At 69.8% G+C, this 53,603-nt stretch carries 47 protein-coding genes (1 of these 47 cut by a window edge); 29 read left to right on the top strand and 18 right to left on the bottom strand.

Features of this window, described 5'->3' with window-relative positions; all coding sequences use genetic code 11:
* Positions 1–277, top strand: a 277-nt coding sequence (locus COA17_RS15925; protein WP_141397119.1) for an integrase core domain-containing protein, incomplete at its 5' end; no start/stop codon positions are given.
* A 31-nt stretch (positions 278–308) separates the two neighbouring features.
* Here the strand turns inward: COA17_RS15925 and COA17_RS19100 are convergent.
* Both COA17_RS19100 and COA17_RS15920 read right to left on the bottom strand, forming a co-directional pair.
* Positions 309–476 carry an EamA family transporter gene (locus COA17_RS19100; RefSeq protein ID WP_141397118.1) on the bottom strand — a complete coding sequence of 56 codons (168 nt, stop codon included), beginning with the start codon at positions 474–476 and terminating at the stop codon, positions 309–311.
* Between the two features lie 474 nt (positions 477–950).
* On the bottom strand, positions 951–3,062 hold the full coding sequence (locus COA17_RS15920; protein WP_096613792.1) for a TonB-dependent siderophore receptor: 2,112 nt from the start codon (positions 3,060–3,062) through the stop codon (positions 951–953).
* Positions 3,063–3,207: 145 nt separating this feature from the next.
* Between COA17_RS15920 and COA17_RS15915 the strand changes: the two genes are divergently transcribed.
* On the top strand, positions 3,208–6,036 hold the full coding sequence (locus COA17_RS15915; protein WP_096613790.1) for a TonB-dependent receptor: 2,829 nt from the start codon (positions 3,208–3,210) through the stop codon (positions 6,034–6,036).
* Here the strand turns inward: COA17_RS15915 and COA17_RS15910 are convergent.
* On the bottom strand, positions 6,025–7,566 hold the full coding sequence (locus COA17_RS15910; protein ID WP_096613788.1) for an ABC transporter permease/substrate-binding protein: 1,542 nt from the start codon (positions 7,564–7,566) through the stop codon (positions 6,025–6,027). The two genes, COA17_RS15915 and COA17_RS15910, sit on opposite strands and share 12 nt — an antisense overlap.
* On the bottom strand, positions 7,563–8,330 hold the full coding sequence (locus tag COA17_RS15905; protein WP_096613786.1) for an ATP-binding cassette domain-containing protein: 768 nt from the start codon (positions 8,328–8,330) through the stop codon (positions 7,563–7,565). Before COA17_RS15905 ends, COA17_RS15910 begins: the two co-directional genes overlap by 4 nt.
* 69 nt (positions 8,331–8,399) lie before the next feature.
* Here COA17_RS15905 and COA17_RS15900 point away from each other — a divergent pair, with 69 nt between their 5' ends.
* Positions 8,400–9,185, top strand: a complete 786-nt coding sequence (locus tag COA17_RS15900) for an SDR family oxidoreductase (protein ID WP_066486434.1) — start codon at positions 8,400–8,402, stop codon at positions 9,183–9,185.
* Positions 9,186–9,191: 6 nt separating this feature from the next.
* On the opposite strand, the gene COA17_RS15895 is transcribed toward COA17_RS15900, so the two are convergent.
* A complete protein-coding gene (locus tag COA17_RS15895) occupies positions 9,192–9,494 on the bottom strand; it encodes a 4a-hydroxytetrahydrobiopterin dehydratase (protein WP_066486435.1) in 303 nt (100 codons plus the stop codon).
* Positions 9,495–9,546: 52 nt separating this feature from the next.
* On the opposite strand from COA17_RS15895, the gene COA17_RS15890 reads away from it, so the two are divergent.
* Genes COA17_RS15890 through COA17_RS15880 form a run of 3 tightly spaced genes read left to right on the top strand, consistent with a single transcriptional unit; the run spans position 9,547 to position 11,167 of the window.
* A complete protein-coding gene (locus COA17_RS15890) occupies positions 9,547–9,957 on the top strand; it encodes a metallopeptidase family protein (protein WP_245857871.1) in 411 nt (136 codons plus the stop codon).
* Positions 9,954–10,532, top strand: coding sequence for a heme ABC exporter ATP-binding protein CcmA (ccmA, locus tag COA17_RS15885; protein WP_096613782.1), 579 nt, complete (start codon positions 9,954–9,956; stop codon positions 10,530–10,532). The genes COA17_RS15890 and ccmA overlap by 4 nt, the downstream gene beginning before the upstream one ends.
* Entirely contained in the window at positions 10,532–11,167 is a 636-nt protein-coding gene (locus tag COA17_RS15880; protein ID WP_096613780.1) for a heme exporter protein CcmB, read from the top strand. The genes ccmA and COA17_RS15880 overlap by 1 nt, the downstream gene beginning before the upstream one ends.
* 16 nt (positions 11,168–11,183) lie before the next feature.
* Here the strand turns inward: COA17_RS15880 and COA17_RS15875 are convergent, their stop codons facing one another.
* Both COA17_RS15875 and thrC read right to left on the bottom strand, forming a co-directional pair.
* Complete coding sequence (locus COA17_RS15875; protein WP_096613778.1) at positions 11,184–12,065, bottom strand: RsmD family RNA methyltransferase; 882 nt, start codon at positions 12,063–12,065, stop codon at positions 11,184–11,186.
* Positions 12,065–13,462 (bottom strand): threonine synthase, encoded by a 1,398-nt coding sequence (gene thrC, locus COA17_RS15870; protein ID WP_096613776.1) that lies wholly within the window; start codon positions 13,460–13,462, stop codon positions 12,065–12,067. Before thrC ends, COA17_RS15875 begins: the two co-directional genes overlap by 1 nt.
* 108 nt (positions 13,463–13,570) lie before the next feature.
* Here thrC and COA17_RS15865 point away from each other — a divergent pair, with 108 nt between their 5' ends.
* Positions 13,571–14,794 (top strand): SAM-dependent methyltransferase, encoded by a 1,224-nt coding sequence (locus COA17_RS15865; RefSeq protein ID WP_096613775.1) that lies wholly within the window; start codon positions 13,571–13,573, stop codon positions 14,792–14,794.
* A gap of 16 nt (positions 14,795–14,810) precedes the next feature.
* Here COA17_RS15865 and COA17_RS15860 read toward each other — a convergent pair whose 3' ends face one another.
* Both COA17_RS15860 and COA17_RS15855 read right to left on the bottom strand, forming a co-directional pair.
* Positions 14,811–15,248, bottom strand: a complete 438-nt coding sequence (locus tag COA17_RS15860; RefSeq protein ID WP_096613773.1) for an EF-hand domain-containing protein — start codon at positions 15,246–15,248, stop codon at positions 14,811–14,813.
* A 77-nt stretch (positions 15,249–15,325) separates the two neighbouring features.
* Positions 15,326–17,368 carry a S46 family peptidase gene (locus tag COA17_RS15855; protein ID WP_066488413.1) on the bottom strand — a complete coding sequence of 681 codons (2,043 nt, stop codon included), beginning with the start codon at positions 17,366–17,368 and terminating at the stop codon, positions 15,326–15,328.
* A 116-nt stretch (positions 17,369–17,484) separates the two neighbouring features.
* On the opposite strand from COA17_RS15855, the gene COA17_RS15850 reads away from it, so the two are divergent.
* Positions 17,485–18,729 carry an argininosuccinate synthase gene (locus tag COA17_RS15850; protein ID WP_096613771.1) on the top strand — a complete coding sequence of 415 codons (1,245 nt, stop codon included), beginning with the start codon at positions 17,485–17,487 and terminating at the stop codon, positions 18,727–18,729.
* Positions 18,730–18,824: 95 nt separating this feature from the next.
* Here the strand turns inward: COA17_RS15850 and COA17_RS15845 are convergent, their stop codons facing one another.
* Complete coding sequence (locus COA17_RS15845; RefSeq protein WP_245857870.1) at positions 18,825–21,248, bottom strand: hypothetical protein; 2,424 nt, start codon at positions 21,246–21,248, stop codon at positions 18,825–18,827.
* Positions 21,249–21,389: 141 nt separating this feature from the next.
* Here COA17_RS15845 and COA17_RS15840 point away from each other — a divergent pair, with 141 nt between their 5' ends.
* From COA17_RS15840 to COA17_RS15830, 3 genes are read left to right on the top strand one after another with little or no spacing between them, the layout of a single operon-like run.
* Positions 21,390–22,901 (top strand): NAD(P)/FAD-dependent oxidoreductase, encoded by a 1,512-nt coding sequence (locus tag COA17_RS15840; RefSeq protein WP_096613769.1) that lies wholly within the window; start codon positions 21,390–21,392, stop codon positions 22,899–22,901.
* 23 nt (positions 22,902–22,924) lie between these two features.
* Positions 22,925–24,718 carry a hypothetical protein gene (locus COA17_RS15835; RefSeq protein WP_096613767.1) on the top strand — a complete coding sequence of 598 codons (1,794 nt, stop codon included), beginning with the start codon at positions 22,925–22,927 and terminating at the stop codon, positions 24,716–24,718.
* Between the two features lie 10 nt (positions 24,719–24,728).
* Positions 24,729–26,441, top strand: coding sequence for a hypothetical protein (locus COA17_RS15830; protein ID WP_245857868.1), 1,713 nt, complete (start codon positions 24,729–24,731; stop codon positions 26,439–26,441).
* Positions 26,442–26,447: 6 nt separating this feature from the next.
* Here the strand turns inward: COA17_RS15830 and COA17_RS15825 are convergent, their stop codons facing one another.
* From COA17_RS15825 to COA17_RS15810, 4 genes are read right to left on the bottom strand one after another with little or no spacing between them, the layout of a single operon-like run.
* Positions 26,448–27,578: a GNAT family N-acetyltransferase gene (locus COA17_RS15825; RefSeq protein WP_096613765.1), complete on the bottom strand. Its 1,131-nt coding sequence runs from the start codon at positions 27,576–27,578 to the stop codon at positions 26,448–26,450.
* A 31-nt stretch (positions 27,579–27,609) separates the two neighbouring features.
* Positions 27,610–28,080 carry a RidA family protein gene (locus tag COA17_RS15820; RefSeq protein WP_066487216.1) on the bottom strand — a complete coding sequence of 157 codons (471 nt, stop codon included), beginning with the start codon at positions 28,078–28,080 and terminating at the stop codon, positions 27,610–27,612.
* A gap of 31 nt (positions 28,081–28,111) precedes the next feature.
* Complete coding sequence (locus COA17_RS15815) at positions 28,112–28,750, bottom strand: HAD family hydrolase (protein WP_066487214.1); 639 nt, start codon at positions 28,748–28,750, stop codon at positions 28,112–28,114.
* Positions 28,747–29,025, bottom strand: coding sequence for a DUF3572 domain-containing protein (locus COA17_RS15810; protein WP_066487213.1), 279 nt, complete (start codon positions 29,023–29,025; stop codon positions 28,747–28,749). The genes COA17_RS15815 and COA17_RS15810 overlap by 4 nt, the downstream gene beginning before the upstream one ends.
* 34 nt (positions 29,026–29,059) lie before the next feature.
* Between COA17_RS15810 and COA17_RS15805 the strand changes: the two genes are divergently transcribed.
* Positions 29,060–29,422 carry a response regulator gene (locus COA17_RS15805; RefSeq protein ID WP_096613763.1) on the top strand — a complete coding sequence of 121 codons (363 nt, stop codon included), beginning with the start codon at positions 29,060–29,062 and terminating at the stop codon, positions 29,420–29,422.
* Positions 29,423–29,528: 106 nt separating this feature from the next.
* Here COA17_RS15805 and rpmG read toward each other — a convergent pair whose 3' ends face one another.
* The gene (rpmG, locus tag COA17_RS15800; RefSeq protein WP_028967260.1) at positions 29,529–29,696 is read right to left on the bottom strand and encodes a 50S ribosomal protein L33; all 168 of its coding nucleotides are present in this window, start codon (positions 29,694–29,696) and stop codon (positions 29,529–29,531) included.
* 161 nt (positions 29,697–29,857) lie between these two features.
* On the opposite strand from rpmG, the gene COA17_RS15795 reads away from it, so the two are divergent.
* The 6 genes from COA17_RS15795 (at position 29,858) to COA17_RS15770 (ending at position 34,204) form a co-directional block, all read left to right on the top strand.
* Positions 29,858–30,166, top strand: coding sequence for a hypothetical protein (locus tag COA17_RS15795; protein WP_066487211.1), 309 nt, complete (start codon positions 29,858–29,860; stop codon positions 30,164–30,166).
* Between the two features lie 22 nt (positions 30,167–30,188).
* Positions 30,189–30,743: a TMEM165/GDT1 family protein gene (locus tag COA17_RS15790; protein WP_245857866.1), complete on the top strand. Its 555-nt coding sequence runs from the start codon at positions 30,189–30,191 to the stop codon at positions 30,741–30,743.
* 82 nt (positions 30,744–30,825) lie between these two features.
* Positions 30,826–31,335, top strand: a complete 510-nt coding sequence (locus COA17_RS15785; RefSeq protein WP_096613759.1) for a Dps family protein — start codon at positions 30,826–30,828, stop codon at positions 31,333–31,335.
* 30 nt (positions 31,336–31,365) lie between these two features.
* Complete coding sequence (locus COA17_RS15780; protein ID WP_066487204.1) at positions 31,366–31,551, top strand: DUF1328 domain-containing protein; 186 nt, start codon at positions 31,366–31,368, stop codon at positions 31,549–31,551.
* Between the two features lie 208 nt (positions 31,552–31,759).
* Positions 31,760–33,337 (top strand): cisplatin damage response ATP-dependent DNA ligase, encoded by a 1,578-nt coding sequence (locus tag COA17_RS15775; protein WP_096613757.1) that lies wholly within the window; start codon positions 31,760–31,762, stop codon positions 33,335–33,337.
* Between the two features lie 33 nt (positions 33,338–33,370).
* Positions 33,371–34,204: an EamA family transporter gene (locus COA17_RS15770; RefSeq protein WP_096613755.1), complete on the top strand. Its 834-nt coding sequence runs from the start codon at positions 33,371–33,373 to the stop codon at positions 34,202–34,204.
* A 37-nt stretch (positions 34,205–34,241) separates the two neighbouring features.
* On the opposite strand, the gene COA17_RS15765 is transcribed toward COA17_RS15770, so the two are convergent.
* Positions 34,242–34,739 carry a methylated-DNA--[protein]-cysteine S-methyltransferase gene (locus COA17_RS15765; protein ID WP_096613753.1) on the bottom strand — a complete coding sequence of 166 codons (498 nt, stop codon included), beginning with the start codon at positions 34,737–34,739 and terminating at the stop codon, positions 34,242–34,244.
* A 132-nt stretch (positions 34,740–34,871) separates the two neighbouring features.
* On the opposite strand from COA17_RS15765, the gene mutS reads away from it, so the two are divergent.
* Entirely contained in the window at positions 34,872–37,457 is a 2,586-nt protein-coding gene (mutS, locus tag COA17_RS15760; RefSeq protein WP_096613816.1) for a DNA mismatch repair protein MutS, read from the top strand.
* Between the two features lie 123 nt (positions 37,458–37,580).
* Here the strand turns inward: mutS and COA17_RS15755 are convergent, their stop codons facing one another.
* On the bottom strand, positions 37,581–38,708 hold the full coding sequence (locus tag COA17_RS15755; protein WP_096613751.1) for an aspartyl/asparaginyl beta-hydroxylase domain-containing protein: 1,128 nt from the start codon (positions 38,706–38,708) through the stop codon (positions 37,581–37,583).
* 212 nt (positions 38,709–38,920) lie between these two features.
* Between COA17_RS15755 and COA17_RS15750 the strand changes: the two genes are divergently transcribed.
* Positions 38,921–41,665 (top strand): [protein-PII] uridylyltransferase, encoded by a 2,745-nt coding sequence (locus tag COA17_RS15750; protein WP_096613814.1) that lies wholly within the window; start codon positions 38,921–38,923, stop codon positions 41,663–41,665.
* Positions 41,666–41,672: 7 nt separating this feature from the next.
* Here COA17_RS15750 and COA17_RS15745 read toward each other — a convergent pair whose 3' ends face one another.
* Positions 41,673–43,028 (bottom strand): helix-turn-helix domain-containing protein, encoded by a 1,356-nt coding sequence (locus COA17_RS15745; protein ID WP_096613749.1) that lies wholly within the window; start codon positions 43,026–43,028, stop codon positions 41,673–41,675.
* A 110-nt stretch (positions 43,029–43,138) separates the two neighbouring features.
* Here COA17_RS15745 and COA17_RS15740 point away from each other — a divergent pair, with 110 nt between their 5' ends.
* From COA17_RS15740 to COA17_RS15700, 9 genes are all read left to right on the top strand, one after another.
* Positions 43,139–44,665 (top strand): acyl-CoA carboxylase subunit beta, encoded by a 1,527-nt coding sequence (locus tag COA17_RS15740; protein WP_096613747.1) that lies wholly within the window; start codon positions 43,139–43,141, stop codon positions 44,663–44,665.
* Positions 44,666–44,748: 83 nt separating this feature from the next.
* Positions 44,749–44,979 (top strand): hypothetical protein, encoded by a 231-nt coding sequence (locus tag COA17_RS15735; protein ID WP_066487371.1) that lies wholly within the window; start codon positions 44,749–44,751, stop codon positions 44,977–44,979.
* Position 44,980: 1 nt separating this feature from the next.
* On the top strand, positions 44,981–45,400 hold the full coding sequence (gene mce, locus COA17_RS15730; RefSeq protein WP_066487369.1) for a methylmalonyl-CoA epimerase: 420 nt from the start codon (positions 44,981–44,983) through the stop codon (positions 45,398–45,400).
* A 132-nt stretch (positions 45,401–45,532) separates the two neighbouring features.
* On the top strand, positions 45,533–46,321 hold the full coding sequence (locus tag COA17_RS15725) for an enoyl-CoA hydratase-related protein (protein ID WP_066487368.1): 789 nt from the start codon (positions 45,533–45,535) through the stop codon (positions 46,319–46,321).
* The gene (locus tag COA17_RS15720) at positions 46,318–46,911 is read left to right on the top strand and encodes a histidine phosphatase family protein (RefSeq protein WP_096613745.1); all 594 of its coding nucleotides are present in this window, start codon (positions 46,318–46,320) and stop codon (positions 46,909–46,911) included. The genes COA17_RS15725 and COA17_RS15720 overlap by 4 nt, the downstream gene beginning before the upstream one ends.
* Positions 46,908–49,076 (top strand): methylmalonyl-CoA mutase, encoded by a 2,169-nt coding sequence (gene scpA, locus COA17_RS15715; protein ID WP_245857862.1) that lies wholly within the window; start codon positions 46,908–46,910, stop codon positions 49,074–49,076. The genes COA17_RS15720 and scpA overlap by 4 nt, the downstream gene beginning before the upstream one ends.
* A complete protein-coding gene (gene bioB, locus COA17_RS15710; protein ID WP_066487361.1) occupies positions 49,076–50,083 on the top strand; it encodes a biotin synthase BioB in 1,008 nt (335 codons plus the stop codon). The genes scpA and bioB overlap by 1 nt, the downstream gene beginning before the upstream one ends.
* A 56-nt stretch (positions 50,084–50,139) precedes the next feature.
* Complete coding sequence (locus tag COA17_RS15705; protein ID WP_096613743.1) at positions 50,140–52,134, top strand: acetyl-CoA carboxylase biotin carboxylase subunit; 1,995 nt, start codon at positions 50,140–50,142, stop codon at positions 52,132–52,134.
* Positions 52,135–52,219: 85 nt separating this feature from the next.
* Positions 52,220–53,603, top strand: the 5' portion of a protein-coding gene (locus tag COA17_RS15700; protein ID WP_096613741.1) for an efflux transporter outer membrane subunit. Its footprint extends 83 nt past the window's final position; 1,384 of the gene's 1,467 nt are visible here — the first part of the coding sequence; it begins with the start codon at positions 52,220–52,222; its stop codon lies off the right edge, out of view.

The raw sequence follows: 53,603 nt of genomic DNA, 5'->3' as shown, positions 1-53,603 counted from the left end.
CTACATTGCCCCGGGTTCGCCATGGGAGAACGGCTATAACGAGAGCTTCAACGGGTCGCTTCGCGACGAACTGCTCAATGGTGAGATCTTTTACAGCCTCGCCGAGGCCAGGGTGCTGATCGAGGCGTGGCGCCGTCACTACAACACCGTCCGGCCGCACAGCAGCCTGGGCTACCGCCCACCGGCCCCGGAATCGGCAACATCGCCATCACCGGCCTCCGGTTCCGCTTCGCTCCACCTACGCCCGGCGATGGCGGCGGAGACGACAATGCACTAACGAACAACCCGGACCACCCGGTGGGGGCTGCTCACTTCGTCGCCAAGGGGAATGGACAAGCGACGATACTGGCAACGATGAAACGGAGCAGCACCATATGCGCCGGGTCGAGTTCGCGCATGGCTAACTTGCCGAGTGGAAAGCCAAGCCCCCAGGCAAGTCCGGCCAGAGGGAGGGCAAGAATGGCGAGAGGGTTCATACTGCTTCGTTGCGGTATGTCGCGACATTTGGCGATAGGCGGTACCGATGGACCATCGGCCGCTAGTGCAGAGCCGGAAACAAGCCGCGAATAGTCGAGGTTGGGTTCTACACATCCCAAACTCAACGCCGGCTGTCGCGTTTAACCCCGGCTAATCGTACATTTTTGTCATTCCGACGCATCAACCTTCGTGTGGGGGTGCTCGCGGGGGTGCTTACATCCCGTCCGAAGTAATTATATACAATTACAGTTTGTTAGAGTGCGCCGTGAGTGCTAAATCGTCCTGTCCCCGCAACCATACCAAACATACCATCGGCGCCCGCGGGCGCCTTTTGTTGTGTTGGCCGTATCCAGTTCCCACAACCGTCTTGACGGCTCGCGCTCCGGAAGCGGACTTCCAGGGCGCTTGTGCGTTCGTCCTCGGCGCGCTCAATCCCCTCGTAACCACACCACACCGAGGCGGGGGCGCGCGTCTCAGAAACGCAGCCGCAGTTCCGCCAGCAGTGATCGTGGCTCGCCCGGGAAACTGCCGGTCTGTTTTGTGAAGCCCGACGCGGTGTAGCGTCGGTCGAACAGGTTATCGACGCGCAGCAGCAACTCGGCCGGCCCCAGCGCCTCGGTAAGCGAGACGTCGAAGATCGTGTAGGCCGGCACCGCCTGGTTCGACAGCGTCACCCGGCGCGACAGATGTTCGCCGCCAAAGCCCAGCGCGGTGCCGATCGCCGCGATCTGATAGCGGGTCCAGAAGCCCAGTTGATGGCGTGGCGCATTGGCAAAGCGATCGCCGACCGCATTGGTGACCGACTGCGCCGCGACGGTGCCGGTGATCCGGGTATCGTTATAGGCGTAATTGGCCAGCAGCACCCAATCGGGGGTGATATCGGCCGCCACATCCACCTCAACCCCCTTGCTGGTCACCTCGTCGATCGGTCGTAGCTGATCGATGCCGTCACGCGGCGGCAGGGTCGGATCGACCTGGAGGATGTTGCGGCGGACGATGCGATAGACGGCGACATTCGCCTGGAGCCGTCCGCCGAGCAGCACCGACTTGATGCCGCCTTCCACCTGATTGCCGGTCACCGGGGCGAAAGGGCCGCCGGCGTTGATATCCTGGCTGGCGGGGCTTTGCGGTTCGAAGCTGCCCGACCAGTTGGCGTAGAGCGACAGGCCGGTGCGCGGCTTGACGATCGCACCGCCGCGAAAGGTGAAGCGGCCGTCGCGATAGGATGGCGCGGCGATGAGGCGCCCGGCGGTGCTGGTGGTCACGGCGTCGTCGAACCGGTCGTATCGCACCCCGCCGACCAGCAACAGCGCGTCGGTGATGCCGATCCGGTCCTGGAGGTAAGCGCCGCGGCGCTTCGTGCGGGTATCGGTGGTCGCGGTGGGGACGGCCGCGGCGCGCGCCGCATCGCGGGCGTCATCGCTGTAGATCGGGTTGTGCAGGCTGAGCGGCGTCACGCCAGCGCGCAGGATCCGCGAATCGAGGATGCTGCGTTCGTCATACCAGTCGGCGCCGGCCTGAAAGCGATGCTCGATCCCCGCCAGCCGCACCGTCGCGGTCGTGTTCGCCATGAAGGACAATCCATCGACGGCGCGGATCTGGTCGCGGAACTCGCGCGCGATCAGATCGTCGCTGCCCGCCACGAAGCCGCGCGGTTCGTGATAACGCTGCGTTTCGGTCGCGTCGAAATAGCGCACACCCGCGTCGAACGTCACCGCGTCGCCGATTTCGGTCGCATAGCGCGCCTGATACGCGCGCGAAGCGAGATGCAGGACGTCGGTCGGCTCGTTGGCGTTCCAGCGGATGTCGGCGAGGAAATTGCCCGCATCGTCCACCGGCACCCCGCGCAGCCGATTGCCGCGCAGGACATTGTCGTAGACAGTCGCCTGCACGGTCAGCGTCCCGCGATCGTTCGTTCGGAACGACAGGCCGCCGTCCCCGATCAGCGAGGTGTTGCGCGTATTGTAGCGGAACGGCGTCATCGCTTCGTAGAAGCCGCCAAGCCGATAGGTGACGATCCCGCCGGCATCGACCTTTCCGGTCGCCTCCGACGAGATGCCGGCGCGATCGTAATTGCCGAGCGTCGCGACGGTGCGCAGCGCGCTGGCCTCGGCAGGCGTCTTCGACACGTAATTGATGATGCCGCCGGGCGATCCGGGGCCGAAGAACAGCCCCGCCGGCCCCTTCAACACCTCGACGCGGCTGATCGTGAACAGCTGTGGCACCGAAAAGCCGATGAAGGGATTGCCGCGCTGGCCGTCGTAGAAGGACTGGTCCTGCCGGAAGCCGCGGAAGGTGACCCCGGCGTAGCTGAACGCGCTGATACCGGAAATATCGCGGTAGATATCGGTCGCATCACGCGCGCCCTGATCGGTGAACAGGTCGGCGTTGACGACCTGGAGCGCCTGCGGAATGTCGAGTGGGTTTTCGGCGGTCTTGCCAACGGTGGTGGTGTCGACGCGGTAGAGCCGTTGGGCGCGCCCGGTCACCACGATGTCGTCGCCCGCATTGTCCGACGATTGCGCCATCGCCGGCGCGCACGCCCACACCCCGGCCCATGCGGCCGCCACGCTCCACCGGTTCATCTGCGCCCCTTTAATGCTATCGCTTCGCAATAACGGTTATCGTTGAATTGTGCAAGGGTGAAGGTCCGGCAAACTCCTGCGACATTTGCGCGGTAGCGCGCTCGCCGCCGTGGTTCCGGGGACGCATGGCGAAGGAGAAATGGCAATGCGTTCGATCTGTTGGTTGCTGGCCGGGGTGGCGGGCCTTCCCGCTGCCGCCGTGGCACAGGGCGGCACGGCTGGTACGGAGCAGACCCCCGGCACCGTGCCCCCCGCCGGACCGGCCGCCGCGTCGCCCGAGCCGGTGTCCGCGCCTGCCCCGACGCTTGCCGCACAGCCCACGCCGCGCACCGCTCCGCCCGCCGCCGCCGAGGAGGACGAGGACGAAGGCGCGCCCGATATCGTCGTCACCGGATCGCGCCGCCAACCGGGCGCGGTGATCGGCAATATCCCGCCCGAACAGCAATTGTCGCCCGCCGATATCCGCAGCTACGGTGTCGGGTCGATCACCGAACTGCTCGCCGAACTCACACCGCAGACGACGTCCGGGCGCGGTGCCGGGGGCGGGCCGGTGATCCTGCTCAACGGGCGGCGCATTTCCGGCTTCCAGGAGATCCGCGACCTGCCGACCGAGGCAATCGCGCGCGTCGATATCCTGCCGGAGGAAGTGGCGCTCAAATACGGCTATCGCGCCGACCAGCGCGTGGTGAACTTCGTGCTGCGCCGCCGCTTCCGCGCGGTGACCGCGGAGCTGAACGGCCGCGCGGCGACCGAGGGCGGGCGCGAGCAGGGCGGGGCGGAGGCCGATATCGTGCGCATCCGCCGCGACGATCGCATCAACCTCCACCTCGAATACAATCGCGCCGGCGCGCTGAGCGAGGCGGAGCGCGATATCCGCCAGCCCGCCGCCACCGCCGCGATCGCCGGCAACGTCGTCGGCGCGGGCGCGCTGGGGCCGGGGCTGGGCAATGTCGCCGGGGTGCCCGCGTCCGCCGCGACCGCGGCGCCGGCGATCGGCGATTTCGCCGCCACCCCCAATGCCACCGATCAGGGCGCGTACCGCACGCTGCTGGCATCGTCGCGCAGCGTCGCGGCGAACGGCACCTATGCCACCACCATCTTCGGCAATGTCGCCGCCAGCCTGAACGCGACCGTCGACCACACCCGCACCGTCGCCGATCGCGGGCTGGCGACGCTGTCGCTGCAGCTGCCGGTCGGCAATCCCTTCTCCCCCTTCGCGCAAGCGGTGACAGTGTCGCGCGCGTTCGACGATATCGGCCCGCTGACGCAGGTCGTGGACACCACCAACCTGCACCTGGGCAGCACGCTGAACGGCGACAAGGGCCGCTGGCGCTGGTCGGTGACCGGCAGCGTCGATCGCGCCGACAGCGATACCGTGACGCAGGCCGGGCTGGACGCCGCCGCGTTCCAGGCGCGGTTGCTGGCGGGCGATGCCACCGCCAACCCTTTCGCCCCGCTGTCGCTGGGGCGGCTGCCCGACAATGTCGGCCGCTCCCGCTCGACCACCGCGGGGCTGGACGCGCTGGCGAGCGGCCCGGTGTTCGCGCTGCCCGCGGGCGACGCCAACACCAGCATCCGCATCGGTGCATCGACCAGCGATTTCAGCAGCCGCTCGACCCGCGGCGGGGTGACGAGTGCGCCCGGCGACGTCGCACGCGATATCGGCAACATGCAGATCAACCTCGACCTGCCGGTCGCCAGCCGCGGCGCGGACGTGCTGGCAGGGATCGGCAACCTGTCGCTCAACGCCAATCTGGCGGCGGACCATTTGTCCGACTTCGGCACGCTGTGGACGATCGGCTATGGCCTCAACTGGTCGCCGGTGGATGCGGTGCGGGTGATCGCGTCGGTCACCGACCAGGACGAGGCGCCGAGCGCGCAGCAGCTGGGCAATCCGCTGGTGACGACGCCGGGGGTGCGCGTGTTCGACTACGTCCGCGGCACGACCGCGACGGTGACCACCGTCACCGGCGGCAACCGCGATTTGATCGCGGACAATCGCCATGCCCTGAAACTGGGGCTGAACCTGACGCCGTGGAAGCAGAAGGACATCAGCTTCCGCGCGGATTACACGCGGCAGGACACCGACGATCCGATCGCCGCCTTCCCGGCCGCGACCGACGCGATCGCGCGGGCGTTCCCGGGCCGGTTCCAGCGCGATGCGGCGGGCAATCTGTTGCAGATCGATTCCCGCCCGATCAACTTCGCGCGCAGTCAGCAATCGCAGATCCGCTACGGCATCAACATGTCGTTCAAGCTGAAATCGCAGCTGCAACGCCAGATCGAGGCGTATCGCGCCGGCACCGGTCCGAACCCGTTCGAGGGGCTGCGCCCGCCGGGCGGCTGGCGCGGCGGCGGGGACGGCAATGGCGGCGCGGCCGGCGGCCGGCCCGGCGGTGCGCCCGCCAGCGGCGCGGGCGGCGGCGATCGTCCGCGCGGCGGCTTCGGCGGTGGCGGGCGTTTCGGCGGCGGCGGCGCGCAGGCCGGAGGGCGGCTGCAATTCGCGCTCTACCACACCTGGCACCTGACCGATCGCGTGACGATCGCGGATGGCGGCCCGGTGCTCAACCTGCTGGAAGGCGATGCGATCGGCAGCGCGGGCGGCCAGCCGCGGCATGAGCTGCAAGGGCAGGCGGGCTATGTCAACAACGGGCTGGGTGCGCGCCTGTCGGTGAATTTCCAGAGCGCGACGCGTGTCGCCGGTGGCACCCCGGCCGCTCCGCAGACGCTCGATTTCGGCAGCCTGGCGACCGCGAACCTGCGGCTGTTCGCCGATCTGGGCGGGCGTCTCGACTGGGTGAAGGCGCATCCGTGGATGCGCGGCACGCGCGTGACGGTGCAGGTCGACAATCTGTTCAACACCCGCCAGCGCGTCACCGACCAGACCGGGCAGGTGCCGATCGGTTTCCAGCCCGATTATCTCGATCCGCTGGGGCGCTCCGTGCGGGTAGTGCTGCGCAAGTTATTCTTCTGACGACAGGCCGACCCGCGCCGCCAGCCATTGCGCGGCGGCCTCGGGCGTCTGCTTGTCGCGGTCGCGATCGACGCGGTAGTTGGCCGCGCGCATCGCGGCGACCGGGATGCGCCCGACCAGCGGTGCCAGCGCGGCGCGGAACCGTGTATCGCCCTGCCGCCGCGGCGCGATCAGCACGATCGCGTCGTAACCGGGAATCGCCCCCTTGGGATCGCGCAGCACGGTCAGCCCGTCCGCGGCGATCCGCCCGTCGGAGGAAAAGGCGCTGATGACGTCCGCCCGCCCGCTTTCCAGCGCGCGGTACATGAACGTCGGGCTGTAGGGCGTCGTGGAGGCGAAGCGCAGTGGATAGGCGCGGCGGATCGCCGCCCATTCGGCACGGTCGAGGAACTCCAGGTCCGCGCCCAGCGCCAGCCGCGGCGCAGCGGGCACCAGATCGTCCAGCGTCGCGATCCCGCGCGCCCGCGCATCGGCGCCGCGCATCGCGAAGGCATAGGCATTCTCGAACCCCAGCGCGCCCAGCAGCGTGACGCCATGCGTCGCCCGCGTCCATTCGGCGACCGCACGCAGCTGCTGCGCTCGCGGCACGACGTCCTGCCGCTTCATCTCCGCGCCCCAGATCGTGCCGGCATAATCGACATAGACGTCAATATCGCCCCCCGCGACCGCGCCGAACGCCACCGCCGATCCCAGCCCGTCGCGATAGCGGACGGTATAACCCGCCCGCGTCAGCCGGTCGCCGATCAGCCGCGCCAGGATATATTGTTCGGAGAAGTTCTTGGCGCCGACCGTCACCGTGCGGTCGTGCCCGCCGCGCGGCCACAGCGGCACGCTGGCCAGCGCGGTCGCGGCCAGCAGCACCCCGCCCGCCGCCGCGACGCGCCGCCACTGCCGCCGCCCGGCGGCGCGCTCCGCCAGCCCCAGCAGCGCATCGACCCCCAGCGCCAGCGCGGCGGAGGAGACGCAGCCGGCGATCACCAGCGCCCAGGCCTGCGTCTGCAATCCGGCGAAGATCAGGTCGCCCAGGCTGGGTTGCCCCACCGTGGTCGACAGCGTCGCCGCGCCGATCGTCCACACCGCCGCCGTGCGCACCCCCGCCATCGCGATCGGCAGCACCAGCGGCGCCTCGACGCGCGCCAGTTTCTGCTCCGGCGTCATCCCGATGCCGTCCGCCGCCTCCAGCACCGCCGGGTCGAGCGCGGCGAAGCCGGTGACGAGGTTGCGCACGATCGGCAGCAGCGCATAGAGCGTCAGCGCCAGCAGCGCAGGCAGGAAGCCCAGTGCGGGCACTCCGCCGCCGACCAGCGACGACACCCACAGCAGCACCGGGTAGAAGAGCGCCAGCAGCGCCAGGCTGGGGATCGTCTGGATCAGGCTCGCCGTGCCCAGCACGACGCCGGCCAGCCGCGGCGCGCGGGCGGCGCGCACCCCCAGCGGCAGCGCGATCAGCAGCGCCAGCGCCAGCGCCGCCATCGCCAGCAACAGGTGCTGCGCGGCCAGCGCGGGGACGCGGGCGAAAGCGTCGATCATCGCGTCATCGCCGTCAGCCGCTCGGCCTGGGCGCGCGGCACCGCGACGAGCGCATCGGCCGCGTCGCCCGCCTCTCCGGCCAGCATCGCGGCGGGGGCGGCGTCGGCGACGATCCGCCCCGCCTGCATCACCAGCACGCGCGTGGCGTTCAGCAGCGCCTCCGCCATGTCGTGCGTGACCATGATCGTGGTCAGCGACAGGTCGGCGTGCAGCCGGCGGATCGCGCCCGCCAGCGCCTCGCGCGTGACGGGGTCGAGCGCGCCGAACGGCTCGTCCATCAACAGCAGCCGGGCCTCGGCGGCCAGCGCGCGCGCGACGCCGACGCGCTGGCGCTGCCCGCCCGACAGCTCCGCGGGCATCCGCCCGGCAAAGGCGCGCGGCAGTTCGACCAGGTCCAGCATCGCCGCCACCCGCGCCGGATCGCGCCGCCCCGCCAGCACCAGCGGCATCGCGATATTGTCCCCCACCGACAGGTGCGGGAACAGCCCGACGTTCTGGAAGACATAGCCGATCCGCCGCCGCAGCCGAGCGGGCGGCTCGTCCGCCACGTCGCGCCCGTCGATCGCGACGCGCCCCGCATCGGGCACGACCAGCCGGTTGACCGTTTTGAGCAGCGTCGACTTGCCCGACCCGGACGTGCCGACCAGCGCGACGAAGCTGCCGCCGGCGATGTCCAGCGTCACGCCGTCGACCGCCGCACCGTCGCCGTACCGCTTGGTGACGCCTGCGAACGAGACGGCGGGGCCGGGCGATTGTTCTGGCATCGCCGCGCACGATGCGGGAAGGATGAGGCTGGCACAAGCCACGCAAACGATGGCGGAGGGGACGAGAGGATGAAGGCGATCCTGATTACCGGCGGCGGATCGGGCATCGGGCGCGCGGTCGCGCTGCACTTTTCGGCGCAGGGCTGGCGTGTCGGGCTGGCGGATATCGACCAGCGCGCGCTGGCGGATGCCGCCGCGATGCTGCCCGCGGACCGCACCTCGACGCATGTCATGGACGTGCGCGACGCATCGGAATGGGAACATGTGCTGGCCGAATTCGCCGCGCTGTCTGGCGGGCGGCTGGACGTGTTGTTCAACAACGCCGGCATCGCTGCCGGCGGCGCGTTCGGGGACATGGGGCTGGACGCGCTCGACCGCGTGATCGACATCAACTTCCGCGGCGTCGCTTATGGCGCGCGGCTCGCCTATCCGTATCTGAAGGCGACGCCGGGGTCGTGCCTGCTCAACACCGCCTCCGCGTCCGCGATCTACGGCAGCGCCGGCCTGTCGGCCTATTCCGCGACCAAATTCGCGGTGCGCGGCCTGACCGAGGCGCTCGACGCCGAATGGGCGCCGGACGCGATCAAGGTGCGCGACCTGCTGCCCGGCTTCATCGACACCAACCTGCTGTCGATCGGGCTGGCGGGGACCAACCGCACCGCGCGCGAGGCGGTGGTCGATTCGGGGCTGGAATTCACGCCGGTCGAGGTCGTCGCGCAGGCGGCATGGGATGCCGTCCACGGCGACAAGCTGCATTCGCCGGTCGGCAAGACCGCGCGTCGGCTGACCTTCGCGGCGCGCTGGATGCCCGGACGGCTGCGCCGGATGATGCGCAGCCGCGTGCTGCTGCGTTGATTGCGCTCAGCCGCCCAGGATCGAATCGATCGCGGTCGCCAGTTCGACGTCCAGCGCCGACAGCCCGCCGGCGTCATGCGTGGTCAGCAGGATCTCCACCCGGTTCCACACATTGGTCCATTCCGGGTGGTGATCGGCGCGCTCCGCCAGCAGCGCCACTTGCGTCATGAAGCCGAACGCCTCCGCGAAATCGGTGAACACGATCGAGCGGGTGATCGCATCGCGCGCCTCGTCATAATCCCAGTCGGGCAGCGTATCGAGCGCGTCGGCGCGCTCGGCTTCGCTCAATTGTTCGATCGTGCGGGTCATGACGTGCCTCTGCGCTTGCGGCGGGTGATCGGCGAGCGGTATGGCCGGCGGCATGGACGGGCAAGAGGCAATGGGCGCGCCGCCCTCCGCGGATGCGATCGAGGCGCACGCACGCGCGACGATCGCGCGGCTGCCCGCGCAATTCCGCGGGCATCTGGGCGACGTGGTGCTGGTGGTCGAGGAGGAGGCGGATGCCGAGACCCTCGACGCGCTGGGCATCGATCATCCGCTCGACCTGACCGGCCTGTACCACGGGCGCCCGGTCGGCGAGAAATCGGCGTTCGACAGCGGCGCGCTGCCCGATCGCATCCATCTGTATCGCCAGGCGATGCTGGCCGAATGGTGTGAGACGGGGGTGCGGCTCGACGATCTGGTCGCGCATGTGACGATCCATGAGATCGGGCACCATTTCGGCCTGTCCGACGATGACATGCACGCCCTCGAAGCGGCAGTGGCGGATTGAGCGGCGCGGTTCGCGCCGTTGACGTCACGGTTGCGCGCGGCGGGCAGCTGCTGGTCGAGCGGTTCGACCTAGCCGTGGCGCCGGGCGGCGCGGCGGTGGTCACCGGCCCCAACGGCGTCGGCAAGTCCAGCCTGCTGCGCGTGCTCGCCGGGCTGCTGCGTCCCACCGCCGGGCATGTCGAGCGCGAGGGGACGGTGGCTTGGATGGGCGAGGCCGCCGCGCTCGACCCCGAATGCGCGCTGGCCGATGCGCTCGCCTTTTGGGCGGCGCAGGATGCGCGCGCCCTGCCGGAGGTGCGCGTCGCCGCCGCGCTGGACGCGATGTTGCTCGGCGATCTGGCCGACGTCCCCGTCCGTTTCCTGTCGACCGGGCAGCGCCGCCGCGCCGCGCTGGCGCGGGTGGTCGCGTCGGGTGCGGACCTGTGGTTGCTCGACGAACCGGCGAGCGGGCTGGACGTGGGCGCGGTGGAGCGGCTGGAACAGCTGATCGCGGGGCACCGCGCAACCGGCGGCGCGGTGGTGGTGGCAACGCACCAGCCGCTGGCGCTGCCCGACGCGGCTGGGGTCGCGCTGTGATGGGCGCGCTGGTGTGGCGCGACGTGCGCCGCGGCTATGCCGGCGGCGGCGCGACATTGGTGGTCGCGTTCTTCCTGCTGGTGGCGGTGCTGTTCCCGTTCGCGATCGGCCCCGATGCGGCGCTGCTGGCGCGGGTCGGTGGCGGCGTCGTGTGGGCCGCGGCGCTGCTGGCGGCGCTGCTGCCGGTCGAGCGGCTGGTCGCGCCCGATCTGGAGGCGGGGGTGATCGACCAGCTGGCGGTGCGCGGGGTGTCGCCGGTGACGATCGCGGCGGCCAAGACGGTGGCGCACTGGCTGGCCTTCGCCCCGCCGCTGTTGCTGGCGACGATCCCGGCGGCGGCGCTGCTCAACCTGTCCGCCGAACGGCTGGCGCTGGTCGTCGCTGGGCTGGCGATCGGCACGCCGGGGCTGGCGGCGCTGGCGGTTACCACCGGCGCATTGGTCGCGGGGCTGCGCGGTGCCGGCGCGGTCGCGGGCCTGGTCATGCTGCCGCTGGCGGTGCCGCTGCTGATCTTCGGCGCGGGCGCGATCGACGGCGGGGCGGGCGGGCTGAAGCTGCTGGCCGCGGTCAGCCTGCTGCTGACGGTGGGCGGCCCGATCGTCGCCGGCGCGGCGATCCGCATGGGAATGGAATGATCGGGACGGCGGCGTCCTACCGCGACCAGCGCGCCCAGATCGCGGTCGGCAGCGTCAGCCCGCGCGCTTCCTCCCGCACCGCCAGTTCCCCCGCCTCGACCGTGCCGGGCAGGTCGGCGAACGCCTGGCGCAGCATCTCGCCGATCGCCAGCGCCGACATGCGCACCGCATAGACGGTGAGGAACAGGTAGCGCGATTCGGCGTCCAGCAGCCGCCGGCAATCGGCGATCAGCGCGGGCAGATGCTCCTCCAGCCGCCAGATCTCGCCATCCGGCCCGCGCCCGTATTTGGGCGGATCGAGCAGGATGCCGTCATAACGCCGCGCGCGCCGCACCTCGCGCGCGACGAACTTGGCGGCGTCGTCGACGATCCAGCGTACCGGCGCATCGGCCAGCCCCGACAGCGCCGCATTGCCGCGCGCCGCCTCGACCGATTTCTTCGACGCGTCGACATGCACCATCTTCGCGCCGACCGCCGACATCGCCAGCGTGCCGACCCCGGTATAGCCGAACAGGTTGAGGCATTCCGGCGCCTCGCACCCGTCGAGCCGCCCGCGCATCCACGACCAGACGGGCGCCATGTCGGGGAAGAAGCCGAGGTGGCGGAACGGCGTGGTCTGCGCGGTGAAGCGGACGCGCGCATCGCCCTCTCCCCATGCCAGCGGCCAGCCGTCGCGTGGCACCGGCTCGCGGAACTGCCATTGCCCGCCGCCGTCCTCGTCGCTGCCGGGGACGAATTCGCCGTGCGCCTGCCAGTCGGGCTTCGCGGGCGCCCAGAGCGCCTGCGGTTCGGGGCGGATGAAGCGGAACCGGCCATAGCGTTCCAGCTTGCGGCCGTGGCCCGAATCGACCAGCCCGTAATCGGCCCAGGGCTCCCCGGTGAGCGTGACCAGCTGCATCAGCCGCGCGGCACCGCATGCGCGGCGACGTAACCGGACACCGCGTCATAGGTCGCGTCCAGCACCGTGAACCGCTCTTCGCGGTCGAACAGGTCGCCGACACGCGCGGGCAGCGCGGGGCGCACGCCGGTGGCGCGTTCCACCGCGTCGCGGAACTTGGCGGGATGCGCGGTCGCCAGCGTCACCATCGGCACCCCCGGCGTGGCGTGGCGGCGCGCGGCGGCCAGCCCGATCGCGGTATGCGGGTCGATCACCTGCGCCGCGGTATCGCACGCATGGCGCATCGCCAGCGCCATGTCGTCGGCATCGACCCGCTCGCCCACGAACAGTCCGGCCGCGCCGTCGCGCTGCGCATTGGTCAGCTGCATCGCGCGCGTCGCCTCGAACCCCTTCATCTGCCCGGCCAGCGCCGCGCCGTCGCGCCCGCCCAGGTCGAACAGCAGCCGCTCGAAATTGCTGGACACCTGGATATCCATCGACGGCGTCGCGGTCGGCACCACCTGCCGGCTGGAATAATCGCCGCTGGCCAGCGCGCGCGCCAGGATGTCGTTGACGTTGGTGGCGACCACCAGCCGCGCCACCGGCAGCCCCATCTTCGCCGCGACATAGCCGGCGAAGACGTCGCCGAAATTCCCGGTCGGCACGCTGAACGCCACGGCGCGCGCGGGCGCGCCCAGCCGGACGGCGGCGTAGAAATAATAGACCACCTGCGCCATCAGCCGCGCCCAGTTGATCGAATTGACCGCCGACAGCCGGAACCGCCCGGCAAAGGCGGCATCGTTGAACATCGCCTTCACCAGCGCCTGCGCGGTGTCGAAATCGCCGCGGATCGCGATATTGTGGACGTTGGGCGCGCCCACCGTGGTCATCTGCCGGCGCTGCACGTCGCTGACGCGCCCTTCGGGGTGGAGCATGAAGATATCGACGCCCGAGCGCCCCGCCACCGCGTCGATCGCCGCCGATCCGGTATCGCCGCTGGTCGCGCCGATGATCGTCAGATGCTGGTCCGATCCCTTCAGGAAGCGTTCGAACAGCTGCCCCAGCAATTGCAGCGCCACGTCCTTGAACGCCAGCGTGGGCCCATGGAACAGTTCCAGCAGCCATTGGTCGTGGTCGATCTGCACCAGCGGGGTGATCGCGGCGTGATCGAACCGGCCGTAGGCGGCGGTGCACAGCGCGGTCAGTTCGTCGCGGGTCAGCGATCCGGCGACGAACGGCGCCATCACCGCCACCGCGGTATCGACATAGCTCAGCCCGGCCAGCGCCTGAATCTCGTCTCGCGACAGCGTCGGCCAGCATTCGGGCACGTACAGCCCCCCGTCGGAGGCGAGGCCGGCGAGCGTGACGCCCGCGAAATCGAGCGAAGGGGCGGTCCCACGGGTACTGACGTAGCGCATGGAAGCAGGCGCCTACGTCCTTGGCCGCGCCCATGCAACGCCGAAGCGCGGGTGTGGGGGCGCGGCAAAGGTTGCGGTGGCGGGGGCCGAGGGGTTAGCAAGCGCAGCATGGCGCTCATCGATCACTTCCTGTCGCGCGCGATCCGGCGCGGCCAGCTCACCCTTACCAAGCCCGATGGCAGCACCGCGACCTTCGGCACCCCCGATCCGGCGCTGGCGCCGGTGTCGTTCACGATCCACGATACCGCTGTCTATCGCGCGATTCTGGCCGACCCGTCGCTGGGCGTGGCGGAGGCGTTCATGGACGGCCGGCTGACGATCGAGCAGGGCGACATCATGGACCTGTTGATGCTCGCCACCAGCAACTCGCGCTGGGAAAACGGCGTCAACAATCTGGCGGCGAACCGCTGGCGCACGATGCGCGGGAAGATCCGCCACGCGTTGACGCGCAACCAGACGGTCCGCTCGAAACGCAACGTCGCGCACCATTACGACCTGTCCGACCGGCTCTACGATCTCTTCCTCGACGCCGACAAACAATACAGCTGCGCCTATTACACCGATCCGGCGAACGACCTGGATACCGCACAGGCGGACAAGAAGGCGCATATCGTCGCCAAGCTGGCGATCGCGCCGGGGATGCGCGTGCTCGACGTCGGCTGTGGCTGGGGCGGGATGGCGCTGTACATCCATGCGAAGACCGGCGCCGAGGTGCTGGGCATCACCCTGTCGGAGGAGCAGCTGAAGGTCGCGCGCCGTCGCGCCGAAGAGGCGGGGGTGGCGGACAAGGTGCGGTTCGAGCTGATCGACTATCGCGACATGACCGGCACGTTCGACCGGATCGTGTCGGTCGGCATGTTCGAACATGTCGGCACGAAGAATTTCCGCACCTATCTGTCGAAATGCCGCGACCTGCTGACCCCGACGGGGGTGATGCTGATGCACACGATCGGGCGCGCCGACGGACCCAATTTCACCGACAAGTTCACCGACAAATACATCTTCCCCGGCGGCTATATCCCGTCGCTGTCGGAGATACTGGAGTCGAACGATTTCATCCGCTGGTTCATCACCGATATCGAGGTGTTGCGGCTGCATTACGCGCTGACGCTGCGCGCCTGGTACGACCGGACGGTGGCGCAGAAGGACGCGATCGTCGCGCTCTACGACGTACGCTTCTACCGGATGTGGACCTTCTACCTGGCGGGCGCGGCGGTCAGCTTCACCAACGGGTCACTGGTCAATTACCAGATCCAGTTCAGCCGCGACCGCACCACCCTGCCGCTGACCCGCGACTATATGGTGGAGGAGGAACGGCGGCTGCGCGGCTGAACCCGCAGCCCCCCGGTCACTTCGCGGCGGGCGCGCCCCGTGCCATCGCCTTGGCGGCGGTGCGCGCCTTGGCGGCCTCTGACGCATCGACCTTGCCGTCGCGGTTGAGGTCGTAGGCGGAAAAGACGGTGCCCATCAGCGCGGCCGATTCGGCCTTGCTGACCTTGCCGTCCTTGTTGGCGTCGGCGCGCGCCATGAACAGCGCGGCGACACGCTTCGCATGAACCGCATCCAGCGTGCGCCCGCCAGACAGCTTCATGCGCATCATCCGCGCCTCCACTTCGGCCGGCGACAGGAAACCGTCCCGGTTGGTGTCCGACGCGGCGAATTCGGTGTCCAGCTTGGCGGCGGCGCCCGCACGCGTCTCCTGTGCGAACGATACCGCGGTCAGCGCGGGGATGGACAGGAAGGCGACCAGCGCGGCGGCCAGCGTCGTGGGGGAAACGGTCTTCATGCCGCGCGCTATCGCGATGCGCGCTTGTACCCTGGCTGAACGGCCCCCCGCCGGTGGGCGGGGGGCGTTTGCACGGCTCAGCGCGCCGCCAGTTCGCGGACCAGTTCGGGCGCGGGATAGACCTTCTCCAGCGCCTGCTGCACCGCCTGCGTGGAGACGACCACGGTGCGGTTCAGCACCGGATCGTAGCCGAAATTGCCGCCCAGCGAATGGATGTTGCCGTCGAACGCCGCGCCGATCACCGACCCGTCCTTCGCGATCACCGGCGACCCGGAATTGCCGCCGATGATGTCGTTGGTGGTGACGAAATCGAACGTCGTGGTCATATCCAGCCGCGGCTTCGCTGCGGCATAGGCCTTGGCCAGCACGAACGGTTCCTGCCCGGTGGCGCGTTCGTACAGCCCGGCCAGGGTCGTGCGGTACGGCACCTTCGCGCCGCGCTCCGTCCATCCCTCGACCTTGCCGTAGCTGATGCGCAGCGTGAACGTGGCGTCAGGGTAGTTGCCCGCGCCATAAGCGGCGAAGCGCGCCCGTGCGAGCTTCGCCTGCGCCGCGGTGACCGGGGCGTCGACCTTCTGCGCGAATTCGGTGCGCAGCGCGCGCGCGGCGGGATCGTTGCGAGCCACGAACTGGATCAGCGGATCCTTCGATGCGCGCACCGCCGCCATGCCGCCGTCGAACAGCGCCTTGCGCACCGCCGGGTCGGCCAGCTTCGTGCCGGTCACCAGCCGGTCCGCCAGCTGTTCGGGCGAATCGCGGCCCAGCAGCGCCTTCACCTGCGGCGAATCGGCGCCCAGATATTCGCGCGTCTTCGACAGCCAGAACGACAGCGCGGTCTCCTCCAGCCACGGATAGGTCGGCGTGGCGTCGGTCAGCTGCTTGCCCAGCAGCGGCAGCGCCGAATCGGTGTACCCCGGCAGCCGCTCGGCATTGGGCTTCTCGCGCTCGGCGGCGGCGCGCACGATCGTGCGGGCGTAGCCGTACAGCGTCGAGAACATTCCCGCGCGCTGTTCGAGGAAGAAGTGATCCAGCGCGATGTCGCGATAGGCCGCGTCGGCGCGCGCGATATCGCCCCACGGATCGCCCAGTTGCTTGCCCGCCTTCGCCTTCAGGTCGGCCTCGTTCGCGGCCAGCTTGCCCGCGAAGCCGGCATCGTCCAGCGCGCGCGCCTGGCCCCAATAGACCTTGTAGCTGTTCTCGATCCCGAACAGCGTGTCGGCCGCCTCGCGCCGTCGCTCCGGCGACTGCTCGCTCGCCGCGATCAGCCGGCCGCGCATCTCGGACAGCAATGTCGTCATCAGCGGCAGCGTGAACTGGCGCTGGAACGCCAGCTGGTCCTGCGTCAGCAGCCGCTGCGTGCGCCCCGGATTGCCGACGACGAACGTCGCTTCGCCCTCGATCGGGGCGCGCGGGTTCCACGTCAGATGCTGCGGCGTCGCGGCGGGCTTGCCGTTTTCATAGGCGCGCAGGAACGAAGCATCGAGCGCGTAGCGCGGGAAGTTGAAATTGTCCGGGTCGCCGCCGAAGAACGCCGCGGCAAATTCGGGTGCCCACACCAGCCGCACGTCGGAATATTTGCGGTAGGTGTACAGCTTGTACTCGCCGCCGCCGTACAGCGTGACGACCTGGCAGCGCGTCGTCTCCTTGTCGGTGCACCCTTCCGCCTCGATCGTCGCGATCGCCGCGTCGCGCGCCTTGGTCAGCGCCTCGCCGGTCAGCGTGCCGATCGCCTTGGTGACACGCGGGGTGACGTCGGTGATCGCCGTGACCACCTCCGCCTGCTGGCCGGGGCATTTCAGCTCGCGCGCGCGATCGGCGGCGACGAAGCCGTCGGCGAGGTAATCCTTGTCCTTCGACGACAGGTCCTGCGCGCATTGGGCGATGCAATGGTGGTTGGTCAGGATCAGTCCCTCGCCGCTGACGAACGAGGCGGAGCAGCCCCCGGTCAGCCGCACCGCGGCGGCCTGTGCGCGGTCCAGCCACGCCTTGTCGGGTGCCCAGCCATAGGCGGCCTTCATCCGCGCGGCGGGAAAGGCATCGAACGTCCACATGCCTTCGTCGGCCAGCGCGGGCGACGCGGTCAGCATTGTCGCCAGCGAAACAGCGGTCAACTTCTTCATCACAACCCCTATGTAATTTTGTTACGTCGGCTTGTGCGCCACTACGCCTGCATCGGCAAGATGGTTGCCCTTGCGAGCGTGAGCGCGTAGCGGCGCGCGCGAAAGGAAGCTGCCCCATGACCGATCAGATCAAGCGTCCAACCGGCGAGGCCGGCATCAACCGGGTCGTTCTTGCCTATTCCGGGGGGCTGGACACCAGCGTGATCCTGAAATGGCTCCAGACCGAATATGGTTGCGAGGTGGTCACCTTCACCGCCGATCTGGGGCAGGGCGAGGAGCTGGAACCCGCGCGCGCCAAGGCCGAGCTGATGGGGATCAAGCCCGAGCATATCTTCATCGACGACCTGCGCGAGGAATTCGTGAAGGACTACGTCTTCCCGATGATGCGCGCGAACGCGCTGTACGAGGGGCTGTACCTGCTCGGCACCTCGATCGCGCGCCCGCTGATCGCCAAGCGCCAGATCGAGATCGCGAGACAAGTCGGCGCCGACGCGGTCAGCCACGGCGCGACCGGCAAGGGCAACGACCAGGTCCGCTTCGAACTGGGCTATTATGCGCTCAACCCGGATATCAAGGTGATCGCGCCGTGGCGCGAATGGGACCTGACCAGCCGCACGAAGCTGATCGAGTTCGCCGAATCGCACCAGATCCCGGTGAGCAAGGACAAGCGTGGCGAAGCGCCCTTCTCCACCGACGCCAACCTCCTCCACACCTCGTCGGAGGGCAAGGTGCTGGAAGATCCGTGGGACGAGGTGCCCGACTACGTCTATTCGCGCACCGTCAATCCGGAGGACGCGCCCGACCAGCCGGAGACGATCACGATCGATTTCGAGCGCGGCGACGGCGTCGCGCTCGACGGCGAGGCGCTCTCGCCCGCGACGCTGCTGGCGAAGCTCAACGACCTGGGCCGCAAGCACGGGATCGGCCGGCTCGACCTGGTCGAGAACCGCTTCGTCGGCATGAAGAGCCGCGGCATGTACGAGACGCCCGGCGGCACCATCTACGCGCTGGCGCATCGCGGGATCGAGCAGATCACGCTCGATCGCGGCGCCGCGCACCTGAAGGACGAACTCGCGCCCCGCTATGCCGAACTGGTCTACAACGGCTTCTGGTTCTCGCCCGAGCGCGAGATGCTGCAGGCCGCGGTCGACCACAGCCAGGAAAAGGTGTCGGGCACCGTCCGGCTCAAGCTCTACAAGGGCAATGTCATCGTCACCGGCCGCAAGTCGCCGCACTCGCTCTATTCGGAGAAGGTCGTGACGTTCGAGGACGATCAGGGCGCCTACGACCAGCGCGACGCCGCCGGCTTCATCAAGCTGAACGCGCTGCGCCTGCGCCTGCTGGGCCGCCGCGACCGGTAAGCGCGGGCGGGTTTGGTGGGGACACGGTGACGGCCCGTGCGGGGGACGCCGCGTGACGGTCGCGAAGATCGCGAACCGCACCCGGCGTAACCCCGCTACTTCCCCCGCTTCGTCGGCACCGTCACCCGCACCATGTCGCCGGGCGCGTCGTGCAGCTTCAGGAACAGCGCGCCGTTCGCGGGGTGCGGCACGTCCAGCTTCTCGCCGACGAAGCCCAGCGGCACCGCCTGCGCCTTGGCCGGATCGGCCTCCGCCGCGACGCCGGCGATCAGGAACAATTGCTCCCCGGTCAGCGTGCACGCGCCCGTCGCGGCGGGGCAGGCGACGGCGGTGATCCGCGGCAAGCGCACGACCCGCGCCAGCGGCTGCCATTCGCCCGCCAGGTCGCCCTGCACCAGCCGCATCTTGATCGCGCCGACCGCGCCCACCCCCAGCAGCGCGCGCGGCGACAGCGTCGCCACCGCCACGTCGCCGCCCAGCAGTTGCAACCCGCCGCCCGCGACGGTCAGCTTCGCGCTGGCGCTGTCATCGGCGGTCGCCACCTCGATCGCGTCCGCCGCGCTCAGCCGCGTGTTCACCGCGCGCGCCGAAAAGGTCAGCCGCGCATCCTGCGACAGGACGTTGTCGGGCAGCGTCAGCGGCAGCGCCGCGTCGCCGGGCGCCGGGGCGGGGGGATCGACGTTGCGGCTGATCAGCTCCACGCGCGGGCGCGGCGGGGTGATCGTCGCGCGCACCGTCGTCGTGCGCCCGTCCGCCAGCGTCACTTTGGCGTCGGATATGCCCAGCGCCACCGTCTCGGTCGCGCCGTCGGTGGTCAACACCATGCGGTCGCCGCCGCCCGGATCGCGGGTCAGCGCGCCGGGGACGAACGTCAGCCCGGCGACCTCCAGCTTGGCGACCTGGTCCAGCCGCGCGCCAACCAGCCGCCCGTCCTTGTCGCCGGTATAGAGCGTGAACCCCTCCAGCCGGCTCGCCTCGCTCTGCCCCTTCAGCGTCAGCGCCACGGGGGCGGCATTGCCATATTGCGCGACCAGCAGCGTCAGTTCGCCCGCGCGGGTGCGCGACAGCGGCAGCGTGGCGGTGATCTCGTCCGCGCCGCTCGCCTTCCACGCCACCGCCTTCACCGCGCCGGCGCGGTCGCGCAGCGACACCTGTTCGACGCACGATGCCGCCCCGCCCTGCAGCGTCAGCGGCGTGTCGCGCCCGACCACCACCGCATTGTCGGGCTTGGGCGCCCAGGCGGTCGGTGCGCCGTTCTGGAGCAGGAAGCGCGGGCCGGTGAACGTGTCGAAGCCCCAGCGCCCGGTCAGCACCGCCTCGCCGATCGCCTGCTGCCCCAGCCGCGCGGTGTCGATAGTCACCACCAGCCCGCCGCGCGCCGCATCGGCGGTGACCGGCATGTCCATCGTCTTGCCGTCCGCCAGCGTCAGCCGCAGCGACAGGTCGCGCGCATAATCGGTGGCGAACACCAGCGGTGCATCCTCCAGCGGCAGCACCTGTCCCGGGCGCAGCAGGCACAGCGGATCCCTGGTCCCCGCGCGCAGCGTCGGCGGGGCGCCCGCGCCGATCGCCGGCAGCGGGACGACCAGCACCGACTTGGGGTTCTGGAACGATGGCGGGTTGTTGAGCTGCAACCGCATCCGGTCGCCATGGCTGACCGCCAGCGCGGGCGCATATTGGTAGCTGGCGCTGCGGAACACGCCGAACAGCCGCGCGAAATCGCGCGCCAGCGAGATGTACGGGCTGTACAGCCCCGCGCCCGCTTCCTTGGTCGCGGCCAGGCTGTAGGCGAATTGCGTCGTCGTGCCGCCGATCGTCTCGGCCAGCGACGCGCCGCCGCCGGTCTGCAGCACCATCCCCTCGCGGTTCTGCGTCAGGCAGGCGGCCTGCAGCGCGCGCGGGCGCGACAGGCAGGCGGCGTCCAGCCGGATCGCCAGCGATCCCGCCAGCGCGGTCGACACCGGCTCCAGCCGCTCGGTCGATGCTTCCTCCGCACGCGCGATCCCGGCGACGAAGGCGTCGAACCGCGCACGGTCCAGCGATGCCTGGAACAGGTCCTGCGCGGCGCGCACGAACACGCCCGGCCGCCCGCGCACCGCCTGCACCACCGCGCCGTAATCGCCGCCGGTTTCGGGGGCGAGCAGCGCGATCGCCTGTTCCGCGCCCTCCGGCACGGTGGCGGTGATCGTCCCCTTTTTCGGTACCCAGGTGTCGGCGCGGAAGAACCAGTTCTTGGGCGGCGGATTGGTCGCCCCGCGCAGGAAGACGAGGATGAGGACGTAGCGCGCCGCCTGATCGGCGGGCAGGTCGGCCTTCAGCACCAGCTTGTCGCCCGCGCGCAGGCCCGGCACCTGCCCGATCGGCAGCGTGGCCTCGCCGCGCGTCACCGTCATGGTCAGCGGCGGTCCGGCCAGGTCGAAGCTGTTGCTCGCCTGCTGCGCGCGCACCGCCAGCGGGACCGCGGTGGCAAGGGAGGTCGCGGCCAGTGCCGCCGTCAGCCTGTATCGCATCGCCCGCATGCCGGCCCCTATAGAACAGCCGCGCGCCCGCTGGCCACCGTCGCGCGGCGGGGGTCTTAACGGTTCGTCAACCATCCTGCGGCATGTCCGGCGGCGAACCCTGCGCGATCGGGCGCAGCCGGCGAAGGGCGGGAACGACGGATGGCGAAAGACGGCGCGGTGGTGGACGTCGCGATCATCGGCGCGGGGCCGGCGGGCCTGACCGCCGGCTATCTGCTGACCAAGGCCGGCTATTCGGTGGCGATCATCGAGAAGGATCCCGTATACGTCGGCGGGATCAGCCGCACCGTCGAACACGACGGCTTCCGCTTCGACATCGGCGGGCACCGCTTCTTCTCGCGGTCGAAGGAGGTCGTTGACCTCTGGAACGAGATACTGCCCGACGATTTCATCGAACGCCCGCGGATGAGCCGCATCTATTACGAGGGCAAGTTCTACAGCTATCCGCTGCGCGCGTTCGAGGCGCTGGGCAACCTCGGCATCCTGCGCTCGGCCCTGTGCATGATGAGCTTCGCCAAGGCCAAGCTCCTGCCCGCCCGCAACGTGAAGAGCTTCGAGGACTGGACCGTCAACGCCTTCGGCCGGAAGCTCTATTCGATCTTCTTCAAGACCTATACCGAGAAGGTGTGGGGCATGCCCTGCGACGCAATGAGCGCCGACTGGGCGGCGCAGCGGATCAAGGGGCTGTCGCTGTGGGGCGCGGTGGTCGACGGGCTGAAGCGGTCGCTGGGGCTGAACAAGGTGCCCAACGACGGAATGCAGACCAAGACGCTGCTGGAAAGCTTCCGCTACCCGCGGCTGGGGCCGGGGATGATGTGGGATGCCGCGCGCGACCGGATCGTGGAGCGCGGCGGACAGGTGCTGATGGGGCACGCGCTGCGCCAGCTGACCTTCAACGCCGCGACGCAGCGGTGGACCGTCGCGGCGACGCACGGCGATGCGGGTATGGCGATCAACGCCGCGCACGTCATCTCCTCCGCGCCGATGCGCGAACTGGCCAGCCGGCTGCACCCGCTACCCGCGACGCTGCCGGAGGCCGCGAACCTCAAGTATCGCGATTTCCTGACCGTCGCGCTGATGATCCGCTCGCCCGATCTGTTCCCGGACAACTGGATCTACATCCACGATCCCAAGGTGAAGGTCGGCCGCATCCAGAACTTCCGTTCCTGGTCGCCCGAAATGGTCCCCGATCCGGCGATCGCGTGCGTCGGTCTGGAATATTTCTGCTTCGAGGGCGACGGCCTGTGGTCGTCCAGCGACGAGGAGCTGATCGCGCTGGCCACCGCCGAGATGGCCGCGCTGGGGCTGTGCGACCCCGCGCATGTCGAGGGCGGCGCGGTGGTGCGCCAGGAAAAGGCCTATCCCGTCTATGATGAGGATTACGCCCAGAACGTCGACATGCTGCGCCGCGAACTGGAGGCGCGCTATCCGTCGCTGCATTGCGTCGGGCGCAACGGCATGCACCGCTACAACAACCAGGATCACGCGATGATGACCGCGATGCTGACCGTCCGCAACATCCAGTCCGGCGCGCGCGTCTACGATATCTGGGGGGTGAACGAGGATGCCGAATATCACGAAAGCGGCAGCGAGGGCGAAGCCGCCGCGCTCGCCAGCGTGCGGCAGGTGCCGGGCCGGCTGAAGGCGGCCTGAGCCGCCGCGGCAGGTCGATACCCGTGCCCACCGACACCCCCGCGCCGTCCGATCGCCGCCGTTTCGTCGCGGCGGTGCTGGGCGGGTGGCTGTTCACCGTCCTGATCCTGCTGGCGATCAGCGCGCCCGATATCGCGGCGCTGCGCTTTCCCGATGCCGACGATGCGATGCGCATGATCGAGGTGCGCGACTGGCTGGCCGGACAAGGCTGGTTCGACGTTGCGCAGCATCGGCTGAACGGCGGCGATTTCCCGATGCACTGGTCACGGCTGGTCGATATCCCGCTGGCCGCGACGATCCTCGCGCTGCGCCCGCTGCTGGGCGCCGGCGCCGCGGATCATGTCGCGGCGGTGTTGGTGCCGATGCTGACGCTGCTGGCCACGATGGCGCTGATCGCGTCGATCACGGGCCGTGTCGCCGGGATGGCGCCGGTGCCGCTGGCGGTGCTGATGGTCGCCTTCGCCCCGCCGCTGCTGGCGCAGATGCGCCCGCTGCGCATCGACCATCACGGCTGGCAGATCGTGCTGACGCTGGTGGCGGTACGCGCGCTGCTGGCCGCGCCGTCGTGGCGCACCGGTGCGCTGGCGGGCGCGGCGCTGGGCGCGTTGCTGACGATCTCGCTGGAGGGATTGCCGATCGCGGCGGCGGTCGCGGGGATCGCGGTGCTGGTCTGGGCGTGGCGCCCCGTCGACGCGCGCGCGCCCGCGCTGGCGGCGGCGCTGTTCGTCACCGCCGCGCTGTTGCAGGCGGCGACGCGCGGCCCGGCGATGTGGGCGCCCGCGTGCGATGCCATGGCGCCGGGGTGGATCGCGGCGCTGGGCGGCGCGGCGGCCGGGGTGCTGCTGGCGCTGGCGGTGGCGCGTCTGGGCCTTGCCGCGCGGCTGGCGGCGCTCGCACTGGGCGGCGCGCTGGCGGCCGGGGCGGTCGCGTGGCTATCGCCCGCCTGCCTGTCGGGACCGTTCGCGACGTTGCCACCGCGGGTATTCCGCTACTGGTATGTGCTGGTCCTGGAAGGTCGGCCGCTGTGGGAACAGGAAATCGACTGGGCCGCGGTCACCATCGGCCTGCCGGTGATGGGGCTGATCGGGGCGGTGCGTGCCCGCGCGCTGACGGTCGACCCCGACGCGCGCGCGCGCTGGACGCTGCTGATCGCGTTGCAGGGCGCGGCCTTCGCGATCGCGATCATGGTCAATCGCGCGGGCGGCACCGCCAATGCGCTGGCGGTGCCCGGCGCGGCCACGCTGCTGCTGGCGCTGCTGACCCGCGCGCGCGCGATCGAACATGCCGGCCCGCGGATCATGGCGACGGTGGGCGCGTTCCTGCTCGCCTCCCCAGGCCAGATCGCCTCGCTCCTGACGCTGGTCGCGGGTACGAAGGGGGCGGCGGCGGAGGCGGGGCTGGCGTCGCATCGCCGCCCTTGCGCCAATGCCGCCGACATCGCCACCGTCGGCGCACTGCCGACCGCAACGCTGTTCGCGCCGATCGACGCCACCCCTGCGCTGCTGGCGGCGACCCCGCACCGTGCGATCGCGGGTGGCTACCACCGCGGCGCGGCGGCGATCGACATTGTCATCCACGGCTTCACCGCCGCGCCCGGCGACGCGCGGGCGATCGTGCTGGCGACCCGCGCCGAATACCTCGTCGCCTGTCCCGGCATGAACGAAATGGAACTGTACCGCACTGTCGCCCCCAACGGATTATGGGCGCGGCTGGAGCGTGGCGAGCGCATCGCATGGCTGCGCCCGGTGCCGGTGAAGGGGCCGGCGCTGGCGTGGCGCGTCATCCGCCCCTTGCAGGGACCGCCCGCGAACCCCTAAGGCGCTGCGGATGCAGGGGGAGCGGCTCCATTGGTGGCAGACGCGCTGGTTCGTGGTCGCGGCCGCGCTGGCGGCGTGCGTGCCGCTCATCTGGCCGGACATTCCGCCGATCGTCGACCTGCCGGGGCATATGGGGCGCTATCGCGTCCAGCTCGACCGTGATCTGTATCCGTGGTTCGACGACTGGTTCCGCTTCCAATGGTCGCTGATCGGTAACCTCGGCGTCGATCTGCTGATCGAGCCGCTGGCGCCGCTGATCGGGCTGGAACCGGCGGTGAAGTTGATCGTGATGGCGATCCCGCTGCTGACGGTGGCGGGTCTGCTGTGGATCGCGCGCGAGGTGCACGGGCGCATCCCGCCGACCGCGCTGTTCGCGCTGCCGCTGGCGTACAGCTATCCGTTCCAGTTCGGCTTCGTGAATTTCGCGCTGTCGATGGGGCTGGCGCTGTGCCTGTTCGCGCTGTGGGTGCGGATGGCGCGGCAGGGGCGGATCGGCCTGCGCGCCGCGCTGTTCGTGCCGTTGTCGTGCCTGCTGTGGGTTTGCCACACGTTCGGCTGGGGCGTGCTGGGCGTGCTGGCCTTTTCCAGCGAGTTGATCCGCCAGCACGACCGGCGCGTCGATCGCGGCGCGGGTCACTGGCTGGCGGCATGGGTGCGCGCCGGGCTGGGCTGCGTCCCGCTCGCGCTGCCGATGCTGCTGATGATCGCGTGGCGATCGGGCGATGACGTCACCGGGCAGACCGCCGACTTCTTCTACTGGCGCACCAAGATCGCCTGGGTGCTGATGGCGCTGCGCGATCGCTGGCTGTGGTTCGACGTCGCCAGCATGGCGGTCATCTACCTCGTCCTGTTCAAGGCGCTGCGCGATCCGCGGATCGGCTATTCACGGCACCTGGGGCTGTCGGCGCTGTTCATGCTAGCGGTCTATGTCGTGTTGCCGCGGATCGTGTTCGGATCGGCCTATGCCGACATGCGCATGGCGCCGTACATGATCGCGGTCGCGATCATCGCGATCCGGCCGAAACCTGGCACGACGATCCGCCACGGCGCGATCCTGGCGGGGCTGGGGCTGGCGTTCTTCCTGGTCCGGCTGGGTGGCACGACGATCAGCTACTGGCAGTTCGATCGCGATTACGACACCGAACTGGCCGCGCTGCCGCACCTGCCCGTTGGGGCGAAGGTGATCGGTTTCGTCGGGCATAACTGCCACAATGCCTGGCGCATGTCGCGGCTGGAGCACCTGCCCGCGATCGCGCTGGAACGGCGCATGGCCTATACCGACGATCAATGGTCGATGGCGGGCGCACAGCTGCTGACCGTCCGCTATCGCGCAGCGGGCGGCTTTGCGCACGACCCGACGCAGATCGTGACCGAGGTGAAATGCGCGCGCGAATGGTGGCGTCCGGTCAATTATGCGCTGGCGCGCTTCCCGCGTGACGCCTTCGACTATGTCTGGCTGATCCGTCCGCCGGCCTACAACCCGCGCTACACCGTCGGGCTCGTGCCGATCTGGCGCGCGCAGGGCAGCGATTCGGTGCTGTTCCGCGTCGATCACGACATACCCGCGCCCACCGCCACCGACGAGGAACTGGGCGTGCCCAAATGGCTGATCGAGGCGATGAAGCGCCGCCGCGAACGTCTGGAACGGCGCGAACGTCTGGAACGGCGCGAGCGGCTGGAACAGGTGCGCGCCGAACAGAACCGGCTGACCGGACACGACTGACGCGCGCTACCCCTTCCGGAACGGGGTCAGCTCTTCCAGGAACGTCTGTTCGTTTTCCACCGCGGCGCGTTCGCGCGCGACGAAATCGGCGACCGCGCGGCGGAAATTCGGGTCGGGGATGTAATGCGCCGACCAGGTGGGCACGGGTGCATAGCCGCGCGCCAGCTTGTGCTCGCCCTGCGCGCCCGCCTCGACGCTGGCCAGCCCGCGCGCGATCGCGGCGTCGATCGCCTGGTAATAGCATAATTCGAAATGCAGGAACGGCACGTCCTCGGTACAGCCCCAATAGCGGCCGTAGAGCGTGTCCGCGCCGATCAGGTTGAGCGCGCCGGCGATCGGCACCCCGTCGCGCTCCGCCAGGATCAGCAGCACCCGCTCGCCCAGCGCCGCGCCCAGCATCGGGAAGAACGCGCGCGTCAGGTACGGGCGTCCCCATTTGCGGCTGCCGGTATCCTGGTAGAAGGTCCAGAACGCATCCCATTCGCGCTCGCCGATATCGGTGCCGGTCAGGTGCCGGATCGTCAGCCCCTCCACCGCGGCGGCGCGTTCCTTGCGGATCGCTTTGCGCTTGCGGCTGGCCAGCGCGGCGAGGAAATCGTCGAACGTGGCATAGCCGTGATTGGTCCAGTGGAATTGCGTCCCCTCGCGGATCAGCCAGCCGGCCGCCTCGAACGCCGGCAGCTGCGCCGGCTCGACGAAGGTCGCGTGCGCCGACGACAGCTGGTGCCGGTCGGTCACCGCCTCGATCGCGGCGATCAGCGCGGGCGCCGCCGCTGGATCGCGCAGCAGCAGCCGCGGGCCGGGCACGGGGGTGAAGGGCGCGGCGACCTGCAGCTTGGGATAATAGCTCCCGCCCGCGCGCTCCCACGCATCGGCCCAGCCGTGGTCGAAGACATATTCGCCCTGGCTGTGCGTCTTGGCATAGGCGGGGGCGATCGCCGCCGGCGCGCCGTCGGCGCCGTCCACCACGATCGGGATCGGTTGCCACCCGCTGCGCCCGCCGACGCTGCCCGACCGTTCCAGCGCGGTCAGGAAGGCATGGCCGACGAACGGATTGTCACGGCCGGCGCACGCATCCCACTGGTCCGCGGGAATGGCGGCGACGCCGTCGGCGATTCGCGCGGTAAGCGGGGTCATCGCACCCGATGTAGGAGGCGCCCCGCCGCGATCACAGGGCGGCTGCGACCTCGACGATCGCGTCGACCTCCACCGCCGCGCCCAGCGGCAGCACCGCGACGCCCACCGCGGAGCGCGCATGTTTGCCCGCGTCGCCGAACAGCTTGACCATCAGTTCCGACGCGCCGTTCGCCACCTTGGGCTGGTCGGTGAAGTCGGGGGTCGAATTGACGAACACGCCCAGCTTCACGATGCGCACGACGCGCTCCAGGTTGCCAATATGCGCCTTGATCTGCGCGACCAGCATCAGCGCGCAGCGCTGCGCCGCATCCTGCCCGGCTTCCAGCGACACGTCGTCGCCCAGCCGCCCGGTAACGACCGCACCGTCGCGGAACGGCAGCTGGCCGGAAATGTGGAGCAGCCCGCCCGCCTCGACGACGGGGACATAGGCGGCGACGGGGGCCGCGGCCTGCGGCAGTTCCAGCCCCAGTTCCTGGAGCGTGCGGTCGATGCGATCGGTCATGCGCGCTGCTTGCGGCGACGCGTGCCCGCGGTCAAGCCGCTCTCGCGTCCGCCCCTTCGGCGAAGCGGTCCGCGATCCATTCGCGCGCCTGCCGCCAGTCGTCGATCCGCGCGTGTGCGGCGGGCGCGGCGGGGACGCCCGGCGCCAGTTCGGGTTCGGACACCATGTGCAGCCGCCATACGCCCGGGGCGTGCTCGGCGACCGACTGGTGATGGTGCGGCAAATCGTCGACGAACACCGTCACCGGATCGCCGTGCTCGGCGACCAGCTGCGCCACCGGCGCGCCCTTGCCGCCCTGGTTGCATTCGACGCGATGCTCGATCCCGAACGCGGCCAACTGCTCGATGCGATGGGTGCGGCAATCGTCCTGCAGGTTGGTGAGGATGACGATGTCCGCCCGCTCCGCCAGCCAGGCAAGCGATTCGCGCGCGTGGGGCACCAGCGTCTGGCGCGCCATCTGTTCGGGAAAGAATCCGCCCAGGAAGCCGAGCATCTCCTGCTGCGTCAGCGGCGGGCCGTCGCCGCGGCGCTTCATATTCTTTGCCAATTCCCAGCTGCCGATCGAGAAATCGACGTCATGCGCCTCGCCCAGCCAGTCGGAAAAGTGCCGCAGCATGTGCAGCAGCACCTCGTCGCAGTCGCAGATCAACAGCGGACGGGAATCCGTCATGCCGCCCGCTCCAGCGCCGCGCGCGCCGCGACCAGCCGTGCGGGCGTCGTGCCGGTCGCCTCGGCACAGGCGACGAGGTCCGGTTCATGCGCCTCCAGGAACGCCAGCACCGCCGCCAGTACCGCCGGCTCGCCCAGCCGCGCGCGCAGGTCGCCCGGGGTCAGCCCGGTCAGCGACACCAGCCGCGCGGCGCGATCGTCGTCGCCCAGCGTCCAGCCGAGCGCCCCCAATGCCAGTGTCGAAGCGTCGTTCGGATTTGTGTCGGTCGAAACCATTCTCTATCGTCGCGCCGGAGGAGACCGATCCCGCGTGGCAAAAACCGTGCTCGTTGTCGAGGACAACGAACTGAACCTGAAGCTGTTCTGCGACCTGCTGCGCGCGCACGGCTTCGCGGTCGAGCCGGTGCGCGACGGGCGCGAGGCGGTGGAGCGCGCGCGCGAGGTGACGCCCGAGCTGATCGTCATGGACATCCAGATGCCGCACGTCACCGGCTATGAACTGATCCTGGAGCTGAAGCAGGACGAGGCGCTGCGCCATATCCCGATCATGGCGGTCACCGCTTATGCCGGGCGCGAGGACGAGGAGCAGATCCGCGCCGCCGGCGCCAATGCCTATGTGTCGAAACCGATCACGCTGGCGCGGTTCATGGCGGCGGTCAGCGAGCTGGTCTGACCGGACGCACGCGCGCGGGACGGCAGACGCACGAAAAGAGCCGCTGGCGGCGCGCCTGCGGCTCCCCGGGCGGGTGATCGACGAGCTGCCTACGCGACTCGTTCGGTCACTTGATCTTGGCTTCCTTGAACTCGACGTGCTTGCGCACGACCGGGTCGTACTTGTTGAAGCTCAGCTTCTCGGTCTTGGTGCGCGGATTCTTCTTGGTGACGTAGAAGAAGCCGGTGTCCGCGGTGCTGACGAGCTTGATCTTGACGGTGGTCGGCTTGGCCATGACCAATTCCTAAGCGAATGAACGAAAAATAGCGGCGAAGGCACCTCCGCCGCGACAGACGCGGGCGATTGGCGCAACTGCGCGCGCAAGTCAAGCGCCGCCCCGCGATTAAGCCCGCCGTAACCGGTCTGTGCGACGCTGTGCATCAAGGAGCAGGACCGATGCAAGCCACTGATATCACGGATGTGAAGGCCGAACTGTCGCACCGGATCGCGGCGATCGAATGGCGCGGCGGGCCGGCGCGAATCGCGGGCGACGTCGATCGCATCCGCGCGATCGCGCACCGCCACCATATGCTGCCGGCGGTCACCGTGGCGCATCTGCTCGAATCGGCGCTGGCGCGCGGGGAACGCGGCGCGCTGGTCCACCACTGGCTGGCGCTGCTGGCCGAGGCGGTGGCCAGCGACCGGCAGGACGAGGCCGCCTCGCGCGCCTTCGCCGCCGCCTGCACGGTCCGCTTCGCGCACTGATCCGCGCGGCATGGATGCGCTGATGGCGGCGCTGGTGCTGGGGGCGATCACCCAGGCCGGTGACCGGACCCCGTGGCTCGCCGCGATCCTGGCCGATCGCTGGCGCATGCCCGCGCTGGTCGTCGCGGCCGCCGCCGTCGCGCTCGCCGCCAATTACGCGATCGGGGTCGCCGCCGGGCTGGCGGTTGCGCCGCTGCTGACGCCGGAGGCGCGGCTGCTGCTGCTGGCCCTCGCGCTGCTGCTCGCCGGGCTGGGGACCGGGTGGCGGCATCGCCGGCCCGACGATCTGGCGGGCTGGCGGATCGGCCGCCTCGCCACCGCTCTGCTGGGGCTGTTCGTGATGGTGCTGGGCGACCGGATGCAGTTCGTCGCCGCCGCGCTGGGCGCGCGCAGCGTGTTGCCCTGGGCGGCGGCGGTCGGCGCGACGATCGGCGCGCTCGCGGTGGTCGCCACGGCGGCGGCGATGGGCGAGGCGGCGTGGCAGCGGCTGCCGCACCGCGCGATCCGGCTGGGCAGCGCGGCGGTGCTGACCGTCGCGGGCGTGATCACCGGCCTGACGGCGGTGTCGCTTATATAAGCGCCCGCTTACCCTGAACGAGATTCTTGCCGGAGCCATTCGCCGCGCGCGTCGTTACAGCAGCGATACCAATTCACGCTGCATGGAGCCGATCGTGGCAGAGACCAACCCCGCCCTGAAGACCCCGACCGATCTGGCGCGCAACGACACGCGCACCGTCGCCGACGCGCTGAACGCCGCCCTGGCGGATTGCTACGCGCTGTACCTGAAGACCAAGAATTTCCACTGGCACGTGTCCGGCCCGCATTTCCGTGACTATCACCTGCTGATGGACGATCAGGCGGCGCAGATCCTGGCGGTGACGGATGCCATTGCGGAGCGCGTGCGCAAGACCGGCAACACCACGCTGCGCTCGATCGGCGACATTTCGCGCCGCCAGTCGATTGTCGACAACGACCGCGAATTCGTCGGCCCGGCCGATATGCTGGCGGAACTGCGCGACGACAACCTCAAGCTGGTCGAACGCTTCCGCGAGGTGAAGGACGCCGCCGAGGAAGCCAAGGACAATGCCACCAGCGGCATCGTCGACGAATGGACCGACCAGGCCGAGGAGCGCGCCTGGTTCCTGTTCGAGGCCAGTCGCAAGGGCTGATCCCCACCCCCTGTCTGACGGAGCGTCGCCATGCTGAAATGGGCTTTCATCTTCCTCATCGTCGGGCTGGTGCTGGGTGCGCTCGGCTTCGGCGGCATCGGCGGCGCATTCGTCGGGATCGCCAAGATCCTGTTCTTCATCGCGATCGCGCTGTTCGTCATCTTCCTCGTGCTGGGGCTGATGGCGGGCAAGGCGGTGAAGGACGCGATCGATTGAGGGCGCAGGGGGCAAGGTGTTTGGCTCCCCCTTTCCCTTCGCCCCGAGGAGCCATGGAGCGTGTCGAAACGGCGTCTCGAAGGGCCGTTGGCGTAATTCCTCGAGACGAGGCTTCCACAGCTCAGCCTCTCCTCGGCACGAACGGCTTTCGCGCTGGACGTCACCACCCCGCGGGAGCGCGATCGGTCGATGATGCGTTGCGCATGACATGCACGCCTTCGCCGCGCTCCTCGATGCCCTGATCTACACCCGCTCGCGCAATGCGAAACTCAAGTTGATCGGCGACTATCTGCGCGCCACCCCCGATCCCGATCGCGGCTGGGCGCTGGCAGCGCTGACCGGGGAGATCGACATACCTGGGGTGAAGCCCGCGGTGGTCCGCGCGCTGATCGAGGCGCGGGTCGATCCGGTGCTGTTCCGCATGAGCCGCGACTATGTCGGCGACACTGCCGAGACGGTCGCGCTTCTGTGGCCCGAACCGGCGGGGCCGCCCGCCGACACCGAACCGCTGGGCGTCGCCGCGGTGGTCGAGCGGCTCACCCGCCTGTCGCGCTCCGACGCGCCCGCCGCGCTGGCGGAGATGCTCGACCGGATGGATGCCGACGAACGCTTTGCGCTCATCAAGATGGCGACCGGGGGCTTGCGCGTCGGCGTGTCGGCGCGGCTGGCGAAACAGGCGCTGGCCGACGCCTTCGGCCTCGACGTCGATGCGGTGGAGGAGGTGTGGCACGGCATCGACCCGCCCTATCCGGCGCTGTTCGCCTGGGCGGAGGGGACGGGGGAGCAGCCGACCGCCGCCGACGTGCCGGTATTCCGGCCGTTCATGCTCGCCCATCCGCTGGAGGAGCTGCGCGTCGACCTCGCCGATTATGCCGCGGAGTGGAAGTGGGACGGCATCCGCGTCCAGCTGGTGCATGTCGCGGGCGAGACGCGCCTCTACAGCCGCACCGGCGACGACGTGACGCGTGCCTTCCCCGACGTCGCCGCCGCCTTCGCCACCCATGGCGCGGTCGATGGCGAGCTGATGGTCCGCGGCCAGGCGCAGGCGGGCGAGGCGGGCAGCTTCAACGCGCTCCAGCAGCGGCTGGGGCGAAAGCTGGTGTCGGCCAAGATGCTGGCGGAGGCGCCGGCCTTCGTACGCCTCTACGACATCTTGTTCGACGGTGACGAGGATCTGCGGGCGCTCCCGTGGACCGACCGGCGCGCGCGGCTGGAATCGTTCGCCACGCGGCTCGACCCCGAACGCTTCGACGTCAGCACGGTGATCGAGGCGGCGGACTTCACCGCGCTGGAGGGCATCCGTGCCGGCGCGCGCGACGCCGCGATCGAGGGGGTGATGCTCAAGCGCCGCGACAGCCCCTATGTCGCCGGGCGGCGCACCGGGCTATGGTACAAATGGAAACGCGATCCGCTGACCGCCGATTGCGTGATGATGTACGCGCAGCGCGGCAACGGGCGGCGCTCGTCCTATTACAGCGACTATACGTTCGGCTGCTGGACCGCCGATGGGGAACTGCTGCCGGTGGGCAAGGCCTATTCGGGGATCACCGACGAGGAACTGCGCCAGCTCGACCGGTTCGTGCGCGGGCACACGCTGGCGCGCTTCGGCCCGGTGCGCGAGGTGGAGAAGACGCTGGTGCTGGAGATCGCGTTCGATTCGATCCACGAATCGAAACGCCACAAGTCCGGTGTGGCGATGCGCTTCCCGCGCATTGCGCGCATCCGTACCGACAAGCCGGCCGAGGAAGCCGATACGCTGGCGGCCCTCCGCGCGCTGGTGACGTAGCGCGCGGGTTGCCGGCTGCGCTACGGACGGGACATGTCCGCCTATCCGCTCGCCGCCGCGATGATGATCGCTTCCGGCTCGATCCATGCCGTCGTCAACGCGATCGTGAAGGGCGGGCGCGACAAGATGGCCGCGCGCGCCTTCACCGACGGCGCGGCGGCGATCATCCTGCTGCCCGCGCTGGCGCTGGTCCCGCTGCCGCACGGTGCCTGGGGCTGGCTGGCGGCCAGCGCGGCGGGGCATGCGGTGTATCTCTATGCGCTGATCCGCGCCTATCAGGTCGCGGACCTGACCGCCGCCTATCCGGTGCTGCGCGGCACCGCGCCGGTGGTGACCGCGCTGGTGACGATCGGCATCCTCGGCGAACCTGCCACGCCCGCTCAGGTGGCGGGCATCGCGCTGATCGTCGCGGCGATGCTGATGCTGGCGGTCGGGCGGCATATCGGCGGCGCGGCGCTCGGCTGGTCGCTGTTCACCGGGCTGACGATCGCGGGCTATACGGTGGTCGATGCGCAGGGCGTTCGCGCGGCGCCGACGCCGGGCAGCTATATCGTCTGGCTGTTCGTCGTGATGGGGGCGGTGGTGCTGGCGATGTTCGGCGCGGCGTCGCGAGGGCGCATCTTCCGGCAGCTGCGCACGCAATGGCGCCCCGGCGCGGCGGCCGGCGCGCTGTCGATCGTCACTTATGGCCTTGCCCTGTCGGCCTTCGCGCTCGGCCCGACCGCGCCGCTCGCCGCGCTGCGCGAAACGGGGATGGTCACCGCGCTGGTGATCGGTGTCGTCGCGCTGCGCGAGCGGGTGGACACGCGGCGCGTTGCCGCGGTGCTGGCGATCCTGATCGGCGCCGCGCTGATCCTCAGGCGCTGAGGTTCGGTCCACTGACGCACCGATCCAGCTTGCTGGATCAACCCTGAGAAACCGCCCCGCGGCGCTCCCACGCCAGCAGCCATTCCTTCGTCGCCAGCCCGCCGGCAAAGCCGGTCAGCGCGCCCGACGCGCCGACGACGCGGTGGCAGGGGGTGACGATCGAGATCGGGTTGCGCCCGTTCGCCGCGCCCACCGCGCGCGCCGCCCCCGGCCGCCCGATCGCGCGCGCGATATCGGCATAGCTGCGCGTCTCGCCGAACGGGATCGCGTCCAGCGCGCGCCACACCGCGCGCTGGAAATCGCTGCCGCGCGGTGTCAGCGGCAGGTCGAATGCGGTGCGCGCGCCCGCGAAATACTCGGCCAGCTGCGTGGCGGTGACGGACAGGACCGGGTTCGAGGGATCGTCGCGCATGTCCTCCAGCCGCACCCGCCCGGGTGCATCGTCGGGCCACAGGATCGCGGTGAGGCCGGCATCGTCGGCGACCAGCGTCAGCGTGCCGACCGGCGAATCGAACGGGGCGGAATGAAGCGTCATGCCGCCTGCGATAGCGGATCGCGCCGCGCCGCGCGTCCCGCCGCTTGCGCCCGAACCATCGGCCCGAACACTCGCTTTGCACCGGCACCCCATCCGCTCTATCCCGCCGCGATGGCCGACACCCCCACCCCGATGATGGCGCAATATCACGCGCTGAAGGCGGAGGCGCAGGATTGCCTGCTGTTCTACCGCATGGGCGATTTCTTCGAACTGTTCTTCGACGACGCGCGCATCGCCGCGCAGGTGCTGGACATCGCGCTGACCGCGCGCGGCGAACATGCCGGGGAAAAGGTGCCGATGTGCGGCGTCCCCGTCCATGCCGCGACCGCCTATCTGCAACGCCTCATCAAGGCCGGGCACCGCGTCGCGATCGCCGAACAGACCGAAACGCCCGAGGCGGCGCGCAAGGCGCGCGGGTCGAAGGCGCTGGTCAACCGTGCGATCGTCCGCGTCGTCACCGCCGGCACGCTGACGGAGGAGGCGCTGCTCGACGCGCGCGCCGCCAACTGGTGCGTCGCGGTGGGTGAGGCGGGCGGCGAGATCGCACTGGCCGCCGCCGACGTATCCACGGGCCGGTTCGAGGTGATCGCCTGCGACCCCGCCGGGCTGGGTGCGGAACTGGCCCGGCTGGCCGCGGCAGAGGTGGTCGCCGCCGACGGCAGCGATGCGCCCGCGACCGTGTGGCGCCCGCGCGCCGATTTCGACAGCGCCGCGGGTGAGGCGCGGCTGAAGCGATTGTTCGGGGTCGCGACGCTCGACGGGTTCGGCACGTTCGGGCGCGCCGCGCTGGCGGCGGCGGGCGGGCTGGTCGCTTACCTCGATCACACCGCCAAGGGGCAATTGCCGTTCCTGCGCCCGCCGGTGCTGCTCGCCGCGCGCGAGGCGATGGCGATCGACGCGGCCACGCGCGAGAGCCTGGAGCTGACCGCGACGCAAGGGGGCGCGCGCAAGGGCAGCCTGCTCGACGCGGTCGACCGTACCGTCACCGGCGCGGGCGCGCGATTGCTGGCGGCGGACATCGGCGCGCCGCTGATGGCGCGACCTGCGATCGAGGCGCGGCTGGCGCTGGTCGCGCTGTTCCACGACGATGCGGCCGTGCGCGACCGCGTGCGCGCCGCCTTGCGCGCGCTGCCCGATATCGGCCGCGCGCTGGGGCGGCTGGCGGCGGGGCGCGGGGGCCCGCGCGATCTGGCGCAGCTGCGCGACGGGCTGGACGGGGCCTGGGCGCTCGGCGACCGGCTGGGCGCGATCGACACGCCGCCCGCGCTGCTCGCCGATCTGGTGCCGCGGCTGCGCGGGCACGGCGCGTTGATCGATCTGCTCAAGCGGGCGCTGGTGCCCGCCCCGCCGATCGAGGCGTCGGACGGCGGCTATATCGCGGCGGGCTATGACGCCGCGCTCGATGCCCTGCGCGAAACCGGCAGCGGCGGGCGCCGCGCGATCGCCGCGCTGGAGGCGACGTTCCGCGACCGCACCGGCATCGCCACGCTCAAGATCCGCCACAACGGCGTGCTCGGCTACCATATCGAGGTGCCCGCCAGGGCCGCCGATCCGCTGATGCGCGCCGATTCGGGCTTCACCCACCGCCAGACGCTGGCCGGGGTGGTCCGCTTCAACGCGCCCGAACTGCACGATGTCGCCACCAGCGTGACGCAGGCGGGCGCCCATGCGCTGGCGGCGGAGGCGGCGCATCTGGAGGAGCTGGTCGCTACCGCGCTCGCCTCGCGCGACGCGATCGCCGCCACTGCCGACGCGCTGGCGCGGATCGACGTCGCCGCCGCGCTGGCGGAACGCGCGGTGGAGGGGGCGTGGGCGCGCCCGACCTTCGCCGACACGCCGTGCTTCGAGGTGCGCGAGGGCCGCCATCCGGTGGTGGAGGCGGCGCTGGCGCGATCCGGCGACCGCTTCGTCGCCAACGATTGCGTGCTGGGCGACCGGTCGCGCCTGTGGCTGGTGACGGGGCCGAACATGGGCGGCAAGTCGACCTTCCTGCGGCAGAATGCGCTGATCGCGGTGCTGGCGCAGGCGGGCAGCTACGTCCCCGCTGTCGCCGCGCGGCTGGGGCTGGTCGACCGGCTGTTCAGCCGCGTCGGCGCGTCGGACAATCTGGCGCGCGGCCGCTCCACCTTCATGGTCGAGATGGTCGAGACCGCCGCGATCCTGGCACAGGCGACTCCCGACAGCTTCGTGATCCTCGACGAGGTCGGCCGCGGCACCTCCACCTACGACGGCCTCGCCATCGCCTGGGCGGTGGTGGAGGCGATCCACGAGGACAATCGCTGCCGCTGCCTGTTCGCGACCCATTACCACGAACTGACGCGGCTGGCCGAACGCTGCGACGCGCTCAGCCTCCACCACGTCCGCGCGCGTGAGTGGAAGGGCGAGCTGGTGCTGCTCCACGAACTGGCGGACGGCCCCGCCGATCGCAGCTATGGCCTCGCGGTCGCGCGGCTGGCGGGGATGCCGCCCGCCACGGTGCAGCGCGCCAAGGCGGTGCTGGCCAAGCTGGAGGCGGGCCGCGCCAAGACCGGCGGGCTGGCCGCCGGGCTGGACGACCTGCCGCTGTTCGCCGCCGCCGTGCAGGCCGAGGAGGAAGCATGCGACGCGATCCGCGCCGAGGTGGAGGCGATCGACGTCGACGCGCTGACCCCGCGCGAGGCGCTCGACACGCTGTACCGGCTGAAGGCGCTCGCGCGGGAGACGGGCGGGGAGGGGTAGGGGCGGTATCGCCTCGCCCTCACCCTTCCGGCGCTGCGCGCCTCCCTCCCTCTCCCGCCGGGAGAGGGAAGGGGCCCGCCCGGCGCAGCCGGATGGGAAGGGTAAGGGTGATCCGCCCCGCGCCTACTGCCCGCCCTGATACACCCCGATCGCCCCGAACAGCGTGGTCAGCGCATCGCGCTCCGCCGCGCTCAGCTCCGGACGCCACACCTCGAACAGCAGGACGACGCGCCCGTCGTCGCTGTCGTTCCACGCCTCATGCTCGATCGAATCGTCGAAGATCATCAACTCGCCTGCGCGCACCGCGCGTTCGTCATTCCCCACGCGCAGGCGGCAGCCGTCGGGGACGATCAGCGGCAGATGGACGATCAGCCGGGTGTTGAGCATCCCGTTGTGCGGCGGGATGTGGGTGTGCGGTTGAAGGACCGAGAACAGCGCCATCGGCGACCGGCCGGGGATGTTCGGCAACGGCGCCTGCGTCAGCGCCGCCAGCGTGGCGGGGCAGCGCGTGGCGTTGAGCGGATGCGGCGCGCCATTCTCGATCAGATGGAACGCGCTCCACCGGGCATCGTCGAGCAAGGCGTGGCCGCGGTTCGCGCGCCGTGCATCGCTTTGCACATAGGGTTGCGCGCCCGTCCCGCTGGCGATCAGCGCGTCCAGCTCCGCCCGGATCGCCGGCGCGGCCGCGGTCAACGCGGGCGCCCAGTCGAACTCGCCCGCGTCGAAGAACTGCCGATGCGGCAGGCCGGGGAAGAAGAAGCTGGTCGGCTGTTGCAGGTACAATTGCTTCTCGCCGGTCACCAGCGCCACCGCCTCGGCAAAGCGCGGCCCGGCATCCGTTTGCGCCACCTGCGCGCGCAGATGGTCGGAAAAGCGCGCCGACGCCGCCGCCAGTCGCGCCTGCGCCTCCACCAGCATCGGCTGGCGGCGCTCCGCCTCGCTGGCGCGCGACAGCGCCAGCCCGTAGAAGGAACAGGCGGCGCGATCGTCCTCGGCATGGTCGCCGCGCAGCACCAGCGCGTGGAGGTTGAACGGTTCGACCGCCAGCACCTGGTCCAGCGCGCCCGCCACCGCCGCGCGCTCCGCCCCCGTCACCGCGCGCGCCTGCGCCAGCAGTAGCCACAATTGCGGCGTCGCCACCCCGGCGGCGGCCACCTCCTCGAAGGCGTCGCGCGCCACCAGCGCCTCGCCGCGCTGCCACGCCGCCCATCCCGCCTGCGCGCGCTGCGCCTGTCGCTCTCGTGTCGCCATGGCGCCAGCCTAGCGGAAGGACGCGGGCCGCGCGAGATCGTCGTCCTGCAATGGCGGCGGCCCGGCGCTGTCCTACATCCCCGCCGGCCATTATGCCGCGCGACGGGCGGCGCCGGGGCGGCGGCGGTTGGTGGAGAAAGGGTGCGATCGTCTCAACATTCGCAACATTGGCGGGGTTCGACGCCGCGCGCCCGATCGCTTATGGCGGCACGATGAGCGGGCGTTTCGATCATCTTTCCCATCGCCGGTCGATCGTCGACGGGCGTGTCCTGGCCGAGCGGCTCGCCGCGATCGACCCGCATGACAAGGCGGCGGCGCGCCGCGCGGCGGGCGTGATCCTGCGCGCCGCATTGGACGACGGGCGCGCGGAGATCGCGCGGCGGCTGGAAACGCACCCGACGCGCGGGATTGAGGCGGCCAACGCCCAGGCCTATCTGGTCGACAAGCTGCTGGTCGCGCTGGCCGATTTCACGACGCAGCGGCTCTATCCGCGCAGCAACCCGACCGCCGCCGAGCGGCTGCTGCTGATCGCGGTCGGCGGCTATGGCCGGGGCGAGATGGCGCCCTTTTCCGATGTCGACATCGGATTCGTCACGCCGTGGAAACAGACCCCCTGGGCCGAGCAGGCGATCGAATCGATGCTCTACACCCTGTGGGATCTGGGGCTGAAGATCGGCCATTCCAGCCGCTCGCTCGACGATATGGTGCGCGAGGCGCGCGGCGACGTGACGGTGCGCACCGCGTTGCTGGAGGGGCGGTTCGTCTGGGGGGACGAGGCGCTGTACGCCGATGCCGCGCGCCGTTTCCGCGACGACGTGCGCCACGGTACCGAGCGCCAGTTCATCGCCGACAAGCTGGCCGAGCGCGACGCCCGGCACCTTCGCATGGGCGACACGCGCTACGTCGTCGAACCCAATGTGAAGGAGGGGAAGGGCGCGCTGCGCGATCTCCATGCGCTGTTCTGGATCGGCAAGTACGTCTACGACGTCAATCGCGCCGCGCAGCTGGTCGACGTCGGGCTGTTCACCCCGGACGAATATCGCGCCTTCCACCGCGCGGACAATTTCCTGTGGGCGGTGCGCTGCCACCTGCACCTGATCGCGGGGCGGGCGGAGGACCGGCTGACCTTCGACTATCAGCGCGAGATCGCCGAGCGGATGCGCTACGCCGCGCGCCCCGGCAAGTCCGCGGTCGAACGGTTCATGCAATTCTACTTCATCCAGGCCAAGGCGGTCGGCTCGCTGACCGGGCTGTTCCTGGCGCATCTGGACGAGAAATTCGCCGCCCGCCGCCGCTACGGCCTGCCGCGGCTGCGCCGTGCGCCGCAGAAGCTGAACGGCTTCACCGTCGATCGCGGGCGGATCGCGCTGCCCGACGATACCTTCTTCCAGGACGATCCGGTGCGCCTGCTGGAGGTGTTCGCGCTGGCGGCGGAACGGCGCATGGAAATCCACCCGCTGGCGCTGCGCTGCGCCACCCGCGATGCGCGGCTGGCCGCGACGGTGCGCCGCGACGCGCGCGCCAACGCGCTGTTCCTCGACGTGCTGACCAGCCGCAACGATCCCGAGCTGGTGCTGCGCTGGATGAACGAGACCGGGGTGCTGGGCCGCTTCCTGCCCGATTTCGCGCGCGTCGTCGCGCAGATGCAGTTCGACATGTACCACCATTACACGGTGGACGAACATACGATCCGCGCGATCGGACTCCTGTCGCGGATGGAGAAGGGCGAATCGCGCAACGACCATGTGCTGGCCAGCGCGATGATGGAGCAGATCGTGTCGCGCCGCGTGCTGTATGTCGCGGTGCTGCTGCACGATATCGCCAAGGGGCGCGGCGGCGATCATTCGATCCTGGGCGCGGAGGTGGCCGAACGGGTGTGCCCGCGCTTCGGGCTGACCGCGGCGGAGACCGAGACGGTCGCCTGGCTGGTCCGGCACCACCTGCTGATGTCGCACACCGCGTTCAAGCGCGACCTGACCGATTTCAAGACGATCCTCGACTTCGCCGAGGTGGTGCAAAGTCCGGAGCGCCTGCGACTGCTGCTGGTGCTGACCGTGGTGGATATCTGCGCGGTCGGGCCGGGGACGTGGAACGGGTGGAAGGGGCAGCTGCTCGACGACCTGTTCGACCGGTCGGAGGAAGTGCTGCGGCTGGGGCACAAGCAGAAGGGGCGCACGGAACGGATCGCGGCGCGGCAGCAGGGCGTCGCCAACGCGATGGGCTGGGATGCCGCGACGCTCGCCGATTACGCGCACCGCATGCCGGAGGCGTACTGGATCGCCGAGCCCGCCGACGTGCTGGCGCACAACGCCGCCTTCGTGTCGGCGGCCGGCGATGCGTTACTGTCGATCGACGCGCAGGTCTATCCCGATCGCGGCGCGACGCTGGTCACCGTCTATGCCGCCGACCATCCCGGGCTGTTCAGCCGCATCGCCGGCGCGATCCATGTCGCGGGCGGCAACATCATCGACGCGCGCATCCACACGACGCGCGACGGCATGGCGCTCGACAATTTCCTGGTCCAGGATCCGCTCGGCCGCCCGTTCGACGAGGCGGACCAGCTCGGCCGCCTGACCAAGGCGATCGAGGATGCGCTGGCCGGGCGCGGCAAGATGACCGACCGGCTGAAGGCCAAGGCGCTGCCGCGCACCCGCGCCGACGCCTTCCGCATCGAACCGTCGGTGCTGATCGACAACAAGGCGTCGAACCGCTTCACCGTGGTGGAGGTGGCGGCGCGCGATCGCCCGGCGCTGCTCAACCAGCTGGCCTATGCGCTGTTCGTGTCGAAGGTGACGATCCACAGCGCGCACGTTGCCACCTATGGCGAGCGCGCGGTCGACACCTTCTACCTGACCGACCTGACCGGCGACAAACTGGCCCCCGGCGCCCGGCTCAAGACGCTCGAAAAGCGCCTCCTCGCCGCGGCGGCGGGGGTGCCGTACGAGGAGGCGGCGTGACGACCGCTCACACCACCCGGTACGGCACCACGCCGCGCACCTCGCCCTCCACCGCGATCGCGCGGTCGGTGGGGGGGAAGGCGCGCTGGTCGCAGTCGGTGCGCGGGCACAGGCGGCAGCTGATGCCGATCGGGGTCGGCGGCCCGGCGCGGTCGACCGCGTCGGCATAGACGAAGTCGGCGGCATGAACCGCCTCGCACCCCAGCGCCACGGCATAGCGGCGCGGCGCGCGTGCGAAGCGGCCGGACGGCTTCACCAGCCCCTTGGCCATCGAGATATAGCGTACGCCATCGGGCGTCTCGGCGTGCTGCACCAGGATCCGGTCGGGGATCGCGACCGCTTCGTGGACGTGCCACAGCGGGCAGGCGCCGCCGAAGCGCGCGAACTGGAGCCGCGTCGCCGAATGGCGCTTGGTGATGTTCCCCGCCATGTCGATGCGGCAGAAATAGAAGGGGATTCCCGCATCGCCGGGGCGTTGCAGTGTCGACAGCCGGTGGCACGCCTGTTCGAAGCTGACGGCGAAGCGCCGCGACAGCCGGTCGATGTCGTGGCGCAGCCGCCGCGCCTCCGCCCGGAAGGCGCGATACGGCATGACCAGCGCACCGGCCGCGTAATTGGCCAGCCCGATCGCCAGCAGCCGCCGCGCCTCCGGCTGGGCGAGCGGCGCGGCGGCGACGATCGCCTCGATCGTGTCGGCGAAGGCCAGCGCGGCTAGCCGGTGCGCGATCAGGAAGCGGCGGCTTTCCTCCGGAAGCGCGGCGTTGAGCGTCAGCGTCGCGCCGGCGAACTGCGCCAGCGGCGCGTCCTCGTCGGCGTCGGTGGCGATGCGGATGCCGCGCGCCGCCAGCAGCGCGGCGGGCCGGTCCTGTTCCGCCAGCGCCTCCCCCGCGCGGTCGAGCGGGTCGACGTAGTTGCCGGCTTCGTGGAACCAGTCGCGCACCGCCTCCCACGGCAGACGCGCGCCGACCCCCGCGGTCATCGCTTCCTCCGCCAGCGCAACGCGCTCCTCCGCGGCGCGCTTGGCGGCGTGCAGCGCGATCAGGCGGTCGGCGAGGTCGGGCTGCTCGCTGGCGAGCTGCGCGACCGCCTCGGGCGGCAGCGGCGCGACCGCCGGGTCGGCGAGCGCATGGCCCAGTGCCGCGAGCCGGCGCGCGGGCGCCTCGCCCTCGATCCCCGCCAGCGCGGCGGGGAAGTGCTGCGCCAACGCGGCGGTGACCGCGGCGGTCAGCGGGCGCGTGTCGCTTTCCAGCTGCGAAAGGTAGCTGACCGACACCCCCAGCCGCGCCGCCATCGCGCGCTGGTTCAGGTGCGCCGCGCGGCGCAGGTCGCGCAACGTTTGGCCGGCGTAGAGGCGCTGTCTCATGTCCCGGCGGTCTAGTTTGCAACACGATCGTTCGCAACTTCGCAACTTCGCATTTGCGCTGGCCGCGGTCGCGCGGCAGGAGGGGTGCCACCACGTCTTGGGAGAGATGGATGTCGTCGACGATCGCCGAACTCGAAAAGAAGCGCGCCGCCGCGCGTCTGGGCGGCGGGCAGAAGCGCATCGACGCGCAGCATGCCAAGGGCAAGCTGACCGCGCGCGAGCGGCTCGACGTGCTGCTGGACGAGGGCAGCTTCGAGGAGCTCGACATGTTCGTCGAGCACAATTGCGTCGATTTCGGGATGCAGGAACAGGTGATCCCCGGTGACGGCGTGATCACCGGATCGGGGACGATCAACGGCCGGCTGGTGTTCGTGTTCAGCCAGGACTTCACCGTCTTCGGCGGGTCGCTGTCCGAACGCCATGCGCAGAAGATCTGCAAGGTCATGGACATGGCGATGAAGGTCGGCGCGCCGGTGATCGGCCTCAACGATTCGGGCGGTGCGCGCATCCAGGAAGGCGTGGCGTCGCTGGGCGGCTATGCCGAGGTGTTCCAGCGCAACGTGCTGGCGAGCGGACTGGTGCCGCAGCTCAGCCTCATCATGGGGCCGTGCGCGGGCGGTGCGGTCTATTCCCCGGCGATGACCGACTTCATCTTCATGGTGAAGGATTCCAGCTACATGTTCGTCACCGGCCCCGACGTGGTGAAGACGGTGACGAACGAGGTGGTGACGCAGGAGGCGCTGGGTGGCGCCATCACCCACACCACCAAGACCAGCGTCGCCGACGTCGCGTTCGACGACGATATCGAGACGCTGCTCGCGGCGCGCGACTTCATCGACTTCCTGCCCGCATCGAACCGCGAGGGCGTGCCGGAACGCCCCACGGACGATCCGTGGGACCGGATCGAGGACAGCCTCGACACGCTGATCCCCGCCAACGCCAACCAGCCCTACGACATGCACGAGCTGATCCGTAAGGTGGTGGACGAGGGTGATTTCTTCGAGGTGCAGCCCGCGCACGCCGCCAACATCATCACCGGCTTCGGCCGCGTCGAGGGGCGGACCGTCGGGATCGTCGCGAACCAGCCGATGGTGCTGGCGGGCGTGCTGGACATCAATTCGTCGAAGAAAGCGGCACGCTTCGTGCGCTTCTGCGATGCGTTCGAGATTCCGATCGTCACCTTCGTCGACGTCCCCGGCTTCCTGCCCGGCACCGCGCAGGAGCATAACGGCATCATCAAGCACGGCGCGAAACTGCTGTTCGCCTATGCCGAGGCGACCGTGCCCAAGATCACCGTCATCACGCGCAAGGCCTATGGCGGGGCGTATGACGTGATGGCGTCGAAGCATCTGCGCGGCGACCTCAACTACGCCTGGCCGACCGCGGAGATCGCGGTGATGGGCGCCAAGGGCGCGGTGGAGATCATCTTCCGAGGGCTCAATGAGGAAGGCATCGCGGAAAAGACCCGCGAGTATGAGGCACGCTTCGCCAACCCGTTCGTCGCGGCAAGCAAGGGCTTCATCGACGAGGTGATCCAGCCGCACTCCACCCGCCGCCGCATCGCGCTAGGCCTGCGCAAGCTCAGGCACAAGGCGCTGGAGAATCCGTGGAAGAAGCATGACAACATTCCGCTCTGACGAAATCGTCATGCCAGCGCAGGCTGGCATCTGCGGCGACCGGAAGGCCCCGGCCTTCGCTGGGGTGGCGGCAAAGGGATCGGATGCAGTATCTCTCGATCGTCGTTTTCGCGGTCTTCGCGGCGTTCGCGGCGCTGAAGGCCGGGTTCGCGTTGTGGAACGGGGAAACATCCTTCGGTCATGGGCGGACATGGAAGCGCGCGTCTGTTCCGTATTGGTTGCTGATCGCGGCTTATGTCTTCCTGATGCTGATGTCGGCGACCCTAGTGGTCGAATGGACGTGGAATCCGGACACGATGGCAAGGAGAAACTGACATGAACCTCGGCCGTCTCAACCATGTCGGTGTCGCGACGCCGTCGATCGCCGCGTCGGTCGAAACCTATCGCACCCTGCTGGGCGCCGAGGCGATCGGTGAGCCGTTCGACCTGCCGGCGCAGGGGGTGAAGGTGTGTTTCATCGACGCGCCCAATACGCAGATCGAGCTGATCGAGCCGTATGATCAGGATTCGCCGATCGCCGGTTTCCTGAAGAAGAATCCGGCGGGCGGGCAGCACCATGTCTGTTTCGAGGTGCCCGACATCAACGCGGCCGTCGCGCATCTGAAGGCGAACGGCGCGACGGTGCTGGGGAGCCCGCGGATCGGCGCGCACGGCACCCCGATCGTCTTCGTTCACCCGAAGGATTTCGGCGGGATGCTCGTCGAACTGATGGAAGAACCGAAGGGCGAGCACTGAGGACCCCGTTCGTCCTGAGGAGCCGCCGAGCGAAGTCGAAGCGGCGTCTCGAAGGACGAGTGGTTCGAGACGAGGCTTCGACAAGCTCAGTCTCTCCTCACCACGAACGGCAATTGGAAGAGGAGAGCGGATATGGCCGAATATGAAACGATCCTGACCGAACGAAAGGGCGACGTCCTGGTCGTCACGCTGAACCGGCCGGAGCGGCTCAACGCCGCCTCGCTGCAGATGGCGGAGGACCTGACGGTCGCGCTCTACGACCTGCAGGGCGCGCGCGCGTTGCTCATCACCGGCGCAGGGCGTGCCTTCTGTTCGGGTGCGGACCTGCAGGCGCGCGGCGGCGACAGTGCGGTGACTGGCGGCGACGCCAGCCATCGTGCGCTGATGAACCATTACAATCCGGCGCTCAGCCAGATCATGCAGCTCGACATTCCGGTCGTCACCGCGGTCAACGGCCCGGCGGCGGGCGTGGGCTGTTCGATCGGGCTGGCGGGCGATTTCGTGTTCGCGGGCCGGTCGGCCTATTTCCTCCAGGCGTTCGTGAACATCGGGCTGGTCCCGGACGGCGGCTCGACCTGGCTGCTGACCAAGGCGATCGGCAAGCCGCGCGCGACGCGGATGATGATGCTGGGCGAGCGGATCGGCGCCGACCAGGCCGAGCAATGGGGCCTGATCTACAAGGCGGTCGACGACGCCGCGCTGATGGACGAAGCGCTGGCGCTGGCGACGCGGCTGGCGGCGGGGCCGACGGTGGCGCTGTCGACGATGCGGCGCAACATCATGACCGCGCTGGACGGATCGCTCGACCAGGTGCTGCGCGCCGAGGCGGAGGGGCAGCGTCGCGCCGGCGGCACCGCCGACGCACGCGAAGGCGCGCTGAGCTTCATCGAGAAGCGCAAGCCCGAGTTCAAGGGGCGGTGACGACCGCGCTCTACCTGTCGCACCCCGAGGTGCGGATCGACCCTGTGGTGCCCGTGCCGCAATGGGGTCTGTCCGCCGTCGGGCGTGCGCGGGTGGAGGCGATCCGCCACCGTGCGTGGCTGCGCGCGATCGAGCGGATCGTGAGCAGCGACGAGGACAAGGCGCAGGAGACGGCACAACTGATCGGCGATGCGATCGGCGTCCCGGTGGAGGTCGCGCCGGATATGGGCGAGAACGATCGCTCCGCCACCGGATTCCTGCCGCCCGACGAGTTCGAGGCGACCGCCGACGCCTTCTTCGCCGCTCCCGACACGCCGGTGCGCGGGTGGGAGACGGCGCGCGCGGCGCAGGCGCGGATCGTCGCCGCGACCCGCGACGTGCTGACGGGGCATGAGGCGCGACCGACGCTGTTCGTCGGCCATGGCGGGGTCGGCACGCTGCTGGCGTGTGCGATCCGCGGGCAGGCGATCAACCGCGCGCACGATCAGGGAAACACCCCCGGCGCGAACCCGCGCGGCGGCAATGTCCACGGCTTCGCGACCGACATGAGCGAGGCGCTGTTCGGCTGGAGGCCGATGGAAGAATTATGAGCGAGAAGACCACCCACGACACCGCCACCCCCGCGGCAACGCTGGAAAGCTGGGCCAAGGCCGCCGACAAGGAAGTGAAGGGCAAGGACCTGACCTGGCGCACGCCGGAGGGGATCGAGGTCAAGCCGCTCTACACCGCCGAGGACGTGGCGGGATGGGAACCCGGCCTGCCCGGTTTCGCGCCGTTCACGCGCGGCGTGCGCGCGTCGATGTACGCCGGGCGGCCGTGGACGATCCGGCAATATGCGGGCTTTTCCACCGCGGAGGAATCGAACGCTTTCTACCACCGCAACCTGAAGGCGGGGCAGAAGGGGCTGTCGGTCGCGTTCGATCTGGCCACCCACCGCGGCTATGACAGCGACCATCCGCGCGTCACCGGCGACGTCGGCAAGGCAGGCGTGGCGATCGACAGCGTCGAGGACATGAAGATCCTGTTCGACGGCATCCCGCTGGACCGGATGTCGGTCAGCATGACGATGAACGGCGCGGTGATCCCGATCCTCGCCTTCTTCATCGTCGCGGGCGAGGAACAGGGCGTCGACCGCAAGTTGCTCGACGGGACCATCCAGAACGACATCCTCAAGGAGTTCATGGTCCGCAACACCTATATCTACCCGCCCGAACCGAGCATGCGGATCATCAGCGATATCTTCGGTTACACCAGCCGGGAGATGCCGAAGTTCAATTCGATCTCGATTTCCGGCTATCACATGCAGGAAGCCGGGGCGACGCAGGTGCAGGAGCTGGCCTTCACCATCGCCGACGGCATGGAATATGTGAAATACGGTGTTGCCAGCGGACTGGATATCGACAAGTTCGCCGGACGGCTGAGCTTCTTCTTTGCGATCGGCATGAACTTCTTCATGGAGATCGCCAAGCTGCGCGCCGCACGGGTGCTGTGGCACCGGGTGATGACGCAGCTGGGCGCGCAGGATGAACGCAGCAAGATGCTGCGCACCCACTGCCAGACCAGCGGTGTCTCGCTGACCGAGCAGGATCCGTACAACAACGTCATGCGCACGACGATCGAGGCGATGGCGGCGATGCTGGGCGGCACCCAGTCGCTCCACACCAACGCGCTGGACGAGGCGATCGCGCTGCCGACCGACTTCTCCGCCCGGATCGCGCGCAACACGCAGCTGGTGATCCAGGAGGAGACCGGCATGTGCAATGTCGTCGATCCGCTGGGCGGTAGCTATTATATCGAGGCGCTGACCAAGCGGCTGGTCGACGACGCCTGGGAGATCATCCAGCGCGTGGAGCGTGAGGGCGGGATGGCCAAGGCGGTCGGCGCCGGCTGGCCCAAGGCGATGATCGAGGAAGCCAGCGCCGCGCGCGCCGCGCGCGTCGATCGCGGCGAGGACGTGATCGTCGGCGTCAACAAGTACCGCAAGGACAATGAGGATCCGATCGAGATCCTCGACGTCGACAACCATGCCGTGCGCGAGGCGCAGATCCGCCGCATCAACAAGATGAAGGCGGAGCGCGACGAGGAGGCGTGCCGCGCCGCGCTCGACGCGCTGCGCGATGGGGCCAAGGGGGACGGCAACCTTCTGGAACTGGCGGTGGAATGCGCACGTCGCCGCGCGACGCTGGGCGAGATTTCCAGCGCGATGGAGGATGTGTTCGGCCGGTTCGGCACGCAGCCGACGCCGGTGAAGGGCGTCTACGGCGGCGCATATAAGGAGGACGGTCGCTGGGAGCGGCTGTTGCGCGGCGTCGAGGCGGTCGAGCGTCGGCTTGGTCGCAAGCCCCGGATGTTCGTCGCCAAGATGGGGCAGGACGGGCATGACCGCGGCGCCAATCTGGTCAGCAGCATGTTCGGCGACCTGGGGTTCGAGGTGGTGCCCGGCCCGCTGTTCCAGACGCCCAAGGAAGCGAGTGAGCTGGCGCTGGAGAAGGACGTCGATGTCGTGGGCGCCTCCAGTCTGGCGGCGGGGCACAAGACGCTGATCCCCGAACTGATCGGGCACCTGCGCGATGCCGGACGACCGGATATCAAGGTGATCGCGGGCGGCGTGATCCCGGCGCAGGACTATCAGGCGCTGTTCGATGCCGGCGTGCAGGCGATCTTCGGCCCCGGAACGAACTTGATCGTGGCGGCGGAGGACGTGCTACGGCTGCTCGGGCACAACATGCCGCCGCAAGAGGAAGCTGCCGAGTGATGACCGACCTTCGCAACGACTGGACCCGCGACGAAATCGCGGCGCTGTTCGACCTGCCGTTCGACGAGCTGATGTACCGCGCCCAGACCGTCCACCGCGCGCATCACGCGCCGTCGGAGGTGCAATTGTGCACGCTGCTGTCGATCAAGACCGGCGGCTGCCCGGAGGATTGCGGCTATTGCTCGCAGTCGGTCGCGGCCGACAGCGGGGTCAAGGCGACCAAGCTGATGGATGTGCAGGCGGTGCTGCAACGCGCTGCCGAGGCGAAGGACGCCGGGTCGCAGCGGTTCTGCATGGGCGCGGCGTGGCGCAACCCCAAGGACCGCGACATGGACGCGATCATCCAGATGATCGAAGGCGTGCGCGGCATGGGGATGGAAACCTGCATGACGCTGGGGATGCTGACGCCGGAGCAGGCGCAGCGGCTCGGTGAGGCGGGGCTGGATTACTATAACCACAATATTGACACCTCGCCCGAGCGGTACGGCGACGTCATCACCACGCGCACCTTCGGCGAGCGGCTGAATACGCTGGAGAATGTGCGCTCCGCCGGGATCAACGTCTGCTGCGGCGGGATCGTGGGCATGGGCGAGACGCGCGGCGACCGCGTCGGCTTCGTCCATGCGCTCGCCACGCTGCCGCGCCATCCCGAAAGCGTGCCGGTCAATGCGCTGGTGCCGGTGAAGGGCACCGTGCTGGGCGACATGCTGGCCGACACGCCGCTCGCGAAGATCGACGATATCGAGTTCGTCCGCACCGTCGCGGTCGCGCGCATCACCATGCCGATGAGCATGGTGCGGCTGTCGGCGGGGCGCGAGAGCATGTCGGAGGCGACGCAGGCGCTGTGCTTCATGGCCGGCGCGAACTCGATCTTCACCGGCGACAAGCTGCTGACCGCGGGCAATCGCGGCGACAGCGCCGACGCGGCGCTGTTCGCGAAGCTGGGCGTGACGCCGATGCAGGCCGAGGAGCCGATGCGCGCGAAGGTGTGCGAGGCGGCGGAATAGGGATACCCGCCCCCCATGCGTGGGGTGGGGCGACGTAGAAGAACTGGGAGAGACCGTTGTTCAAGAAGATCCTGGTCGCCAATCGTGGCGAGATCGCGTGCCGCGTGTTCCGCACCGCCAAGAAGATGGGGATCGCGACGGTCGCGGTCTATTCCGACGCGGACGCGCGCAGTCCGCATGTACTGATGGCGGACGAGGCGGTGCGGCTGGGGCCGGCACCGGCGGCGGAAAGCTATCTCAAGGCTGACCTGATCCTGAAGGCGGCGAAGGAGACGGGCGCGGACTGTATCCATCCCGGCTACGGCTTCCTGTCGGAGCGCGAGAGCTTCGCGAAGGCGTGCGCCGATGCCGGCATCGCCTTCGTCGGGCCTCCCCCGAAAGCCATCGCCGCGATGGGCGACAAGATCGAATCGAAGAAGCTGGCGAAGGAAGCCGGCGTCAACGTCGTCCCGGGCTTCCTGGGTGAGATCGCGGACACCGATGCGGCGGTGAAGATCGCGGGCGAGATCGGCTATCCGGTAATGATGAAGGCGTCGGCCGGCGGCGGCGGCAAGGGGATGCGCCTCGCCTGGTCCGAAAAGGACGTGCGCGAGGGGTTCGAGGCGACCAAGCGTGAGGGGCTGGCCAGCTTCGGCGATGACCGCGTGTTCATCGAGAAGTTCATCGAAAGCCCGCGGCATATCGAAATCCAGGTGCTGGGCGACCAGCATGGCAACATCGTCTATCTCAACGAGCGCGAATGTTCGGTGCAGCGCCGCCACCAGAAGGTGGTCGAGGAAGCGCCGTCGCCGTTCGTGACGCCGAAGATGCGCAAGGCGATGGGCGAACAGGCGGTCGCGCTGGCGCGGGCGGTCGGCTATTACAGCGCCGGCACGGTCGAGTTGATCGTCAGCGGCGCCGACAAGACCGGCGAAAGCTTCTACTTCCTGGAGATGAACACCCGGCTGCAGGTGGAGCATCCCGTCACCGAGGAGATCACCGGCCTCGACCTGGTCGAGCAGATGATCCGCGTGGCAGCCGGCGAGAAGCTGGCGTTCGCGCAGAAGGACGTGAAGATCAACGGCTGGGCGGTGGAAAACCGCGTCTATGCCGAGGACCCGTATCGCGGCTTCCTGCCGTCGATCGGCCGACTGGTGCGCTATCAGCCGCCGCTGGCGGGCGATGGTGTGCGCGTCGACGATGGCGTGGCCGAGGGCGGCGGGGTCAGCATGTTCTACGACCCGATGATCGCCAAGCTGGTCACCCATGGCGCCACGCGCGAGGAGGCGATCGACAAACAGGTCGCCGCGCTGGATGCGTTCGAGATCGTCGGGCCGGGCACCAACCTCGATTTCCTGTCGGCGCTGATGCAGCATCCGCGCTTCCGTTCGGGCAATATCACCACCGGTTTCATCGCGGAGGAATATCCCGAGGGGTTCCACGGCGCGCCTGCGTCGGACGAGGTGCTGCGCACGCTCGCCGGCGTCGCGGCGTTCGCGGCCACGGCAGAGGCGGATCGCGCGCGCCGCGTCGACGGCCAGTTGGGCGGGCGGCTGCGCCCGCCTGCCGACTGGGTGGTGCGCATCGGCAAGACCGATCATGCGGTGACGATCTCGACCGACGGGCTGACCGTCGACGGCGCGGATTTGCCGGTCGCGATCGAATATACGCCCGGCGACCGGCTGATCGTGGTCGAGCCGCTCGACGAGGAAGCGGGCACGCCGCTGACCGTCAAGCTGACGCGCACGCGCACCGGCTTCACCCTCAACGCGCGCGGTGCCAGCCACAAGGTGCGCGTGCTGCCCGCGCGCATCGCGCCTTATGCGCAGCATCTGATCGAGAAGGTGCCGCCGGACCTGTCGAAGTTCCTGATCGCGCCGATGCCGGGGCTGCTGGTCCGGCTGGACGTCGCGCCGGGCGACAAGGTGGAGGCGGGCCAGCCGCTGGCGGTGGTCGAGGCGATGAAGATGGAGAATATCCTGCGCGCCGAGAAGGCCGCGACGGTCAAGTCGGTGAGCGCGGCGGCGGGCGACAGCCTGGCGGTGGATCAGGTGATCCTGGAACTGGAGTGATCGCATCCCGCGGTGATGCGGCATTGCGACATTCTGCGACATTTTCGCACTGGACGCCGCCGGAGGCGGGCTTCATGCCGATGTCATGAAGCGCGTCGTCCCCGCGGCGGTCGCTGTTCTCGCCATGGCGGGTTGCAGCGTCGGGCCTGACTATCAGCCGCGATCCGCCGACGCGCTGGGCGTTCCGGTATCCTATTCGGTGCCGGCGGCGTCATCGCCAGAGGATCTCACCCGCTGGTGGGGGCGCTTCGACGATCCGGTGCTGGGGCAATTGGTCGAGCAGGCGGCCGCCGCCAATCTGGACGTGGCGCAGGCCGTCGCGCGGTTGCGGCAAGCGCGCGAGGCGCTGGTGCAAAGCCGCGCTGACCTGTTTCCCAGCCTGAGCGGCACTGCCGGCTACAGCCGGTCGGAGACGCTGCGCGGCGGGGGGCAGACGATCACGCTGCCCGACGGCACGGTGCAGAATGTCGGTGGCGGCGGCGCGAACAATTTCTCGCTGGGTGCCAGCGCGCAATATCAGCTTGGCCTGTTCGGCGACGTACGCGGCACGATCGAGGCGAGCCGCGCGCAATATCAGGCATCGGGCTTCGATTATGCGACCACGCTGCTGACGGTCGAACAGGAAGTGGCGCGTAACTACGTCCTCGCACGGCTGTATCAGGCGCAGCTGGGCAATGCGCGCGCCAGCCTGGCGTTGCAGGACGACAATCTGGAGATTGCCGGTTTCCGGGTGCAGGCCGGGCTGGTGTCCTCGCTCGACCGGGAACAGGCGCGCGCTCAGCGGGCGCAGACCGCCGCGTCCATTCCCTCGCTGGAGCAGCAGTATAGCGCCGCGGTCGCGCGGCTGGGCGTGCTGACCGCGCAGGCGCCCGGCGCGCTCCGGCCGCTGCTGGCCGTCGCGCGGCCCATCCCCAACGGGCCCGCGGTAGTCGGCACGGGCATCCCCGCCGACGTGTTGCGCCAGCGACCCGACGTGCGTTCGGCTGAGCGCGCGCTGGCGGCGGCGGTGGCGCGGATCGGCGTGGCGGAGGCGGCGCTGTATCCGAACCTGGCGATCAGCGGGAACATCAACACGCGCGCTGCCGGGGTGGGCGGCCTGCTCGACACCGTGACCGGCGGGCTGTTCGCCGGGCTGACCCAGGCGATCTTCAACGGCGGCCGGCTGCGCAGCCAGGTGCGCGGCCAGCGCGCCGCCGCCGACGGCGCGCTGGCGGCCTACAAGAACACGGTCCTGACCGCGCTGGAGGATGTCGAGAACGGCGTCGTCGCGCTTGATACGGCGCGCCAGCGTGAGCGGGAACTGACCGTCGCCTATGACGCGGCCAATGCCGCCGCGGTACTGTCGCGCGCGCAATATCGCAGCGGACTGACCGATTTCACGACGCTGAGCCAGCAGGAGGCGACCCTGCTGTCGGCGCGCAATGCCGTGGCGCAGGCGCATGCCGATGCGGCCACCGCGCTGATCCAGT

Source organism: Sphingomonas ginsenosidimutans, from assembly GCF_002374835.1.
Lineage (GTDB): Bacteria > Pseudomonadota > Alphaproteobacteria > Sphingomonadales > Sphingomonadaceae > Sphingomonas > Sphingomonas ginsenosidimutans.
The sequence above is the reverse complement of the archived record's forward strand: the minus strand, read 5'-3'. Positions and strand labels throughout refer to the sequence as shown.

Bases quoted from the DNA above. Each gene is read 5' to 3' on its own strand.
- COA17_RS19100 (WP_141397118.1), bottom strand. From the start codon at position 476: ATGAACCCTCTCGCCATTCTTGCCCTCCCTCTGGCCGGACTTGCCTGG.
- COA17_RS15920 (WP_096613792.1), bottom strand. From the start codon at position 3,062: ATGAACCGGTGGAGCGTGGCGGCCGCATGGGCCGGGGTGTGGGCGTGC.
- COA17_RS15915 (WP_096613790.1), top strand. From the start codon at position 3,208: ATGCGTTCGATCTGTTGGTTGCTGGCCGGGGTGGCGGGCCTTCCCGCT.
- COA17_RS15910 (WP_096613788.1), bottom strand. From the start codon at position 7,566: ATGATCGACGCTTTCGCCCGCGTCCCCGCGCTGGCCGCGCAGCACCTG.
- COA17_RS15905 (WP_096613786.1), bottom strand. From the start codon at position 8,330: ATGCCAGAACAATCGCCCGGCCCCGCCGTCTCGTTCGCAGGCGTCACC.
- COA17_RS15900 (WP_066486434.1), top strand. From the start codon at position 8,400: ATGAAGGCGATCCTGATTACCGGCGGCGGATCGGGCATCGGGCGCGCG.
- COA17_RS15895 (WP_066486435.1), bottom strand. From the start codon at position 9,494: ATGACCCGCACGATCGAACAATTGAGCGAAGCCGAGCGCGCCGACGCG.
- COA17_RS15890 (WP_245857871.1), top strand. From the start codon at position 9,547: ATGGACGGGCAAGAGGCAATGGGCGCGCCGCCCTCCGCGGATGCGATC.
- COA17_RS15880 (WP_096613780.1), top strand. From the start codon at position 10,532: ATGGGCGCGCTGGTGTGGCGCGACGTGCGCCGCGGCTATGCCGGCGGC.
- COA17_RS15875 (WP_096613778.1), bottom strand. From the start codon at position 12,065: ATGCAGCTGGTCACGCTCACCGGGGAGCCCTGGGCCGATTACGGGCTG.
- thrC (WP_096613776.1), bottom strand. From the start codon at position 13,462: ATGCGCTACGTCAGTACCCGTGGGACCGCCCCTTCGCTCGATTTCGCG.
- COA17_RS15865 (WP_096613775.1), top strand. From the start codon at position 13,571: ATGGCGCTCATCGATCACTTCCTGTCGCGCGCGATCCGGCGCGGCCAG.
- COA17_RS15860 (WP_096613773.1), bottom strand. From the start codon at position 15,248: ATGAAGACCGTTTCCCCCACGACGCTGGCCGCCGCGCTGGTCGCCTTC.
- COA17_RS15855 (WP_066488413.1), bottom strand. From the start codon at position 17,368: ATGAAGAAGTTGACCGCTGTTTCGCTGGCGACAATGCTGACCGCGTCG.
- COA17_RS15850 (WP_096613771.1), top strand. From the start codon at position 17,485: ATGACCGATCAGATCAAGCGTCCAACCGGCGAGGCCGGCATCAACCGG.
- COA17_RS15845 (WP_245857870.1), bottom strand. From the start codon at position 21,248: ATGCGGGCGATGCGATACAGGCTGACGGCGGCACTGGCCGCGACCTCC.
- COA17_RS15840 (WP_096613769.1), top strand. From the start codon at position 21,390: ATGGCGAAAGACGGCGCGGTGGTGGACGTCGCGATCATCGGCGCGGGG.
- COA17_RS15830 (WP_245857868.1), top strand. From the start codon at position 24,729: ATGCAGGGGGAGCGGCTCCATTGGTGGCAGACGCGCTGGTTCGTGGTC.
- COA17_RS15825 (WP_096613765.1), bottom strand. From the start codon at position 27,578: ATGACCCCGCTTACCGCGCGAATCGCCGACGGCGTCGCCGCCATTCCC.
- COA17_RS15820 (WP_066487216.1), bottom strand. From the start codon at position 28,080: ATGACCGATCGCATCGACCGCACGCTCCAGGAACTGGGGCTGGAACTG.
- COA17_RS15815 (WP_066487214.1), bottom strand. From the start codon at position 28,750: ATGACGGATTCCCGTCCGCTGTTGATCTGCGACTGCGACGAGGTGCTG.
- COA17_RS15810 (WP_066487213.1), bottom strand. From the start codon at position 29,025: ATGGTTTCGACCGACACAAATCCGAACGACGCTTCGACACTGGCATTG.
- rpmG (WP_028967260.1), bottom strand. From the start codon at position 29,696: ATGGCCAAGCCGACCACCGTCAAGATCAAGCTCGTCAGCACCGCGGAC.
- COA17_RS15795 (WP_066487211.1), top strand. From the start codon at position 29,858: ATGCAAGCCACTGATATCACGGATGTGAAGGCCGAACTGTCGCACCGG.
- COA17_RS15790 (WP_245857866.1), top strand. From the start codon at position 30,189: ATGGCGGCGCTGGTGCTGGGGGCGATCACCCAGGCCGGTGACCGGACC.
- COA17_RS15785 (WP_096613759.1), top strand. From the start codon at position 30,826: ATGGAGCCGATCGTGGCAGAGACCAACCCCGCCCTGAAGACCCCGACC.
- COA17_RS15780 (WP_066487204.1), top strand. From the start codon at position 31,366: ATGCTGAAATGGGCTTTCATCTTCCTCATCGTCGGGCTGGTGCTGGGT.
- COA17_RS15775 (WP_096613757.1), top strand. From the start codon at position 31,760: ATGCACGCCTTCGCCGCGCTCCTCGATGCCCTGATCTACACCCGCTCG.
- COA17_RS15770 (WP_096613755.1), top strand. From the start codon at position 33,371: ATGTCCGCCTATCCGCTCGCCGCCGCGATGATGATCGCTTCCGGCTCG.
- COA17_RS15765 (WP_096613753.1), bottom strand. From the start codon at position 34,739: ATGACGCTTCATTCCGCCCCGTTCGATTCGCCGGTCGGCACGCTGACG.
- mutS (WP_096613816.1), top strand. From the start codon at position 34,872: ATGATGGCGCAATATCACGCGCTGAAGGCGGAGGCGCAGGATTGCCTG.
- COA17_RS15755 (WP_096613751.1), bottom strand. From the start codon at position 38,708: ATGGCGACACGAGAGCGACAGGCGCAGCGCGCGCAGGCGGGATGGGCG.
- COA17_RS15750 (WP_096613814.1), top strand. From the start codon at position 38,921: ATGAGCGGGCGTTTCGATCATCTTTCCCATCGCCGGTCGATCGTCGAC.
- COA17_RS15745 (WP_096613749.1), bottom strand. From the start codon at position 43,028: ATGAGACAGCGCCTCTACGCCGGCCAAACGTTGCGCGACCTGCGCCGC.
- COA17_RS15740 (WP_096613747.1), top strand. From the start codon at position 43,139: ATGTCGTCGACGATCGCCGAACTCGAAAAGAAGCGCGCCGCCGCGCGT.
- COA17_RS15735 (WP_066487371.1), top strand. From the start codon at position 44,749: ATGCAGTATCTCTCGATCGTCGTTTTCGCGGTCTTCGCGGCGTTCGCG.
- mce (WP_066487369.1), top strand. From the start codon at position 44,981: ATGAACCTCGGCCGTCTCAACCATGTCGGTGTCGCGACGCCGTCGATC.
- COA17_RS15725 (WP_066487368.1), top strand. From the start codon at position 45,533: ATGGCCGAATATGAAACGATCCTGACCGAACGAAAGGGCGACGTCCTG.
- scpA (WP_245857862.1), top strand. From the start codon at position 46,908: ATGAGCGAGAAGACCACCCACGACACCGCCACCCCCGCGGCAACGCTG.
- bioB (WP_066487361.1), top strand. From the start codon at position 49,076: ATGACCGACCTTCGCAACGACTGGACCCGCGACGAAATCGCGGCGCTG.